The 56,659-nt window shown below is 66.1% G+C and carries 48 protein-coding genes and 1 tRNA gene (1 of these 49 running past the window's edge); 18 read left to right on the top strand and 31 right to left on the bottom strand.

Translation table 11 applies throughout. The features are described from left to right. Positions 1-182 precede the first annotated feature (182 nt). From B0E46_RS12175 to dtd, 3 genes are all read right to left on the bottom strand, one after another. A tRNA-Ile gene (locus tag B0E46_RS12175) sits at positions 183-258 on the bottom strand. A 137-nt stretch (positions 259-395) separates the two neighbouring features. Continuing rightward, positions 396-2,270 (bottom strand): RNA polymerase sigma factor RpoD, encoded by a 1,875-nt coding sequence (gene rpoD, locus B0E46_RS12170; RefSeq protein WP_077556042.1) that lies wholly within the window; start codon positions 2,268-2,270, stop codon positions 396-398. 172 nt (positions 2,271-2,442) lie between these two features. Further along, positions 2,443-2,883: a D-aminoacyl-tRNA deacylase gene (gene dtd, locus B0E46_RS12165; protein ID WP_077556041.1), complete on the bottom strand. Its 441-nt coding sequence runs from the start codon at positions 2,881-2,883 to the stop codon at positions 2,443-2,445. A 78-nt stretch (positions 2,884-2,961) separates the two neighbouring features. Here dtd and B0E46_RS12160 point away from each other — a divergent pair, with 78 nt between their 5' ends. Beyond that, the gene (locus tag B0E46_RS12160; protein ID WP_077556040.1) at positions 2,962-3,855 is read left to right on the top strand and encodes a lipid A biosynthesis acyltransferase; all 894 of its coding nucleotides are present in this window, start codon (positions 2,962-2,964) and stop codon (positions 3,853-3,855) included. A 16-nt stretch (positions 3,856-3,871) separates the two neighbouring features. Here the strand turns inward: B0E46_RS12160 and B0E46_RS12155 are convergent, their stop codons facing one another. The 4 genes from B0E46_RS12155 to B0E46_RS12140 form a co-directional block, all read right to left on the bottom strand. Further along, complete coding sequence (locus tag B0E46_RS12155; RefSeq protein WP_077556039.1) at positions 3,872-4,192, bottom strand: tetratricopeptide repeat protein; 321 nt, start codon at positions 4,190-4,192, stop codon at positions 3,872-3,874. Continuing rightward, positions 4,189-5,913: a glycosyltransferase family 39 protein gene (locus tag B0E46_RS12150; RefSeq protein ID WP_077556038.1), complete on the bottom strand. Its 1,725-nt coding sequence runs from the start codon at positions 5,911-5,913 to the stop codon at positions 4,189-4,191. Before B0E46_RS12150 ends, B0E46_RS12155 begins: the two co-directional genes overlap by 4 nt. 79 nt (positions 5,914-5,992) lie before the next feature. Further along, a complete protein-coding gene (locus tag B0E46_RS12145; protein WP_077556037.1) occupies positions 5,993-7,027 on the bottom strand; it encodes a CDP-glycerol glycerophosphotransferase family protein in 1,035 nt (344 codons plus the stop codon). Beyond that, positions 7,027-7,842 (bottom strand): glycosyltransferase family 2 protein, encoded by an 816-nt coding sequence (locus B0E46_RS12140; RefSeq protein WP_077556036.1) that lies wholly within the window; start codon positions 7,840-7,842, stop codon positions 7,027-7,029. The genes B0E46_RS12145 and B0E46_RS12140 overlap by 1 nt, the downstream gene beginning before the upstream one ends. A gap of 195 nt (positions 7,843-8,037) precedes the next feature. On the opposite strand from B0E46_RS12140, the gene B0E46_RS12135 reads away from it, so the two are divergent. Beyond that, positions 8,038-9,048: a glycosyltransferase family 2 protein gene (locus B0E46_RS12135; protein WP_077556035.1), complete on the top strand. Its 1,011-nt coding sequence runs from the start codon at positions 8,038-8,040 to the stop codon at positions 9,046-9,048. A gap of 31 nt (positions 9,049-9,079) precedes the next feature. Further along, entirely contained in the window at positions 9,080-9,934 is an 855-nt protein-coding gene (locus tag B0E46_RS12130) for a glycosyltransferase family 2 protein (protein ID WP_077556067.1), read from the top strand. On the opposite strand, the gene B0E46_RS12125 is transcribed toward B0E46_RS12130, so the two are convergent. From B0E46_RS12125 to def, 6 genes are all read right to left on the bottom strand, one after another. Further along, positions 9,922-10,923 (bottom strand): glycosyltransferase, encoded by a 1,002-nt coding sequence (locus B0E46_RS12125; RefSeq protein ID WP_077556034.1) that lies wholly within the window; start codon positions 10,921-10,923, stop codon positions 9,922-9,924. The two genes, B0E46_RS12130 and B0E46_RS12125, sit on opposite strands and share 13 nt — an antisense overlap. 13 nt (positions 10,924-10,936) lie before the next feature. Beyond that, entirely contained in the window at positions 10,937-12,085 is a 1,149-nt protein-coding gene (locus tag B0E46_RS12120) for an O-antigen ligase family protein (protein ID WP_254425145.1), read from the bottom strand. 247 nt (positions 12,086-12,332) lie between these two features. Then, the gene (locus B0E46_RS12115; RefSeq protein WP_254425144.1) at positions 12,333-14,096 is read right to left on the bottom strand and encodes a glycosyltransferase family 39 protein; all 1,764 of its coding nucleotides are present in this window, start codon (positions 14,094-14,096) and stop codon (positions 12,333-12,335) included. A gap of 64 nt (positions 14,097-14,160) precedes the next feature. Continuing rightward, positions 14,161-15,474, bottom strand: coding sequence for a 16S rRNA (cytosine(967)-C(5))-methyltransferase RsmB (gene rsmB / locus B0E46_RS12110; RefSeq protein ID WP_077556032.1), 1,314 nt, complete (start codon positions 15,472-15,474; stop codon positions 14,161-14,163). Between the two features lie 40 nt (positions 15,475-15,514). After that, the gene (gene fmt / locus B0E46_RS12105; RefSeq protein ID WP_077556031.1) at positions 15,515-16,456 is read right to left on the bottom strand and encodes a methionyl-tRNA formyltransferase; all 942 of its coding nucleotides are present in this window, start codon (positions 16,454-16,456) and stop codon (positions 15,515-15,517) included. Then, positions 16,453-16,962 carry a peptide deformylase gene (gene def, locus B0E46_RS12100; protein WP_077556030.1) on the bottom strand — a complete coding sequence of 170 codons (510 nt, stop codon included), beginning with the start codon at positions 16,960-16,962 and terminating at the stop codon, positions 16,453-16,455. Before def ends, fmt begins: the two co-directional genes overlap by 4 nt. Before the next feature lie 187 nt (positions 16,963-17,149). Between def and B0E46_RS12095 the strand changes: the two genes are divergently transcribed. The 6 genes from B0E46_RS12095 to purD all read left to right on the top strand — a co-directional run bounded on the left by B0E46_RS12095 (position 17,150) and on the right by purD (position 25,688). Then, positions 17,150-18,271 (top strand): LysM peptidoglycan-binding domain-containing protein, encoded by a 1,122-nt coding sequence (locus tag B0E46_RS12095; protein WP_077556029.1) that lies wholly within the window; start codon positions 17,150-17,152, stop codon positions 18,269-18,271. A 113-nt stretch (positions 18,272-18,384) separates the two neighbouring features. Beyond that, on the top strand, positions 18,385-19,554 hold the full coding sequence (gene dprA / locus B0E46_RS12090; protein WP_077556065.1) for a DNA-processing protein DprA: 1,170 nt from the start codon (positions 18,385-18,387) through the stop codon (positions 19,552-19,554). 132 nt (positions 19,555-19,686) lie between these two features. Continuing rightward, complete coding sequence (locus tag B0E46_RS12085) at positions 19,687-22,185, top strand: DNA topoisomerase I (RefSeq protein ID WP_077556028.1); 2,499 nt, start codon at positions 19,687-19,689, stop codon at positions 22,183-22,185. Beyond that, on the top strand, positions 22,186-22,758 hold the full coding sequence (locus B0E46_RS12080) for a Sua5/YciO/YrdC/YwlC family protein (RefSeq protein WP_077556027.1): 573 nt from the start codon (positions 22,186-22,188) through the stop codon (positions 22,756-22,758). Between the two features lie 147 nt (positions 22,759-22,905). Continuing rightward, positions 22,906-24,279 carry an AMP-binding protein gene (locus B0E46_RS12075; RefSeq protein WP_077556026.1) on the top strand — a complete coding sequence of 458 codons (1,374 nt, stop codon included), beginning with the start codon at positions 22,906-22,908 and terminating at the stop codon, positions 24,277-24,279. Positions 24,280-24,404: 125 nt separating this feature from the next. After that, on the top strand, positions 24,405-25,688 hold the full coding sequence (gene purD / locus B0E46_RS12070; RefSeq protein ID WP_077556025.1) for a phosphoribosylamine--glycine ligase: 1,284 nt from the start codon (positions 24,405-24,407) through the stop codon (positions 25,686-25,688). A 201-nt stretch (positions 25,689-25,889) separates the two neighbouring features. Here purD and B0E46_RS17995 read toward each other — a convergent pair whose 3' ends face one another. Continuing rightward, positions 25,890-26,093 (bottom strand): hypothetical protein, encoded by a 204-nt coding sequence (locus tag B0E46_RS17995; RefSeq protein WP_254425143.1) that lies wholly within the window; start codon positions 26,091-26,093, stop codon positions 25,890-25,892. On the opposite strand from B0E46_RS17995, the gene B0E46_RS12065 reads away from it, so the two are divergent. Then, positions 26,080-26,793 (top strand): DUF1481 domain-containing protein, encoded by a 714-nt coding sequence (locus B0E46_RS12065; protein WP_254425142.1) that lies wholly within the window; start codon positions 26,080-26,082, stop codon positions 26,791-26,793. The genes B0E46_RS17995 and B0E46_RS12065 overlap by 14 nt on opposite strands. 75 nt (positions 26,794-26,868) lie before the next feature. Here the strand turns inward: B0E46_RS12065 and B0E46_RS12060 are convergent, their stop codons facing one another. The 4 genes from B0E46_RS12060 to mnmG form a co-directional block, all read right to left on the bottom strand. Further along, the gene (locus tag B0E46_RS12060) at positions 26,869-28,722 is read right to left on the bottom strand and encodes an autotransporter domain-containing protein (protein ID WP_077556023.1); all 1,854 of its coding nucleotides are present in this window, start codon (positions 28,720-28,722) and stop codon (positions 26,869-26,871) included. Positions 28,723-28,849: 127 nt separating this feature from the next. Further along, the gene (locus B0E46_RS12055) at positions 28,850-31,174 is read right to left on the bottom strand and encodes a Tex family protein (protein WP_077556022.1); all 2,325 of its coding nucleotides are present in this window, start codon (positions 31,172-31,174) and stop codon (positions 28,850-28,852) included. A gap of 161 nt (positions 31,175-31,335) precedes the next feature. Further along, positions 31,336-32,115, bottom strand: a complete 780-nt coding sequence (locus B0E46_RS12050) for an RDD family protein (protein ID WP_077556021.1) — start codon at positions 32,113-32,115, stop codon at positions 31,336-31,338. Positions 32,116-32,213: 98 nt separating this feature from the next. After that, complete coding sequence (mnmG, locus tag B0E46_RS12045) at positions 32,214-34,088, bottom strand: tRNA uridine-5-carboxymethylaminomethyl(34) synthesis enzyme MnmG (RefSeq protein WP_077556064.1); 1,875 nt, start codon at positions 34,086-34,088, stop codon at positions 32,214-32,216. A 608-nt stretch (positions 34,089-34,696) separates the two neighbouring features. On the opposite strand from mnmG, the gene B0E46_RS12040 reads away from it, so the two are divergent. Then, positions 34,697-34,882 carry a hypothetical protein gene (locus B0E46_RS12040; RefSeq protein ID WP_077556020.1) on the top strand — a complete coding sequence of 62 codons (186 nt, stop codon included), beginning with the start codon at positions 34,697-34,699 and terminating at the stop codon, positions 34,880-34,882. A gap of 105 nt (positions 34,883-34,987) precedes the next feature. Here B0E46_RS12040 and pepN read toward each other — a convergent pair whose 3' ends face one another. Beyond that, the gene (gene pepN / locus B0E46_RS12035) at positions 34,988-37,642 is read right to left on the bottom strand and encodes an aminopeptidase N (protein WP_077556019.1); all 2,655 of its coding nucleotides are present in this window, start codon (positions 37,640-37,642) and stop codon (positions 34,988-34,990) included. 68 nt (positions 37,643-37,710) lie between these two features. Between pepN and B0E46_RS12030 the strand changes: the two genes are divergently transcribed. Next, positions 37,711-38,724, top strand: a complete 1,014-nt coding sequence (locus tag B0E46_RS12030) for an aldose epimerase (RefSeq protein ID WP_077556018.1) — start codon at positions 37,711-37,713, stop codon at positions 38,722-38,724. After that, a complete protein-coding gene (locus B0E46_RS12025) occupies positions 38,721-39,683 on the top strand; it encodes a pyridoxal-phosphate dependent enzyme (RefSeq protein ID WP_077556017.1) in 963 nt (320 codons plus the stop codon). The genes B0E46_RS12030 and B0E46_RS12025 overlap by 4 nt, the downstream gene beginning before the upstream one ends. Before the next feature lie 23 nt (positions 39,684-39,706). On the opposite strand, the gene B0E46_RS12020 is transcribed toward B0E46_RS12025, so the two are convergent. Beyond that, positions 39,707-40,822: a sterol desaturase family protein gene (locus B0E46_RS12020; protein WP_077556063.1), complete on the bottom strand. Its 1,116-nt coding sequence runs from the start codon at positions 40,820-40,822 to the stop codon at positions 39,707-39,709. 70 nt (positions 40,823-40,892) lie between these two features. Beyond that, positions 40,893-41,780 (bottom strand): DMT family transporter, encoded by an 888-nt coding sequence (locus B0E46_RS12015; protein ID WP_077556016.1) that lies wholly within the window; start codon positions 41,778-41,780, stop codon positions 40,893-40,895. A 98-nt stretch (positions 41,781-41,878) separates the two neighbouring features. Between B0E46_RS12015 and B0E46_RS12010 the strand changes: the two genes are divergently transcribed. Beyond that, the gene (locus tag B0E46_RS12010) at positions 41,879-42,463 is read left to right on the top strand and encodes a DNA-3-methyladenine glycosylase I (RefSeq protein ID WP_077556015.1); all 585 of its coding nucleotides are present in this window, start codon (positions 41,879-41,881) and stop codon (positions 42,461-42,463) included. A gap of 124 nt (positions 42,464-42,587) precedes the next feature. Here the strand turns inward: B0E46_RS12010 and B0E46_RS12005 are convergent, their stop codons facing one another. Then, the gene (locus B0E46_RS12005; RefSeq protein WP_077556014.1) at positions 42,588-44,648 is read right to left on the bottom strand and encodes a tetratricopeptide repeat protein; all 2,061 of its coding nucleotides are present in this window, start codon (positions 44,646-44,648) and stop codon (positions 42,588-42,590) included. Positions 44,649-44,908: 260 nt separating this feature from the next. Here B0E46_RS12005 and B0E46_RS12000 point away from each other — a divergent pair, with 260 nt between their 5' ends. From B0E46_RS12000 to B0E46_RS11990, 3 genes are all read left to right on the top strand, one after another. Then, on the top strand, positions 44,909-45,364 hold the full coding sequence (locus B0E46_RS12000; RefSeq protein WP_139350522.1) for a hypothetical protein: 456 nt from the start codon (positions 44,909-44,911) through the stop codon (positions 45,362-45,364). Positions 45,365-45,434: 70 nt separating this feature from the next. After that, a complete protein-coding gene (locus tag B0E46_RS11995) occupies positions 45,435-45,893 on the top strand; it encodes a DUF3617 family protein (protein WP_168171195.1) in 459 nt (152 codons plus the stop codon). A gap of 38 nt (positions 45,894-45,931) precedes the next feature. Further along, on the top strand, positions 45,932-46,516 hold the full coding sequence (locus B0E46_RS11990) for a hypothetical protein (RefSeq protein ID WP_077556011.1): 585 nt from the start codon (positions 45,932-45,934) through the stop codon (positions 46,514-46,516). A gap of 33 nt (positions 46,517-46,549) precedes the next feature. Here the strand turns inward: B0E46_RS11990 and bioC are convergent, their stop codons facing one another. The 5 genes from bioC to bioB form a co-directional block, all read right to left on the bottom strand. Beyond that, complete coding sequence (gene bioC / locus B0E46_RS11985) at positions 46,550-47,431, bottom strand: malonyl-ACP O-methyltransferase BioC (RefSeq protein ID WP_077556010.1); 882 nt, start codon at positions 47,429-47,431, stop codon at positions 46,550-46,552. Further along, complete coding sequence (gene bioH, locus B0E46_RS11980) at positions 47,431-48,216, bottom strand: pimeloyl-ACP methyl ester esterase BioH (protein WP_077556009.1); 786 nt, start codon at positions 48,214-48,216, stop codon at positions 47,431-47,433. The genes bioC and bioH overlap by 1 nt, the downstream gene beginning before the upstream one ends. After that, positions 48,213-48,989, bottom strand: a complete 777-nt coding sequence (locus tag B0E46_RS11975; RefSeq protein ID WP_077556008.1) for a sulfurtransferase — start codon at positions 48,987-48,989, stop codon at positions 48,213-48,215. The genes bioH and B0E46_RS11975 overlap by 4 nt, the downstream gene beginning before the upstream one ends. A gap of 72 nt (positions 48,990-49,061) precedes the next feature. Beyond that, positions 49,062-50,264 carry an 8-amino-7-oxononanoate synthase gene (bioF, locus tag B0E46_RS11970; protein ID WP_254425141.1) on the bottom strand — a complete coding sequence of 401 codons (1,203 nt, stop codon included), beginning with the start codon at positions 50,262-50,264 and terminating at the stop codon, positions 49,062-49,064. Then, positions 50,242-51,300, bottom strand: a complete 1,059-nt coding sequence (gene bioB, locus B0E46_RS11965) for a biotin synthase BioB (RefSeq protein ID WP_077556006.1) — start codon at positions 51,298-51,300, stop codon at positions 50,242-50,244. The genes bioF and bioB overlap by 23 nt, the downstream gene beginning before the upstream one ends. Before the next feature lie 157 nt (positions 51,301-51,457). Between bioB and B0E46_RS11960 the strand changes: the two genes are divergently transcribed. Then, positions 51,458-52,171 (top strand): ComF family protein, encoded by a 714-nt coding sequence (locus B0E46_RS11960; RefSeq protein WP_168171197.1) that lies wholly within the window; start codon positions 51,458-51,460, stop codon positions 52,169-52,171. 6 nt (positions 52,172-52,177) lie between these two features. On the opposite strand, the gene ubiA is transcribed toward B0E46_RS11960, so the two are convergent. The 4 genes from ubiA to ilvB all read right to left on the bottom strand — a co-directional run. Continuing rightward, the gene (ubiA, locus tag B0E46_RS11955; RefSeq protein WP_077556062.1) at positions 52,178-53,071 is read right to left on the bottom strand and encodes a 4-hydroxybenzoate octaprenyltransferase; all 894 of its coding nucleotides are present in this window, start codon (positions 53,069-53,071) and stop codon (positions 52,178-52,180) included. A 228-nt stretch (positions 53,072-53,299) separates the two neighbouring features. Beyond that, positions 53,300-54,865, bottom strand: coding sequence for a threonine ammonia-lyase, biosynthetic (gene ilvA / locus B0E46_RS11950; protein ID WP_077556004.1), 1,566 nt, complete (start codon positions 54,863-54,865; stop codon positions 53,300-53,302). Next, positions 54,862-55,110: an acetolactate synthase small subunit gene (gene ilvN / locus B0E46_RS11945; RefSeq protein ID WP_077556003.1), complete on the bottom strand. Its 249-nt coding sequence runs from the start codon at positions 55,108-55,110 to the stop codon at positions 54,862-54,864. Before ilvN ends, ilvA begins: the two co-directional genes overlap by 4 nt. 135 nt (positions 55,111-55,245) lie before the next feature. Then, positions 55,246-56,659 carry the 3' portion of a biosynthetic-type acetolactate synthase large subunit gene (gene ilvB, locus B0E46_RS11940; protein ID WP_077556061.1) on the bottom strand. The gene runs 380 nt beyond the window's last position, so 1,414 of the gene's 1,794 nt are visible here — the last part of the coding sequence; its start codon lies beyond the right edge, outside the window; its stop codon occupies positions 55,246-55,248.

Below are 56,659 nucleotides of genomic sequence, written 5' to 3'. Positions count from 1 at the left end.
CATGGCACTGACATCAAGAAGGAGACCAAGACCCCGATCTCAACCCCGATCTGAGCTAACCTGCAGCACGAACGGGTGGCTCACTTTTCGATGAAAAACCCGGCTCAGTTTTCGGCGGAAATCAACATTAAATATATTAGAAGGCTTGCGCGGACGTCTTCGGAGCTTCTCGGACGTAGATGTGGTGGGCCCACCAGGACTCGAACCTGGAACCAAAGGATTATGAGTCCTCTGCTCTAACCATTGAGCTATAGGCCCGCGCAAGAGCGGAAGTTTACCGTAGACCTTGCACGCGATGGCACCGTCGTAGCCGCTCGGTTCTTCCAGGCCGTATCCCGAAACGAAACAGCCCCGCGTTGGCGGGGCTGTTTCAGTCTTGCAGGTTGCAACGGCGATCAGTCGACGTCGAGGAACGAGCGCAGCTGTTCGGAGCGGCTCGGGTGGCGCAGCTTGCGCAGCGCCTTGGCTTCGATCTGGCGGATCCGCTCGCGGGTGACGTCGAACTGCTTGCCGACTTCTTCCAGCGTGTGGTCGGTGTTCATGTCGATGCCGAAGCGCATGCGCAATACCTTGGCTTCGCGCGGGGTCAGCCCGGCGAGCACGTCGCGCACGGTTTCCATCAGGCCGGTCTCGGTGGCCGACTCGATCGGCGAGCTGGCGTTGCCGTCCTCGATGAAGTCGCCCAGATGCGAGTCCTCGTCGTCGCCGATCGGGGTCTCCATCGAGATCGGTTCCTTGGCGATCTTCAAGACCTTGCGGATCTTGTCCTCGGGCATCTCCATTTCCTTGGCCAGTTCTTCCGGCGTGGCCTCGCGGCCGAACTGCTGGAGCATCTGGCGGGAAATGCGGTTGAGCTTGTTGATCGTCTCGATCATGTGCACCGGGATGCGGATGGTGCGCGCCTGGTCGGCGATCGAGCGGGTGATCGCCTGGCGGATCCACCAGGTGGCGTAGGTCGAGAACTTGTAGCCGCGGCGGTATTCGAACTTGTCGACCGCCTTCATCAGGCCGATGTTGCCTTCCTGGATCAGGTCGAGGAACTGCAGGCCGCGGTTGGTGTACTTCTTGGCGATCGAGATCACCAGGCGCAGGTTGGCCTCGACCATTTCCTTCTTGGCGCGGCGGGCCTTCGCCTCGCCGCTGGCCATGGCGCGGTTGATGTCCTTGATGTCGATCAGCGGCAGGAACAGCTTGCGCTCGATGGTGGCGAGCTTTTCCTGCTCGGCGTCGATCGCCTCGCGGTAGGTCTTGATGTTCGGCGACCACTTCTGGCGCTTGCGGCCCAGCTCGGCCGCCCACTCGAGGTTGCCCTCGTTGCTGGGGAAGGTCTTGATGAACTCGGCCTTGGGCATCTTCACCTGCTTGACGAAGATGTCCATCAGCACGCGCTCGTGGTGACGGATGTCGTTGACCACTTCGCGCAGCTTGCGCACGAAACCGTCGATCAGCGCGGACGGCAGCTTGAGCTTGAGGAATTCCTCGGCCATCTGGTCACGCAGCTTGACGATCTTCTTGTCGAGGATGCTGGCGGCCTTCGGCGCGGCCTTCTGGAACTTGCCGTAATGGTCGCGCAGCAGTTCCATGCGGCGCTTGACCTCTTCCGGGTCGGGGCCGCTGGAGCCGGCTTCTTCTTCGTCCTCGGTGGCGGTCTCGTCGTCGTCGTCGTCGGCTTCGTCGCCGGGTTCCGGTTCCGGCGCCAGCAGGGCGGCGGCTTCCTTCTCCTTGCGGGCGAGGTCGGCGGCTTCTTCCAGGTCGAGGAAGCCGGCCAGGATTTCGCTGAGGCGGCGCTTGCCGTCCAGGTGCTGGTCGTATTCCTCGAGCAGCAGTTCGATCGTCAGCGGGAAGCTGGCCAGCGCGGTCTGCACCTGGCCGAGGCCTTCCTCGATGCGCTTGGCAATGGCGATCTCGCCTTCGCGGGTGAGCAGTTCGACCGTGCCCATTTCACGCATGTACATGCGCACCGGGTCGGTGGTGCGGCCTACTTCGGCGTCGACGGCGGAGAGCAGCGCCACGGCCTCTTCGGCGGCGGCTTCGTCGTCGGTGCTGCTGCCGGCCTTGTCGGCCAGCGGGTCGGCATCCGGAGCGGCGTCGTGCACTTCGATGCCGACGCCCTTGAGCACCGCCATGATGTCTTCGATCTGCTCCGGGTCGACGATGTCGTCGGGCAGATGGTCGTTGATCTCGGCGTAGGTCAGGTAGCCCTGCTCCAGACCCTTGGAGATAAGTGCCTTGATTTCGGACTGTTGCTCGTGGGGAGCTTTGCTGTTCATTAATTAACCGACCGCCGCGGGGTTCAAGAACCGGACATTATAGCGATGTGCTGCTTTTTTGACCAGTTTTCAAGTGAGAAAAAGTTCAAACAGGCTACGCAAAAATCGCGCCAAATCGCGGTCTTGCGGTGTTTCGCCGGCTGCGCGCCGCGCGCAGCTCATGCATGCCAGCTCAGCCGGTGTCGAGCCAGAAAGTCACCGGACCATCGTTCACCAGCTGGATCACCATATGGGCACCGAAGCGCCCGGTTTCCACCCCCGGATGCGCAGCGCGTGCAAGCTCCAGCAGCCGCTCGAACCAGCGGCGCCCATGCTCGGGCGGCGCGGCACGGGTGAAGCTGGGGCGCATGCCGGAGCGGGTATCGGCGGCCAGGGTGAACTGGCTTACCAGCAGCAGGCCACCGCCGGTATCGGCGAGCGAGCGGTTCATCCGGCCGGCGTCGTCGGCAAACACGCGATAGCCGAGCAGACGCTCCAGCATGCGCTTGGCCTGTACCTCGCCGTCGTCCGGTTGCACCGCCACCAGGGCCAGCAGGCCGGTGCCGATCGCACCGACGGTTTCTTCGTCGACGTCGACGCGGGCGGAAAGGACGCGCTGGATCAGGGCAATCATGGCGGCATGCGGGAGGTGAGGCGATCAGCTTACGGCGCCATCGCGGACGGTGAAAGCCGGCTCCCGTAAACTGGGCGGATGCGTGCCGATATCTATCTCATCTATCTACTTTTGCGCCTGCTGGCGCTGTTGCCGCTGCGTGCGTTGCAAGGTATCGGCAGCGGTCTGGGCAAGCTGATGCTGTGGCGACGCGGCCAGATGGTGCAGAACACCGCAGTGAACCTGCGCATCGTGCGGCCGGCGCTGGATGCTGCAGCGCAGGCGGCGTTGCTGCGGGAGGTGGTGAGCGAGAGCGGCAAGTCGGTCAGCGAGATCGTCAAGGTCTGGGGCGCCGGTGCCGAGCGGGCGTTGGCGCTGGTGCGCGAGGTGCGCGGCGAGGCGTTGCTGGATGCGGCACTGGCCGCCGGCAAGGGCGTGATCATCGCGGCGCCGCACCTGGGCTGCTGGGAGTTGCTGAATTACTGGCTATGCCGCAAGACGCCGATGGCGATCCTGTACCGGCCGCCGCGGATCGCCGCGGTCGAGGGCCTGCTGCGCAAGGTGCGCGGCGCGCTGGCGCCGGAGCAGGTGCGTGCCGACGGCGCCGGCGTGCGCACCTTGTACAAGCGGCTGGCGGCGGGTGGCACGGTCGGCATCCTGCCGGACCAGAAACCGCGAGCGGGGGAGGGTGAGTTCGCGCCCTTCTTCGGCCGCCCGGCGTTGACCATGGTGCTGTTGCCACGTCTGGCCGCACGCACCGGCGCGACCGTGCTGTTTGCGTTTGCCGAACGCCTGCCGCACGGTGCCGGCTATCGCATCCAGATCCTGCCCGCACCCGAACGGTTGGCCGATGCCGACCCGGCCCGCGCCTGCGCTGCATTGAACCAGGGCGTGCAGGACTGCGTCGAGCTGGCGTTTGCACAGTACCAGTGGCAGTACAAGCGCTATTCGGCCGATGGCCTGATCAGTCCGTACGATCGCGAAAGCGAGTAGGGAACACGCAGCGTCGCTACGCTTTTTCCAGCCGGCGCAGGAAGACGGTCATTTCCTTTTCGGCCTGCTTGTCGCCGCGGCTGGCGGCCACGTCGATGCCGCTGCGCCAGGCGTCTGCCGCAGCCTGCAGCTGGCCGGCCTGCTGGCAGGCCTTGCCGAGCAGCTTCCATGCGGCCGAGTAGGCAGGATCGAAATCCAAGGCATGCCGCAGTTCACCGATCGCGGCATCAAGCTCGCCTTCGCCAAGCAGGGCGCTGCCCAGCGAGAAGCGCAGCAAGGCACCGTCGCGCGGGCCATCGCACTGCTTGCGCAGGCTGTCGATCAGGGCGGCATTCACGGCTGCGTGCGGTAGCGCCAGATGTCAGCCGGGTAGACCTGGGTTGGCCGGGCTGGTTCCGGTGGAGCAAGTCCGGCGCGCAGGTCGGCCAGCGAAGCCGCCGGCCAGACCACCAGCCACGACGAACGGAACGGCTGCACCAGCAAGGCATAGCGCAGGGCGTCGGCATCGAGTTTCCCCGGATGCGCCACGATCAGGCCGTCCGGATGGGCGCGGGCAAAGTCCTGCAGCGCCTGATCGCCGAACAGCTCGGTGATCGGCTGGGTCAAGCGCCCTTCGAAGTGGAACTCGCCTTCGTAATTGCCCAGGTAACCGATCGGGTGCTGCGACTGTTCGGCCTCCAGCAGCTTGGCGGTCGGGCGCAGGTCGAAGTGTGGCCACAGGGTCAGGGTGAACAAGGTATTGAGGGTGAGTACGCCGACCAGCCCGGCCACGGCCAGCCGGCGCAGTTCGCCCCGGCCGCGCAGCAGCAGCAGGCCGCCGAGCAGCAGGAAGACCACGCTGAAAAAGCGGCTGTACGGCGCAGCGGCATCCGGCCATTCGCCATGCAGATAATTGCCGGCCACCAGCATGGGCAACGCAAACAGCAGCAGGCCGAAAACGATGCCGCCCACACCCAGCGGCCAGGTGCCGAACCAGCCATTTTCGGCGAGTGCCGGGCGGCGCTCGCGCAGTACCGCGATCGCGCCGGCCATCAACAGCACGATGCCGCCGAACTCAGGCAATGGGTAATACAGCTGTTTGCCGCTGATCAGCGAGAACACGACCAAGCTGGGCAACAGCCAGCACAAGGCGAAGCGCAGGCCCGGTTCCAGCGGCCGGCGCAGGCTGGCCAGGGCCACCCACACGCGCGGCCAGCCGCTGAACGGAAACAGCAGCAACGGCAGGCCGAGCAGGTAGAACCAGACCGGCTCCGCATGGTTCTGCAGGTCCTTGCCCTGCGCCAGCTTGTTGACCACGCGCCCGGCGGTCTGGGTGAAGAACAGCCTTTGCCGATAGGCCTCGCCGCCGGAGAACCCGGCCGGCAACGCCCACGCCAGCAGCATCGCGCCGCCCAGCAACATCGACAGCACGCCGCCGCCGTACCAGCGCGCACGATGCTGGCGCGCCCAGTCGTTCCACAGCGGCCCGAGCAGCCACGGGAACACGATGTGCAGCAGCATCACCGGACCCTTGGTCAGCAGGCCCAGGCCGATGCACAGGCCGAACAGCAGCCAGCGCGGCTCGGCCCGATGCAGCTTCGGGGTCAGGCACAGCAGCGCGGCCAGCGTCCATACCGCCAGCAGCACGTCGTACATGATCTGCAGGCCGAACAGGAAGGCGTAGCCCAGCGCCAACAGCATCCATGGGGTCGCCTTGGCCATCCATGGGCGGTTGGGAAACAGGCGCCGCGCCAGCATCGAGACCAGTACCAGCTGGCTGCCGCCGATCAGCACCTCGAGCACGCGCGGCCAGATGTCGCTGACACCGAACACGAACCAGCCGGCATGGATCAGCCAGAACAGCAACGGTGCCTTCTCGCTGTACGGCTGGCCGTTGATATGCGGCACCAGCCAGTGGCCATGCGTCCACATTTCCCATGCCACCGCCAGTGTCCGGGTGGAATACAGCGGCATCGGCCCGTGCGAAAAGATCGCCAGCAGGGCGACCAGGCTCCATAGCGGCAGCCATGGCCACAGGGCCCGCAGGTGTTCGGAACGACTATACGCGCTGACTGACACGTGGCTGGCTCTTGGCGGATTGGGAAGGATTCTAGCTTGCGTCAGGTACGCACATGGCGATGGCGTCGGCGCCAGACGTTCAGGCTGGCCCCCAGTAGCCGATGCGGCGGCGGATCTTCAGCTTGCGCCACAGGTTCAGCGGTTTGCGCCGGCGGTTCTTGGCGCCGCCGGCGATGAACGCGTCGATCGCATCGAGCACGCGTTCGCTGGAGCGGCCGTCGCGGTACGGATGGATCGCGTCGGCATAGTCGCGGATCGCCTGGAGCAATTGCGGCGGCCGCGCCAGCGCGCGTTGGATCGCCGGCTCGAATTGCGCCGGCGCGTCGATGTCGATCAGCTGCGGGCCCGGCCGGCGGTTCTTGAACGTCACCACCGGCTTGCCGGTGAGCAGGAATTCGTTGAGCGCGGAGGAGGTATCCGAGCACATCAGGTCGACCTGCGGAAACAGTTCGAGGATGTTGTCGTTCTCTGCGAAGCTCAGGTACTCGTTCTGCAGTGCCTTGTACTTGGCCGTGGTCTCCGGGTTCATCTTCGGGTGGAAGGTGACGATCCAGCGCCAGCGGCCGTCGCGCGACAACCGCTTCACCTCTTCGTACAACGTCTCGGCCGCACTCCACGAAGGCGAGAACGTCGAGTGATAGAGGATCACCGGTGGCTTGCGCACCGCCGGCAGCGGGCCGGTGATCTCCTGCATGAAGGGGTCGAGCTTGGGAAAGCCGGTCTCGATCACCGTGAAATGGCCGACGCGATCGGCGATTTCCTGGAACTTGGCCGTGTCGCGTGGCCCGGTCGTGCAATACAGGTCGAAGAAGCCGCGGACGTAGATATGCCGCGGCTTGCCGGCATCGAAGCCGTGGAACGTCTCCACCTTCACGCCGGGAAAGAAGTGCGGCACCGCGTTGCTGGAGGTGATCACAGCGATCGGCTTCCAGCGGCGCACTTCGTCCACCGTGAGCAGCCGTTCGCCGGCGACCAGATCTTCCGCGCCAGGGCCATCGAAGAACCACGCGGCCTCATCGCCGCGCGCGCGGATCGCCTGCTGCAGCGGCCGCAGGATCGCCAGCGCGTAGCGCTCCGAGCCGTACAGTAAATAATGCTTTTTGTTGCTGCTCATCAGCGATCGATGCCGTGGTGGGTGAGGATGTGCGCCGCGCGCGACACCGACTCCGGATGGTTAACCATTTCGTAATAGCGCATGCGCTTGTACAGCGCATAGCTGGCCGCGGTCTGCGCGATGATGAAGCCGCGCCAGCCGTCCAGGAATGCGAGCCGGAACACATAATCCTTGAGGAAGGCCAGGACGTAGACGAACGGTGCCTGCCACATGCGTACCGGCTTGCCCTTGTCCAGCCAGTCGCGGCATTTCAGTTCGGCATAGCGCAGCACTTTCAGCTGCTTGTGAGGCAGGGTCGGATTGTTGACGTGGTTGAAGGGTGCCTGCAGTGTCGGCGCGTTGCCTTCGAAGCGCAGCGATTCGTGCACGCGCGCGTCGCTCCAGCGGGCGCGGTCACGGTGATACAGCCGCGCCATCTGCTCGCCCACGGCTGGGCGGTACCAGCGCATCGGCCGGCCCATGTAGATCGTGCTGCGCCGCAGATACGCCGCCGGCATGCTGCCGGCCATCAAGTCAGGCAGGCGTTGCTGCAGTTCGGCGGCGAGTTCCGGGGTGAGGTACTCGTCGGCATCCAGCGCAAGAATCCATGCATGGGTGCACGCCGTCGTGGCGAAATTGCGCTGCGGCCCGAAGCCGAGCCAGTCCTGATGCAGCACGCGTGCGCCGTGTGCCTGCGCAATGCTCACGGTGTCGTCGTCGCTGCCCGAGTCGACCACCAGCTTCTCGGCCGCGAACGTGACGCTGTCGAGGCAGCGCGCGATATTGTCGGCCTCGTTGTGGGTGATGACGACGAGAGTCAGCGGGAAAGTGGACATGCGAAGGATTCTAGCCGATCCATTCAGGAAGCCGATCGCGACATCCGTCGGTTGGCGCCGGGATGGGCGATGGCCGATGTCGGCGGCTATGTCATTGCGAGTCCGATATGATGGGGCACTGGCATGAGCTGCCGGCAACTAGTGTGGGGACACGTTGTCACATCGGGCAGCAGTGATCTCGCGGAGTGGATGCAAATGAGCGACATCGTGGGCGAAGACGACCTGGCCGAGCCGCCGTTGCCGCAGGAACCCGCGGTCGACCCGGCAGCCGCTCGCAACGAGAGCGGTGCGGGCAGCCGGACGACGTTCGCGGTGGTCATCACCAGCTACAACTATCGCGACTTCGTGCTGGAGGCGGTGGAGAGTGCGCTGGCACAGAGTCGCAAGGCATTGCAGGTCATCGTGGTCGATGATGGTTCCACCGATGGATCGGATGTGCTGCTGCGCGAACGCTATGCCGATGACGAGCGTGTCACCCTGATCAGCGGCATCAATGGCGGCCAGCTCAGCGCATTCCAGCGTGGCGTGAACGCGGCGCATGCGGATGTGATCAGTTTCCTCGACTCCGACGATCGCTGGGAGCCGGATTACCTGGCCCGTCTCGGCGTCTTGTACGACGCGCGCGCGGATATCGACTTCGTGTTTTCCGACCTGCAGCTGTTCGACCAGCAGGATCGGGTGATGCGTTTTCACGGCAGCGAGGTCGATCTCGGCTACACCGCGATCAGCACCTACGTGCTGACCCAGTGGTACGGCGCGCCGACTTCCGCGCTGTCGATGCGTGCGTCATGGGCGCGGCAGGCGCTGGATCTGCCCGAATCCTTCCAGCGCACCTGGCGGTTGTCGGCCGACAATTGCCTGGTGTTCGGCTGCAGTGTGCTCGGCGCGCACAAGTACTACCTGCCGACCGGCTGCGTCCGCTACCGCATCCACGGCAAGAACGGCTGGTGGTCGAACCAGTCCGCGCGGATCGAATACATCAACAAGATGACTTCCAGTGCGCTGATCCGGCATTACGCCGCCAGGATCGGCATGGGCCCGGAATGCATCGAGTTCAGCAAGCTGGAGTTCATGACCAAGCCGCGGCCACCGTGGAGCGAAACCAAGCGTTACGCCAGGCTGGTGATGATGCGACGGGTATCGCCGTGGCGGAAATGGGAGCGTGCCTTGAACATCCTGCGCCGTGGCTGGAGGCTGCGTGGCTGATGTGGCGAATACGCACGACGGGGCCGCATTGATGCGCATCAGTGTCGCGGTGATCACCTACAACTGGCCTGCGGCACTGGAGCTGGTGCTGCGTGCGCTGGCTGCGCAGAGCGAGCTTCCCTTCGAAGTCATCGTCACCGACGATGGCTCGCAGCCGGCGACGCGCGAGCTGCTCGAGCGGGTGGCGGCGGATTATCCGGTACGTCTGGTGCACCTGTGGCAACCGGACGACGGCGCACGCATGAGCCGTGCACGCAACCGTGCGATTGCCGCCGCGCAGGGCGATTACGTCATTCTGCTCGATGGCGACATGGTGGCCGAGCGCCATTTCATTGCCGACCACCGTAAGTTCGCGCGGCAGGGCTGCTTTGCACAGGGTTCGCGCGTGCTGACCGACGCCGGCCTGACCGCCCGCATGCTGGCGCACGAAGTGGGCATGCCGGGTTTCTTCAGCCGTGGCATCGAGCGACGGCGGCATACGCTGCGCCTGCCGCCACTGGCGCACTGGTATGCACGGCCCGGCACCAAGCGGCGCGGCATCAAGAGCTGCAACATGGCGTTCTGGCGTGACGACCTGCTGCACATCAACGGCTTCAACGAGGCGATGACCGGCTGGGGCCGCGAGGACACGGAGCTGGCTGCGCGCGCCTTCCACGCGGGCTTGCTGCGGCGTGATATCCGCTTCAGCGCACTGGCGACGCATCTCTACCATCACAGCCGCAAGCATGTGGTCGACAATCCCAACGACCGCATCGTGGACGATACGCGGGCGCGCCGGCTGATCCGCTGCCAGCTCGGCATCGACCAGCATCTGGCCGAGTTTGCCGCCGCACCGGTCGATCTGCGCGCTGCGCTGCGCGACCTCGCGGTGCTTCAGAGCAGCTGACGCAGGGCCGCGTCCAGCCGGGTGGCGAAGCTTGCCTCGTTCGAGGTGAACCAGCTGCGTGCGCGTTCGCCCAAGGTCGCTTGCTCCGACTCGGGCATCTGCATCAGGCGTTCTACGGTCGCTTCCAGCGCTGTTTCATCGAAGCGGTGCAGGGTCGTCATGTTGAACGGACGGGTGTCGGCGGTGCGCACCAGCATGCCGCGTTCGGTGGTGACCAGCTCATTCATCGGTGCGGCATCGCAGGTGATCACGACCGCCTTGCAACTCATCGCCTCGACGATGTAGTGCCCCCAGCCTTCGGTTTCCGACAGGCACAGATGGAACCTGTATGCGTTCTGCAGATTCCGGATCTGCCGGATGTCGTTCAGATAGCCGACCCGGTGCTCGATGTTGGCCGGGGTCGGGCCGGTCGCGGGGGTTGCCGTCTTGGGCGATTGCAGCAGCAACAGCTTTGGCCATTCCGGGTGGCGCTGCCATAGCTCGAGCAGGCGCTGCGTCCCCTTCATCCGGCTGGCGCCGGCCAGGTGCAGGAAGGTCGCCTGGCGCGGAACATTCTCGTCCAGGCAATCGCTGCTGCGGAAACCGATATGGATCGCGCGGCAACCACGCGCGTTGAACAGGTCGACGCCATAGTGAGTCTTGCACAGGATCGCGTCGAAGCGCGTCAGGTAGCGCTGGCTGCGCGGCGACAGCCATTCCGGATTGGGTACCAGCAGGTTCACCTTGGCCAGTCCGAAATAACAGGGGCGCACGTGTTCCAGCGCGATGTTCACGTCGAACAGCTTGGCCTGGCGGCCACCGCTGCGCAGCCATTGCCACAGCATGCGCAGGTACATCGGCAGGCTTTTCCAGCGACCATCCTGCCGGTGCGAGCCGAGTCGGGTCACCTGTACCTGATGGCCGAGAGCGACAAGTGCCTCCGACAGCAAACGAATGTCGTGGGTGAGTCCGCGCTGATTGTCCCAAGCGAGCAGATTGATACGGGCCATGGAGGATCGACGGTCAGCGGGTTGGCGTGTGGCGCAGCCGGCGACCGATGTCGACGGCCAGGCCAAGCACGAGGAACAGATAGAGCGACTGCGGCATGGCCCGATAAAACACATTGTCGCTGAACGCACATAGAGCGTAGATGCCGATCACCATCAGCCCGGCGACGGCAGATACCGCAACCGACTCCTGCGAATGGTTGGCATGCCGGGCGAAATAGGCCAGCGGAACGCCAAGGAAAAGCAACAGCACGAGCAGGGCGGGCAGGCCGCCGGCGAACATGGATTCGAGGTATTCGCTGTGCGGGTGCACGTATTTGGCGATCGCTGGGTCGGCATGGCCGAGCGCGACCTGATGACGCACGTACGGACCGAACTGCTCCAGGCCGTTGCCGGCCAGCGGATGCTCGCGGAAGGCCTGCCATGCAACACGCCACATCTCCAGCCGTTCGCGGATCGCGATGGCCGCAGGGGAGTCATCGGTGCTGTAGCTGCTGATGTCGGTGGATACGACGGCGAGCCGATCGACCATCTCCTTGTGCAAGGTGGCGGTCACCGCGAGCATGCCGACCACGGTCACCCCGGACAGCACGAGCATGCGTCGCCACAGATGCGAGCGCACCGCGTACCAGAGCATCAGCCCGAGATAGACCGGGGCAAAGGCCAGCAGCGGGCCGCGACTCTGGGTCAGCACGGCGCCGTACAGGCCAACCACCACGGCCGCGATGTGCAGCCAGCGATCGCTGCGATGGGTGCTGGTGCGCAGTGCCTGCAGCATCGACAGCAGCACCAGGAGCAACACGAACATCGCAAATTCGACCGCAGCCCAGTCACCGCCATTCAGTCCGGCCGGGCGGTCGACACCCTGCGCATAGCGCTGGAACAGGCAGATAAGACCGAGCAGCAGGGTGGTCAGGCTGAAGCCGATGGCGAGCACGCGATCGCGCAACGGTAACGCGAACACCGCTGCGGCAGCCAGGAACAACAGTGTCTGCGCCGGCAGGCCGATGGTGTCCCAGTCGAGGTGATGTCCGAGAAAGTTGCCGATGTCGTACAGCAGCCGCAGCGCGCAGACGGCGACCACCGGCCATGCGGTGCGACAACTGAGACGAATGTCCTTGCGCGTGATCAGCAGGGTGAGGCCGGCCAGGAGCAGCACGGTCATCGGTATCAGCTTGATGCGCGAGGATACGGCGAAGCACGCCGGCATGGCGGCTACAAGTGCGGAAAGCGTCCAGATTCGCCAGGAAACGGAATCTGCGCGCACATCGTCGACTTGTCGAGCCAATCGTGAACTCCCTTTCTGGCCATAAGCTACGGGCCAGCGGGGTTGCGATGGCGTGCGTGCTCGGCACTCTAGCGCAAGGTTAAACTTGGCAACGTGAACGCCGTCTGGCGGTCGTTATGCGGCTTCAGGGCGCATCGTCCGCATCCTCGCTGTCGCTCGCGGCCGGAACGCAGCCGGGCACCACCGCATCGGCCCTGAACATCCACCATTCGCGGCGGTTGGCGTGGCCGACATAGGTGGCGCGCTGGCGATTCACGCAGCTGCCCATCGCTTCGTCGAGGCTGAAGATCCAGCGCCGTGCGGGATCATTCCGCTGCCACGCCACCGCCTCGGCGTACTGTCGTGACCACGGCGCCAGGAAGCCGAATTCCGCCACCGGCCCGTCGGCCATCAGCAGGTTCTGCTCTTTCCAGGCGAGCAGGCCGATGGTCGCATCGGGCCCGGCGATCGCGCGTGCGTGCAGCATCACGTCGCGTGCCGAGCGGTCGCCGTTGAGCATCGGGTAGCCCCACAGGCCGTACATGCCCCACAGCATGAAGGCGAACAGCAGCCAGCCCAGCGGGGCGTGACGCACGCGCGTGACCGCGGCGATCAGCAGGCCGGCCAGCCCGATGCCGAGCAGCAGCCACCAGATCTGCGGCGCCAGGCTTTGTTCGATCTTCACGGCCCAGGCCGGGTGCCGGTGCAGCGCCAGCACGGCGGCAACCGTCAGTGCCGTCGCCAGCAGCAAGGTCAGTGCAAGCACCGCCCGCTGCACGCCGCGCCGGCGCAGCAGCCCCGGCAGCAGCGGCGCCAATGCCAGTGCAGCCATGGGGAGCGCCGGCAGGATGTAGACGTCACGCTTGCCCGGACTGAACGAAAAGAACAGCAACAGCAGCACGATCCAGCCGAGCGGCAGCAGGAAGCGCGCGTCGCGTCGCTTCAGCCGACGCCACCAAGCCGGCAGCGCCCACGGCAGCAGCAGCGACAACGGCAGCCAGTCGACCACGATGATGCCGAGGAAATAGAACGGCGAATGGAGATGCCCGCTGGGCGCGGCATAGCGGTGCACGGTCTGCCCGAACAGGATGTTCTGCACGTATTCGGCGTGCTGCGGATCGCCGTCGGCGCGCGCGACCAGCAGCATCGGCAGCAGCCACGCCAGGACCGGCAGCAGGAACAGCATCAGCCCGCCGGCCCAGCGCCAGCCACCGTTTGGCAGCGCCAGTCGGCGCCAGTGGCCGCGCCGGGCGACCAGGTAGGGAATCAGCAGCAGCAAGGCCAGCACACCGACGCCCTTGGTCACCACGCCGACACCGGCGAAGAAACAGCCCACGGCAAACCAGCGCCACGCCGGGCCCAGCAGCAGGTGGCGCAGCAGACCGTAATTGGCCAGGGTGATCCAGCCCAGCAGCAGCGGATCGATCTGCGCGTTGCGCATCTGGTAGCTGAAGTGGATGGTCACCAGCAGGATGGCTGCGGCGAGCAGGGCGCTGCGGTGGTTCCACAAGCGACGGGCCAAGTCGTAGACGAGCGCCAACGTCCCCAGGGCGGCAGCCAGCGACGGCAGCAGGAAAGCCACCCGCCAGGAGCGGGTAACCAGGTAGGCGAGCGCCTGCAGCCACATGAATACCGGGGGCTTGTCCGGATACAGCTCGTGGCCGCGATGCGGAAACAGCCACTGGCCGTGCTCGACCATCCAGTGCGCAACCAGCGCGAAGCGCGGTTCGTCGGATGGCCACGGGTCGCGCAGGCCGATGCCGAGGCCAAGCAGCAGCAGGGCGAACACGCCGAACAGCAGCAGTTCCCGGCGGGCGCTGCTCAGCCATAGCGGGCGGGCGTGGGAAAGAGGTGCGCAGGGTTTCACGGGTCGGGTGGTTTCTGTCAGCAGGCCAATGTTGCCAAGCATAGCCCGGTGGCCGTGAGTCGTTCGCGCCGGCGTGCGGCGGTGTTGGACAGGGTGGCGCGACCGGCTAAGGATTGGCTTGGGAGCGTTTTTGCAGCACCGCGTAATACATGCCGTCGAGGTCGCCATCACCGGGCAGGATCTGCCAGCCCACTGCCGCGGCTTCGCCTGCAGGCAGCGTGAAGGCCATGGCTTGCGCATCCGGCTGGGCGGCCAGCAGTTCGCCGACAATCGCCTCGTTTTCGGCGCGCAACACCGAGCAGGTGATGTAGACCAGCCGCCCGCCCGGCGCCAGCAGCGGCCATAGCGCGGACAGGATCCTGCGCTGCTGCGCGTGCATCGCGGCGATATCGCTTTCGCGCCGATGCAGGCGTACGTCCGGCCGTCGCCGCAGCACGCCGGTAGCCGAACATGGCGCGTCGATCAGGATGCGATCGAACGGCTGGCGTTTCCACCAGCCGGCCGGCGCGCCGGCGTCGCCGATCACCAGCTTGGCATTCAGTCGCAGCCGCATCAGGTTCTGGCGGATCCGCTCGGCGCGCTTGGCATCGAACTCCAGCGCGGTCAGGTCGATATCGGCGCGTTCCAGCAGGTGGCAGGCCTTGCCGCCGGGCGCGGCGCAGGCGTCGAGCACGCGCAAACCGTCCCGCAGATCGGCCAGGTCGGCTGCGACCTGCGCGGAGCCGTCCTGTACCGCAAACAGGCCATCCTCGAAACCGGGCAGGCGGGTGACATCGGTGCTGTGCGGCAGGATCACCGCATCGCTCAGCCAGGGATGGGGCGTGGCCATCTGGCCGGCGGCTTGCAGCCGTTCGATCAAGGCCTGCCGCTCGCTGCGCTGGCGATTGACGCGCAGCATCAACGGCGGCTCGCCGTTGTCGGCAGTCATCACCGCATCGGCCTGTGCTGGCCAGTCGCGCTGCAGTGCCGCAGCCAGCCATGCCGGGTGCGCGTGGCGCGTCTGTGGCCGGGCGTCGAGCCTGGCGATCAGGGTTTCGCGTTCGCGTTGCCAGCGGCGCAGCACGGCGTTGACGAGGCCGGCCAGCTGTGGCCGCTGCAGCGAGCGCACCGCTTCGACCGTGGCCGCCACCGCGGCGTAATCCCGCAGCTCGAGGATTTCCAGCTGGACCAGGCCCAAGACCAACAGGGCATGGATGGCCGGGTCCTTGTGGCGCAAGGATTTTTCCAGCAAACCGTCGATCGCGGCATCGAAGCGCAGCCACCAGCGGGCGCCTTCGCTGAGCAAGGCCATCAGCAAGGCACGGTCGCGCGGGTCGCCGAGCTTTGGCGCAGCGCGCTCCATCACGTCGCGCAGCGAGGCGCCACGCAAGGCGACCTCGGCCAGCCCTTTGGCGGCCAGCGCGCGGGTATCGGTCTTCATCGGGCGTAGGTCATCGGGACATGCTTCATCGGAGCTGGCTTCATCGGGGCTGGCGCAGCTCGGGGCGCGCGTTGAGGTAGTCGAGCGCGCCGATGCGCTTGCCGCCGGCGCGCTGCAGCGCGGTGATGCGCAGCGCGCCCTGACGGCAGGCGAGCTCGATGCCATCGCGGCCCGCGGCGATCACCTCGCCCGGCGCGGCGTGGTGGTCGAGTTCGATCGCCTGCGCGGCCCAGATCCGCACCGGCTCACCGGCAATCACGCCCTCGGCGACGGGCCAGGGATCGAAGGCGCGCACCTGGCGTTCCAGCTCCGGTGCAGCGCGGGTGAAATCGAGCTTTGCCTCGGCCTTGTCCAGCTTGTGCGCGTAGAGGATGCCTTCCTCCGGCTGCGGCGTGGCGGCCAACGTCTCGCCGGCCAGTGTTCGGCGCAGGCCTTCGGCCAGCACCTCGGCGCCCAGCATGGACAGGCGATCGTGCAGCGAGCCGCCGGTATCGTCGCGGGCAATCGGCGTGCGCCGTTCCAGCAGCACCGGGCCGGTATCCAGGCCGGCCTCCATCAGCATCAGGTCGACGCCGCTTTCGCGGTCACCGGCGAGGATGGCGCGCTGGATCGGCGCCGCGCCGCGCCAGCGCGGCAGCAGGCTGGCATGCACGTTCCAGCAGCCCAGCCGCGGGGTCGCCAGTACCTTGCGCGGCAGGATCAGGCCGTAGGCGACCACCACCAGCAAATCGGGCCGGTATGCCGCCAGCGTCTGCCGGGCCTCGATGGATTTCAGCGACTCGGGCTGTTCGACCGTCATGCCGGCAACCAGCGCTGCCTGCTTCACCGGACTCGGTGTGAGCTTGCGGCCGCGGCCCGCCGGGCGATCCGGCTGGGTATACACGGCCACCACCTCGGCGCCGCTGGCGCGGCAGGCTTCAAGGCAGGGAACGGAAAACTCCGGGGTGCCGGCAAAGACCAGCCTCAGACCTGGGCTATTCAAGCACTCGCCGCCTGCTTGCGCTGCTTGTCCAGCCGCTTCAGCAGCAGCGCGCGTTTCAGCGACGACAGGTAGTCGACGAACACCTTGCCATCCAGGTGGTCCAGCTCATGCTGGATGCACACCGCCAGCGGGCCCTCGGCCTCGACGACGATTTCCTTGCCGTCGGCATCCTGCGCCCTGACCTTCACCTTCAGCGCACGGGTGACATCGGCATACAGGCCGGGAAACGACAGGCAGCCCTCCTGATAGACCTGCGAGCCCTCCTTTTCGAGGATCTGCGCATTGATCAGGGCCAGCGGCTGTTTGCGGTCGTCGCTCATGTCGGCCACCAGCACGCGCTGGTGCACATTGACCTGGGTGGCCGCCAGGCCGACGCCATTGGCGGCGTACATGGTTTCGAACATGTCGGCGACGAACTGCTTCAGTTTGGCGTCGAACACGGTTACCGGCTCGGCGCGGGTACGCAGGCGCGGGTCGGGGAATTCAAGGATGGGAAGGACGGACATGGATTTCACCTCGGCGCCGAAAATGCGGGCGGTTTGGTAAAAACCACTCCCGGCGCGAACTAGAATGTGCCTCATTGTACGTCGGCAAACATCCGAGCGCAGACGATTTTTGCCAACTGAAACCTGTTGCGCGCGTTAACCATTCGGTTACACTCGACCGAGCTCTGGGGAAGGGGGATTCCCACCAATGATCAGAAAGCTAATCGTGTTGCTGGCCGGCATGCTGGTTACCGTGGCCGTCTATGCGGCCGGCGCGCAACTGCGAGCCGATCATCCCGATTCCTACACGGTGCGCCGCGGCGACACCCTGTGGGGTATCTCCGCCAAGTTCCTGTCCAAGCCATGGCTATGGCCGGAGATCTGGCAGGCCAATCCGCAGGTGCGCAACCCGCATCTGATCTATCCCGGCGATGTGCTCAACCTGTCCTTCATCAACGGGCCAAGACTGCGGCTGGAGCCGGGTGTTCACGCCGAAGGCGAGGCCGTGCCGGCGATTCCGCTGTCCCAGCTGAAGATGTTCCTCAAGGACATGCGGGTGATGGATGCCAATACCGTCAACGCAGCGCCGTATGTGGTGGGCCTCGAAGAAGCGCGCCTGCGCGGCACGGTGGGCCAGAACATCTATGTACGCGGCCTGCAGGGCGAGCCGGGCCAGCGCTGGGCGATCGTGCGTCCGACCCACGTGTTCCGCGGCTTCAATCAGAACGATCCGAGCAAGGCCGATCTGGTCGGCCATGAGCTGGACAGCAATGCGGCGATGGTCAATGCGCCGTGGGATGAAGACACCCGCAACGACGGACACTACGGTTTCGGCGACGGTCTCGGTGTCGAGGTCAGCGTGATCGGTACCGCCGAGACGCTGCGCATGGGCGATCCGTCGACCTTGCTGCTGCTCGATTCGACCATGGAGATTCGCAGCGGCGACCGCATCATGCCGGTCGACGACACGCCCTACGATCCTTATTACTACCCGCATGCGCCGAAGTCGGTGCCGGCCAATGCCAAGGTGGTGGCCTTTGCCGACGCGATGGACGCCGCTGGTCCGCGCCAGGTGGTGGTGCTGTCGATCGGTGCCAGGGACGGGGTCGACAATGGCCAGACGTTCTCGATTTCCGAGCCGGGCGAGACCATCCATGACGATGTCGCCAGCAACAGCTGGAATCGCGGCGTCGGCAAGACGGTCACCCTGCCGGACGAATACGTCGCCCATGTGATGGTGTTCCGCACCTTCGACCGGGTCAGTTACGGCCTGGTGATGGACGGCCTGCGGCCGGTACATGTCGGCGGCCGTTTGAGCATGCCGCAATGACCAGCTAACCGGTTTCGGCACTTTCCTACAGCACGGCGCGGTCATCACCGCGCCGTTTCTGTTTGCGGCTGTTCATTAAACTGCGCCGCATGGAGCGGCAAGGCATGGATGGCATGGATGATGAGCTGCGCACATGGATGATCGCGCTGCGGACGCCGGGGCTTGGTCCCGGTGGGCTGCGCGAACGGCTTGCCGCGGCCGAGGGCGATATCCGTCGGGTACTGGCGGACCTGCGCCATGATGCCGCGCGGCTAGGCGAGCCGGCACGCGCGTGGCTGGCGCAACCGGATGAAGCGCAGCTCGCCGCTGACATGGTCTGGCTGGCTGCACCGGGTCATCGCCTGCTGCGTTGTACCGACGCGGATTTTCCGCCACAGCTGGAGAACATCCCGCAGCCGCCAGCCGCGCTGTTCGTCGCCGGAGATGCCAGTTTGCTGCTGTTTCCGCAGGTGGCCATCGTCGGCGCGCGCAATGCCAGTGCGGCCGGGCTGGCGCATGCCCGTGCATTCTCCCGGGCGTTGGCGCAGGCAGGCCTGCTCGTCACCAGCGGCATGGCCGATGGCATCGACGGTGCGGCGCATGTAGCGGCGCTCGACGTCGGCGCGGCGACGCTGGCGGTGATCGGTACCGGGCCGGACCGGGTGTACCCGCGCAAGCACCATGGGCTGGCCCAGCGCATCGCGATGCATGGCGCGCTGGTCAGCGAGTTTCCGCCCGGCACGCCCGCGCGTGCGGATCATTTTCCGCGACGCAACCGGCTGATTGCCGGTCTTGCGCTGGGCACGCTGGTGATCGAGGCGGGGCTGCAGTCGGGTTCGCTGATCACGGCACGACTGGCCGCAGAGCAGGGGCGCGAGGTGTTCGCGCTGCCCGGCTCCATCCATAGTCCGCTCGCACGTGGCTGCCACCGTCTGATTCGGGAAGGTGCCCGGCTGGTCGAGAGCGCAGCCGAAATAGTCGAGACTCTGGCGCCGATGGCGCGCATGCTAGGGGATGAACTGGCGACTAGGCTGCAGACGGAAACCGCTGGCGCGGCGGCCGGATTGTCGAAGGATATGGGGCCCTTGGGCCGTTTATCCGGGCAGCTTGAAGATTCTGGGTATCGCCGGCTCTTGCTCGAACTTGGTCATGAACCGACGACATTGGACGAACTTGTGCAACGTACGGGACAATCCGCGGCTGCCCTGTCCTCGATGCTGCTAATGCTGGAACTGGAGGGCGGGATTGAAAGCCTGCCGGGCAATCGCTATCAATGTTTGCCGGCTGGATTCCCTGACGATTGAACGCTCGCGCGGCATGGCTTGGCCATCTTGCACGATGGCCCGGGCTTGACAGCCGCTGGCACGGCGTGGTTTCAACTATATATATGTCCGGCGCCGCAAGTGCCGGTGGTTCGCTTCCGGAAATCCCGCTTCATGGCAAAAAACCTGCTCATCGTCGAATCACCGGCCAAGGCCAAGACGATCAATAAATACCTCGGCAAGGACTTCCAGGTCCTCGCCTCCTACGGTCACGTGCGTGACCTGAAGCCCAAGGAGGGGGCGGTCGACACCGAGCACGGTTTCACCATGGCCTACGAGGTGATCGAGCGCAATGAGAAGCATGTCGACGCGATCGCCAAGGCCGCCAAGCTGGCCGACGACATCTATCTGGCGACCGACTTGGATCGCGAAGGCGAGGCGATCAGCTGGCACATCAGCGAGATCCTGAAGGAACGCGGCCTGACCAAGGGCAAGCAGCTGCACCGGGTGGTGTTCTCGGAGATCACGCCGAAGGCGATCAAGGCTGCGGTGGCCGCGCCGCGCCAGCTCTCGCACGACCTGGTCGATGCACAGCAGGCGCGGCGTGCACTGGACTACCTGGTCGGCTTCAACCTGTCGCCGGTGCTGTGGCGCAAGGTGCAGCGCGGTCTGTCCGCCGGCCGCGTGCAGTCGCCGGCATTGCGCATGATCGTCGAGCGCGAGGAAGAGATCGAGGCGTTCCAGGCGCGCGAATACTGGACGATCGAGGCACAGCTGAAGCACGCCGATGGCGATTTCAGCGCACGCCTGAGCCGGCTCAACGGCAAGAAGTTCGAGCAGTTCGACCTCACCAATGAAGCGGACGCGCACGCCGCCCGTGCGGCGCTGAAGCAGGCCGCCCATGGTCGCCTCACCGTCAGTGACGTCGGTTCCAAGGAGCGCAAGCGTCGCCCGGCTGCGCCGTTCACCACTTCCACCCTGCAGCAGGAGGCCGCGCGCAAGCTCGGCTTCACCACCAGCCGCACGATGAAGGTGGCGCAGGGGCTGTACGAGGGCGTGGCGCTCGGCGACGAGGGCAACGTCGGCCTGATCACCTACATGCGTACCGACTCCACCATGCTCGGCGACGACGCGCTGGCCGAGCTGCGCCAGCTGATCGTGCGCGATTTCGGCGCGCACGCGCTGCCGGACGCGCCGCAGGTCTACAAGACCAAGTCGAAGAACGCGCAGGAAGCGCATGAGGCGATCCGCCCGACCTCGGCAATGTACACGCCGAAGTCGATTGCCGCCTACCTCAACGACGACCAGCGCAAGCTGTACGAGTTGATCTGGAAGCGCACCGTCGCCTGCCAGATGATCCACGCCACGCTGAACACCGTCTCGGTGGAATTTGCACTGCGCGATGTGGCGGGCGGCGACGCCTCGTTCCGCGCCAGCGGCACCACCGTGATCGATCCGGGTTTCCTCGCCGTATACGAGGAAGGTCGCGACCAGAAAACCGAAGAAGACGACGACGAAGGCCGACGCCTGCCGCGGCTGGCCGTGGGTGAGCAGGTGCCGTTGCACGAGATCGCCGCCGACCAGCATTTCACCGAGCCGCCGCCGCGCTATTCCGAAGCGAGCCTGGTCAAGGCGCTGGAAGAACACGGCATCGGTCGCCCGTCGACCTATGCCAGCATCATCCAGGTGCTGCAGAACCGCGAATACGTCCTGCTCGACAGCCGCCGCTTCAAGCCCAGCGACGTCGGCCGCGCGGTCAGCAAGTTCCTCACTGCGCATTTCACCCGCTACGTCGACTACGACTTCACCGCGAAGATGGAAGACGAGCTCGACGCGGTCAGCCGCGGCGAGGAAGCCTGGGTGCCGCTGATGGAGCGCTTCTGGCTGCCGTTCAAGCAGCAGGTGGACGAGAAGACCGAGTCGGTCGATCGCAGCGAGGCCACCGGCGCGCGCGAACTCGGTAGCGACCCGAAAACCGGCAAGCCGGTGTCGGTGCGGCTGGGCCGGTTCGGGCCGTATGCCGCGATCGGCACCAAGGACGACGAGGACAAGCCGACGTTTGCCTCGCTGCGCCCGGGCCAGAGCATGCACACGATCACCCTGGCCGAGGCGCTGGAGCTGTTCAAGCTGCCGCGCCAGCTCGGCCACGCGGAAAACGGCGACGAAGTCAGTGTGGCGATCGGCCGCTTCGGCCCGTTCGTGAAGCAGGGCGGCACCTATGCCTCGCTCAAGGCCGAGGACGATCCGTACACGATCGAACTGCCGCGTGCGCTGCAGATCGTGCAGGAAAAGCTGGAGATGCTGGCGAACCGCCTGATCCTTGATTTCGGCAACGGCGTGCAGGTGGTGAACGGCCGCTACGGCGCGTACATCACCGATGGCGAAAAGAACGCGCGCATCCCGAAGGAGCAGGAGCCGAAGGAGCTGACCGAGAAACAGTGCCTCGAGCTGCTGGCCGCGGCGCCGGTAAAGAAGGGGCGCTTCGGCAAGAAGACCGCGACGAAGAAGGCGGCTGCAAAGAAGGCGCCGGTCGCGAAGAAGGCTGCCGCCAAGAAGGCCGCCACGAAAAAGGTCGCGAGCAAGAAGACTGCCGCGAAAAAAGCCACCGCCAAGAAGACAGCCACCAAGAAGGCTGCCGTGAAGAAGGCGGTGGCGAGCAAGGTCGGCGCCTGAGTGCTGCGCCGGTTCACTCTTGCCGAGCTGGATGCCGCTGCCGCGCTGCTGCACGGCGGTGGCGTGCTGGCCTATCCCACCGAGGCGGTATTCGGCCTCGGTTGCGATCCACACAACCGTGCCGCGTTCGAGCGGCTGTTTGCGCTGAAGCAGCGGCCAGCCACCCAAGGCGTGCTGCTGATCGCTGCGGAGTTCGCCCAGGTCGAGCGTTACATCGACCTCGCCGCCGTACCGCAGAACGTGCTGGCACAGGTGCGGGCGAGCTGGCCCGGGCCGTATACCTGGATCTTTCCACGCACGGCCGAGGTGCCGGCCTGGGTCGCCGGTGACCATGCCGGCATCGCGTTGCGGATCAGCGCGCATGAGCCGGTAGCTGCATTGTGCCGGGCGTTCGGCGGCGCGCTGGTGTCGACCAGCGCCAACCCGCACGGCCACCCGCCGGCGCGTTCGGCGACCGTGGTGCGCGACTACTTCGGCGTTGCGCTGGATGGCGTGCTGGACGCGCCCTTGGGGGGGCAGGCCAGCCCGACGGTGATCCGGGATGCGCTGTCGGGCGCTATCATCCGTGGCTGAACGTCCAGGGGACGCGTCGGATCGAAAGTCGCCATGCGACAGCTGAACCGTTGCGGGACGATCACCGCTGCCGTTCACGCCCGCGTCCATCCGCGGGGGCGATGCTGTTGCCCTGGCACAACGATTCGATAAGTCAGGGAGACGTGCGTGGCCATCGTTTACGACACTTACCGGCGTGAAGCGCCATCGCGGTTGCCGTTGCTGAGCGCAGCCGATGCCGCGCGGGTGCTGGCATGGCGCAACGGCCGGGCGGTGAGTGCCGCGCAGTTTCTGGCGCATGTGCACCTCGTGGCCGCCGGGCTGCCCGCAGCCACGGCTGCCGTGAACCTGTGCGAGGACCGCTACGCTTTCCTGGTGGCGTTCTGCGCGATCGTGCTGCGCGGCCAGACCAACCTGCTGCCTTCGTCGCGTGCGCCGCAAGCCGTGGATGAGGTGATGGCCGCCCATCCGGGTTGCTACGCGCTGGGCGAGCTGGCGCTGGATCCGGCCCCGCAGGGTTACCGGCAGATGCCATCGCTGGAGACCGAACTGCCGGGCGCGATGGATGCGACATGGCCGTTGATTCCGGCCGACCAAGTGGTGGCGATCGGCTATACCTCAGGCTCCACCGGCACGCCGAGCGCAAACCGCAAGACCTGGCGCAGCTTCCATGCCAGCAATGCCGGCAACCTGGCGATGCTTCGTGCAGCCGTCGGATCGCATTTCACGGTGGTCGCCACCGTGCCGTCACAGCACATGTACGGCATGGAGATGTCGGTGCTGCTGCCGCTGCTCGGCGAAGTCGGCGTGCATGCGGGGCGACCGTTCTTTCCGGCCGATGTGGCCGCTGCGCTGGCGGCGGTACCGGCGCCAAGGGTGCTGGTGACCACGCCGGTGCATTTGCGTGCGCTGGTGGAGTCGGGCATGGCGTTCCCGCCGATCGCCGCGATGGTATCGGCCACCGCGCCGTTGCCGGTCGAGCTGGCCCAGGCTGCCGAGCAGTGCTTTGGCGCGCCGCTGTTCGAGGTGTTCGGTTCCACCGAGACCTGTGTCTTCGCCAGCCGTCGTCCCACCGCGGACGAGGATTGGCTGTTGTACGACGGCGCCGTCCTGCATCCGCAGCCGGACGGTACCGCGGTCGAGGCGCCGCAGCTGACGGCGCCGATCACCCTGGCCGATATCGTCAGCCTGTCGGACGGTGGACGCCGTTTCCGCCTGCGTGGTCGGCATGCCGACATGCTGGAGATCGCCGGCAAGCGGGCTTCGCTGAGTGACCTCAGCCGGCGCCTGCTGGCGATACCCGGGGTGGAGGACGGCGTGGTGTTCCAGCTCGATGGCGGCGACGCGCTCGGTATCCATCGGATTGCGGCGCTGGCGGTGGCGCCGGGGCTGGACGAGCACGTGATCCTTGACGCGTTGCGCCGCGCGATCGACCCGTTGTTCCTGCCGCGCCCGCTGCGCCTGGTGGCCGCGCTGCCGCGCAACGAGACCGGCAAGCTGCCGCGGGCGGCGCTGCTGGAGCTGCTGCAACATCACGACTGAAGGCCAGCACGACTGAAGGCACGCACGATTGAGGGCACGCGGCAGCGTTGCGCGGGCGATCCGCCGCAGCCGCTACAATGCGCGCCTGCGTCGCGTGGCGCATCGGTGGTTCTCGGAGTGCGGGCATGAAGGTTCTGGTGATCGGTAGCGGCGGGCGCGAGCACGCCTTGGCGTGGAAACTCAGGCAATCGTCGCAGGTCGACGAAGTGATCGTCGCGCCCGGCAATGCCGGCACCGCGCATGAGCCGGGCGTGCGCAATGCCGATGTCGCGATGGACGATCTCGACGGGCTGCTGCAGCTGGCTAAGCGTGAAAAGATCGGGCTGACCGTGGTCGGCCCCGAAGTGCCGCTGGTGGCCGGTGTGGTCGACCGCTTCCGCGGTGCCGGCCTGCGCATCTTCGGCCCGCGTGCGATTGCCGCGCAGCTGGAGGGCTCCAAGGCGTTCGCCAAGGATTTCCTGCAGCGCCACAACATTCCGACGGCGCGTTACGCGGTGTTCACCGAGTTGAATCCAGCCCTGGCCTACGTGCGCCAGCACGGCGCGCCGATCGTGATCAAGGCCGACGGCCTCGCCGCCGGCAAGGGCGTGGTGGTTGCGCTGACCTTGTCCGATGCGGAGCTGGCGCTGCACGACATGCTCGGTGCGCACAGTTTCGGCGACGCCTCTGCGCGGGTGGTGATCGAGGAATTCCTCGATGGCGAGGAGGCCAGCTACATCGTGATGAGCGACGGCAGCCATGCGCTGCCGATGGCCTCGAGCCAGGACCACAAGCGCCGCGACGAGGGCGATCTGGGCCCCAACACCGGCGGCATGGGCGCGTACTCGCCGGCGCCGGTGGTCACGCCCGAGGTGGAGCAGCGCATCCTGCGCGAAGTGATCGAGCCGACCTTGCACGGGATGGCGGCCGAGGGTGCGCCGTTCATCGGTTTCCTGTATGCCGGCCTGATGATCGACAAGGCCGGCAACCCCAAGGTGATCGAGTTCAACGTGCGCTTCGGCGATCCGGAAACCCAGCCGATCATGCTGCGGTTGAAATCCGATCTGGTCGAGCTGATCGATGCGGCACTGGACGGTCGCCTGGAACACACCCAGGCACGCTGGGACGCGCGTCCGGCGATTGGTGTGGTGATGGCCGCCGCGGGTTATCCCGGCAGGGTGCGCAGCGGTGACTTGATCGATGGTCTCGATGCCGCCGCCGAGGGCGACTGCAAGGTCTTCCACGCAGGTACCCGGCTCGATGGCCAGGGCCGTGCCGTCACAGCGGGCGGCCGCGTGCTGACGGTGTGCGCGTTGGGTCGCGACATCGCGGCCGCCCGCGAGCAGGCTTATGACGTGGTCAGGCAGATTCGCTACGAAGGAGCCTTCTGCCGCCGGGACATCGCCTATCGGGCCTTGCATCGCCCATGAAGCTTGCCTGGCCGCCGAATTCGCGGCGGCGATCGGTGCGGATTCGCCGCGGACCTGGCCAAGCAGGAACTTGCGTACGCCTACGCATGGTAGGCCATTGGCTGGGTTGACTTTTCCGTGCCGAGTCTTTTGGGCTATGCTAGGAACTTCCCCCGCGTAGAGCCGCGGCGCACAGGCGCCTGACAGCTTTCGTGCTTGCTTTCACGTTTGATGAGGTTTTCCCATGCGCAAGAAGGTTTTGTCGCTGATGTCGATTGCAGCGTTGGCATTGGCCGGCTGCAACAACGCTCCTTCCACGTCGTCGGATGCGGGCGCAGCTTCTTCCGCCTCGACGGATACGGCTACGGCTACGACAGCCAAGATTGCCAATGAGGTAAGCGGCACGATCTCGGTGCGTGGATCCATCCAGCCATCGGCCACGGCCCAGCTGGTGATCAACCTGCTCGACGTGTCGTCCGATGCGGCAGGCGCTGCCCCTCTGGCGAGCAAGACCTCCCCTGCAGGCACGTTCCCGCAACCGTTCCAGCTGACCTTCAACCCGGCCGATGTGAAGCCGGATCATCTGTACGTGGTGAAGGCCGTCCTGACCGACGGCGAGCGTCACTACGTGATGCCGATCCAGGCGCCGGTGCTGGCCAAGGGCGAAAAGAACGACGGCGTCTCGATCGAACTGGTCGCCGAGCAGACCGAAGGCGAGAAGGTGCTGGCGGCGTTCACCGCGGACCAGAAACAGCTCGGTGCGATGAAGGTCACCCATGGCACCAAGCTCGAGCCGAATGCCTCGCGTGGCTGGCAGCTGTTCCGCCAGGGCGGCGAAATACAGTTCATCCGTGAACTGGTCGACTACGGCGACAAGGGTTTCACCAGCACCGACTATGCCTTCAAGGGCGGCAAGGTGTGGGCGATCGTGCAGCAGACCATGGCCAGTAGCGGTGCCAAGCCGAGCTCGATCGATCGCGCCGGCTGGAGCGACGACGGCAACCTGGTGCTGAAGCAGCATCAGGTCGGCAACGACGTGCAGGTGCTCGACGACGATGCGGCGGCGAAGCTGCACAAGCAGGCGATGGACATTCTCAGCCTGGCGACCGGCGGCAAGAACAAGTAAGCCGTCTGGACCACTGGATATGAAAAGGCCGCCCGCATTTGCGGGCGGCCTTTTTGTTGCCAAGACGGGCAGCGGTCAGAAGCCGATCTTGAAGCCCATGTTGAGGCTGTTGTATTTCTGGCTGTTGTCGCTGAAGCGGCCGCTGTAGCCGATCCAGCTGCTCACGTTGGGCGTGAGCTGGGCGGACAGCCCGAAGCTGGCGGTGCCCCAGGTCTTGTCCGGCACGAAGCCGGCCAGCGCGAACGAGCCGTTCATGGTGTTCAGGCCGGTGCTGATCTCGCGCGGATCGGCCTTGCTGTCGTGGTTCCAGGCCAGCTCCACGTACGGCGCCATGACCAGGTTGCTGACCTGCCATTGGCCCTGCAGGCGCCATCCGAGGGTGGAGATCAACGCCTGGCGGTGCTGGCTGCCGAACCACATGGCGGTGGCGTCGCTGCCGTTCTCGCTGTAGCTGTCGACGTCGATGTCCTGCCACTCGAGGTTCGCGAACGGACCGGTCTTGAGGCTGCCGACATCGAACCACCAGCCACCGGTGAGGCCGACACCGCGATGCGAGCCATTGGTGTTGCCGGTCTCCACGGTGCGTGCCGCGCCGATCTGGAAGCTGCGATCGATGTCGTCGAAGCTGGATTCGCCATAGCTGGCGTAGCCGCCGACATAACCGCCACCGGCATGGTAAGTGAGGTAGCCCAGGCCGGAGTAGTCCTTCAGCGTGTAGCCTCCGTTGCCCGGCATGTTGGCATTGTTGCGCGCCATGCCGAAGGCGACGCCGCCCGAGAGATTGTCGCTGGGCTTCAGGTCGACGCCGAGGGTGAGGTTCAGGTTGTTGCTGTTGGTCTGCGGCGAGCTGAGGCTGCCATCGAAGCGCTGCTGGGCGTAATCGATGTTGACGAAGGCGCGCTGGGTCGCGCCCAGGCTGTCTTTCAGCATCTGGTCGCGCAATACGCCGGTCTGTTCGGTGGCAGAGGCCAGCGGCGCCTCGCCGAGCAGCGAGACCTGTCCGGGCGCGGCCAGTTCCGACAGCACCACTTGCGACAGCATGGCGTGTGCGGCCGTGGTCGGGTGCACGCCATCGGCAAACAGATAGGTCTGATCCGCGCCGGGTGCGACCAGGGTGCTGCCATCGCAATCGTGCGAGCTGGAGGTGGTGCAGGCCGGCGTGGTGATGTTGGTGAAACCGTACTTGGAGGGGTCGGCCACCACCTGTTCGAACAACGCATAGGTATTGACCGCCAGCGTGTGCGAGCCCAATCCGGCATTCAGTGTCTGGTTGTAGGACTGCGACACGCTGGTGAGGAAAGCCTCGATGCCCGGCACCACCGCTTCATTCTGGTGTGCCGAGGGCGTATCCCCGATATTGGGCAGGTTGAACACCACCAGGTAATTCGCGCCGGCCTGCTTGAGCTGGTTGATCAATGCCAGCTCCTGGGTGGCGGCGGCATTGATGTTGGCGGTTGCCTGCGCTGCGGTTTCGCCGGCCCCGGGAATGATGGTGCCGATGCCGTACTGGGTCGAGTGGTAGAAAATGTCGTTCGCGCCGCCCCAGATCATGTAGAGGCTGTTCGGGTCGGCCTTGGCGCCATTGGCAAGGTAGCCGGTGACCTGCTGGGTGATCGTCGGGATCGACGGATCGGGACCGTCATCGTCGGTCACCACGCCGGCACCGCCGTAGGCAAAGTCACTGCCGCTCACGCGCGACGGCTGCAGGTTGAAACCGTAGTGGCCGGCGACCAGCTGCACGGTGACCGCACCGGGATTCGTGGTGAACTTGGAATACTCGTTGAGCGAGGTCGAGAAGAACTGGCCGGTATCGCTCAGGCTGTCGCCGAATACCACAACGTTGTCGAACGGACTCGACCCGGCGTGCGCGACACCAACACAACCCAATGCCAGAGCCAGGGCGCTGGCGATTTTGCGCGGATGGAACATGGTGACACTCCTGTATTCGTTAACGAGAAGTTAGGCAGGACGTATCCTGAAGCATTCCATACGTAAGCGCATGCTGCGCTGCAGCCAGGAATGCCGATCATCCGGACGGGGGCCTGGAGGTCCTCGTTCAGCGTTTTATGGCGCGCGACAAGGCATCGGCAAAGGCGCTGTTGGCCGGCGCCGCGACAGGTTTCGGAGCACCGCCCGAAGACGCGCCACGCGTCGCGCGCTGGCCACCGGGATGATCGCTGCCGCTGGCCGGGCGCCCCGGGCGTGCCTGCCCGGGCTCGTCGTCGAGCCGCATGCTCAGGCCGATGCGCTGGCGCGGCAGGTCGACCTCCATCACCTTGACCTTGACGATGTCGCCGGCTTTCACCGCGTCGCGCGGATCCTTGACGAAGGTGTGCGACAGCGCGGAGACGTGCACCAGGCCATCCTGGTGCACGCCGATGTCGACGAACGCGCCGAACGCGGCGACGTTGGTGACGCGGCCTTCCAGGATCATCCCGGGCCTGAGGTCCTTCACGTCCTCGACGCCCTCGGCGAAGCTCGGCGCGACGAATTCAGGGCGTGGGTCGCGGCCGGGCTTTTCCAGTTCCTTCAGGATGTCGCGCACGGTGGGCACGCCGAATTTATCGTCGGTGAACTGCTCGGGTTTCAGGCCACGCAGGAAGCCGCTGTCGCCGATGATGCTTTTCACCTCGCGGCCGCATTGCGCGATGATCCGCTCAACCACCGGATAGGCTTCCGGATGCACCGAACTGGCGTCCAGCGGGTTGTCGCCGTTCGGCACGCGCAGGAAGCCGGCGCACTGCTCGAACGCCTTGTCGCCCAGGCGCGGCACCTTGAGCAACGCCTTGCGGTTGGGGAACGGACCATTCGCGTCGCGGTGCTTGACCACGTTCTCGGCGACCGACGCGGACAGGCCGGCCACGCGCGACAGCAGCGCGGCGGAGGCGGTGTTCACGTCCACCCCGACCGCGTTGACGCAGTCCTCGACGCGCGCATCCAGCGCGCGCGCCAGCTTGATCTGGTTCACGTCGTGCTGGTACTGGCCGACGCCGATCGCCTTCGGCTCGATCTTCACCAGTTCGGCCAGCGGATCCTGCAGGCGGCGTGCGATGGAGACCGCACCGCGCAGGCTCACGTCCAGCTGCGGGAATTCCTTGGCCGCCAACTCCGACGCGGAATACACCGATGCCCCGGCTTCGCTCACCACGATCTTGGACAGCTTGGCGTCGGCAAGCTTCTTGATCAGCTCGCCGGCCAGCTTGTCGGTCTCGCGCGAGGCGGTGCCGTTGCCGATCGCGATCAGGTTCACGCCGTGCAGCTTGCACAGCTTCGCCAGCGAGACCAGCGACTCGTTCCACTGCCGGCGCGGTTCATGCGGGTAGATCGTGTCGGTGGCAAGCAGCTTGCCGGTGGCATCGACCACGGCCACCTTCACGCCGGTGCGAATGCCGGGATCGAGGCCCATCACGGTCTTCGCACCAGCCGGCGCGGCCAGCATCAGGTCCTTGAGGTTGTCGCCGAACACGCGGATCGCTTCGTCCTCGGCGCCTTCGCGCACGCGGCCGAACAGGTCGAGGGTGAGATGCAGGTGCAGCTTCACCCGCCAGGTCAGGCGCACGGTCTCACGCAGCCACGCATCGGCGGCACGGCCGCGGTTGTGGATGCTGGCGCGCGCGGCGACACGGCCTTCGCCTTCGACATGGCCCTGTTCGCTGTCGGCCGCCGGTGCCAGCTCCAGTTCGATGATCCCTTCGTTGCGCGCTCGCATCAGCGCCAGCAGGCGGTGCGAGGGAATCTTGCCGATCGGCTCGACGTGATCGAAATAGTCGCGGAATTTCGCGCCTTCGTTCTCCTTGCCCTCGACCAGCTTGGCGCGGATCTGGCCCTGCGCCCACAGCCAGTCGCGCAACTCGCCGACCAGGTGCGCATCCTCGGCGATCGACTCCATCAGGATCGCGCGCGCGCCATCGAGCGCGGCGCGTGCGTCGGCAACGCCTTTCTCGGCATCGACGAACTTTTCGGCGAATGCCTCGGGCGTCAGCGTGGGGTCTTCACGCAGGCCCAGTGCCAGCGGCTCCAGCCCGGCCTCGCGCGCGATCTGCGCCTTGGTGCGCCGCTTCGGCTTGTATGGCAGATACAGATCCTCCAGCCGTGCCTTGGTGTCGGCGGCGAGGATGTCGCTCTTCAACGCGTCGCTCAGCTTGCCCTGTTCCTCGATGCTGGCGAGGATCGCGTCGCGGCGATCCTCCAGTTCGCGCAGGTAGTGCAGGCGCTCTTCCAGCAGGCGCAGCTGGGTGTCGTCGAGGCCGCCGGTGACTTCCTTGCGGTAGCGCGCGATGAACGGCACGGTGGCGCCGCCATCGAGCAGGTCGACGGCCGCGTGAACCTGCTCGGGCTTGGCGGCGATGTCCAGGGCAATGCGTTGTTCGATGCTGAGCATGGGTGGCTTTCTGTTCCTTGCAACGGCGCGCCGCGCCGCGGTGAATGGGATCGAGCCAGCGATGATAGCAAGCCGTCTTCGGGCCTCATCGGCACAGGCTGGTGCACAAATGAGAACGGCGCCACAGCTGGACTGCGGCGCCGTGCATGGACAGCGCCGAATCAGGCGTTGAACGAGTTGCGCTTGTCGGGCGAGGTCTCGATCGGCTTGAACTCGCTGGCCCGGCCGTTGAGCACGAGGGTGCTGCAGATGATGTCGTGCAGGCCCTGCTTGCGCTGGGTCCAGGCGACCATCAGGAAGCCGATGAAAAAGATGATGGCACTGAGGAACTTGGCCGGGTAACGACCCAGCGCACGCAGAAAGCTGATCCGGTTGCCCTGCAGGTCGGTGACCCGGATACCGAGTGCCAATTTGCCCACGGTGGCCTGCCAAGCCGAGCTTTCGCACAAGGCAAAGTACAGCAGCGCCAGTGCAAAGGTGACCAGGGATGTCCCCGCCATCGACGAGTAGAACTGACCATAGGCTGCCAGCATCGCATGCGGGTCACCCGGTGCGGCCAGTATGGCCTGCCGCAATGTTGCTTGAGCCGCATCCCCGCCCATGGCCTTCATGATGAGCATGTTCGGTATGTACAGGATGATCACATCGAGGATGTAGGCAGCCACCCGCTTCCAGAAACCGGCATAGTCCTCCAGCGCGGCGGCGGTGGTCTGCGGCAGCGACTGCAGAGGTGCGGAGGGTGCTGAATATGGGTTGTCGGCCGCTGGTGGCGCACTGCGCACCTCATCGGGAAACAACACGGAAAGCGGTTGCCAATCGGCCAGGCCTTCATACCAGGCCAGATCCTCGCGGCTGATCTGGCCGCTGCGCAGCCACTGACGTACGTCCTCTTCCTTGTAGGGGCCGTGCCGTTCACCGTCCCGACCGATCCAGATTTCCATCGTGCGCGCTCCCCATGCTGGTCAAAGTGGGCATGATGCCATGAGTGTCGCCGGATGCTGCATGCCGTAAGTCCCTGTGGCTTGGGCAACGAACAGACTCAGGCCGCGTGGCGTTTCAGGTGCACCAGCAGCAACGAGATCGCGGCGGGGGTGACGCCGCTGACGCGCGCTGCCTGCCCGATCGTGGCCGGCTGCGAGCGCTTCAGCTTCAGCAGTACTTCGGCGGAGAGGCCGCGGACCTTGTCGTAGTCGAAGCTGGCGGGAATCGTCATGTGCTCGTGCCTGCGCTGGCGCTCGACCTCTTCGCGCTGGCGCTCCAGATAACCGGAATACTTGGTCTGCACCTCGACCTGGGCGGCGACGTCGTCGCGCTCCACGGCGGGGCCGAGTCCGTCGACGCTGGCGAGTTTCGCGTAGTCCAGTTCCGGCCGACGCAGCAGGTCCAGTGCATTGGTCTCGCGGCTCACCGCGATGCCGAGTTGGCGTTCGATCGCCGCGCCCAAGGCATTGTTCGGTGCGGCCCACAGCGCGCCGAGGCGCTGCGTCTCGCGCTCGACCGCCGCGCGCTTCATGCGCAGCGCGTCGAAACGCGCCTGCGGCACCACGCCCAGCGCATGGCCCGTCTCGGTAAGCCGCAAATCGGCGTTGTCCTCGCGCAGGTGCAGCCGGTATTCGGCGCGCGAGGTGAACATGCGATACGGCTCGATGGTGCCGTTGCTGGTGAGGTCATCGATCAGCACGCCGATATAGGCTTCGTCGCGGCGCGGATACCACGGTGCGTCGCCCTTGACGGCGAGTGCCGCGTTGAGACCGGCGATCAGGCCTTGCGCGCCGGCTTCCTCGTAGCCGGTGGTGCCGTTGATCTGGCCGGCGAAGTACAGGCCGGGAATCGTCTTCGTCTCCAGCCACGGATGGAGACCGCGCGGATCGAAGTAGTCGTATTCGATCGCGTAGCCCGGGCGCGTGATGTGGGCATGCTCGAAGCCCTTGATCGAGTGCACCAGCGCCAGCTGCACGTCGTACGGCAGCGAGGTGGAGATGCCGTTCGGGTAGATCTCGAAGGTGTCCAGCCCTTCCGGCTCGATGAAGATCTGGTGCGAGGATTTCTCGGCGAAGCGCACCACCTTGTCCTCGATCGACGGGCAGTAGCGTGGGCCGATGCCTTCGATCTGGCCGGTGTACAGCGGCGAACGATCCAGCGCGCCGCGGATCAGCTCATGCGTGCGTTCGCTGGTGTGGGTGATCCAGCAGCTGACTTGGCGCGGGTGGTCGCCGCGTGAGCCGAGATAGGAGAACACCGGTGCCGGATCGTCGCCACGCTGTTCTTCCAGTTCGCTGAAGTCGATGCTGCGCAGGTCGATGCGCGGAGGCGTACCGGTCTTCAGCCGGTCGGCGGCCACCGCCAGCTCGCGCAGTTTGGCAGCCAGCGTGCTGGCTGGCGGATCGCCGGCACGGCCGCCGGCGTACTGGGCCGGGCCAATATGGATCTTGCCGGCCAGGAAGGTGCCGGCGGTAAGCACCACCGTGCGTGCGCCGAACGAAAGGCCCATCTGGGTCACCACGCCGGTGACGCGGCCGTTCTCGATGATCAGGTCGTCGACCGCCTGCTGGAACAACTCCAGGTTCGGCTGGGTCTCGACGATGCGGCGAATGGCCGCCTTGTAGAGGGCGCGGTCGGCCTGGCAGCGGGTGGCGCGCACGGCCGGGCCTTTCGAGGCGTTGAGCGTGCGCCATTGAATACCGGCGCGATCCGCCGCCTGCGCCATCGCGCCGCCCAGCGCATCGATTTCCTTGACCAGGTGACCCTTGCCGATGCCGCCGATGGCCGGGTTGCAGCTCATCTGGCCGATCGTCTCGATGTTGTGGCTGAGCAGCAGGGTACGTGCGCCGACACGCGCGGACGCCAGCGCCGCCTCGGTGCCGGCGTGGCCGCCGCCGATCACGATGACGTCGTAGTGGGTCGGATGGCGCATGGAATTGCCCTGGTCGTGCAAAAAGTGACAAAACGGGGCGCTATGGTAACGCCATCAACACTTTGCCGGCTGATACCAGTGGCTGGCATGCTTCCTGCTTGATAAAACCAGCACTTCCACGGGCAGACGCTGCGCGACTACGCGCGCCGAGATCGAACGGACAGGGGTTCGATCGCGTACCGGGGAAGGAAGCAAGACGGCACCTTTCGGGGTGCCGTCGTCTTTTGCGGGATCCGAAAAAAATTTGACGAGGCCCAAAAGACAAGGCCCCGCGGTTGCTGGCCGCGGGGCCTTGTGCTGATAGATCTGGCGCCCGGCGGTCTCAGGAACAGGGGGAATCCAGGATGACCGTATTGCCGAGCGCCAGAAACCGGAATCTTGCTGGCGCAGACAGCGAACGCTGTCGCGGAACGTGGGTCGATCTTCACCGAGTACGCGTGAACAAGGGGTGACTGAAAAGGGGGTTTGTGTCGGGCCGCGGCAGCAGCTGACGTGCCGCGTCAGTCGCGTGATGAAGCCTGCTTATCGACTGTGATGCGCATCACACATTGGCACGGGCGATGCATTCTCCTCATCACCAACACGAACCCACGCGAAGGAGACATACCATGGACATGAACTTCAACTTCGAACCGGTTTATCCGCATCACGATCTGCTGATCGAGATTGGCCAGGTCGAGATGGCGATGGACAGCCTGGGCGACCGCGAAGAGAAAGAGCGCGGTGCATTGCAGCCGGGTCTGGAGTCGCGCATGCACAGCCTGCTCGAAGCGCTGGATCATCTGGCCGTCTGAATCATCGGCTGCCAAGGTGTGGCGTGAGCTAGCCACGCACACCGGGAAGACAAGCCAGGGAAGACCGCCCAAGGCAGGGGAACGACCCGCCTGCCCCGGCCCAGCTCAGTGATTGAGCACGTTGCCGATGATCTCGGCCAGGTTGCGCGAAAGGCCCTCACGTCCGGCCAGTCCGGCAATCGCGGCACGGGCTGCCTCGCGCCGTTGCGGTTCAAGCCGCTGCCAGCCGTTGAATGCCGTGGCCAGTCGCGCCGCAACCTGGGGATTCAGTGCATCGAGTGTGACCAGCCGCTCGGCAAGCAGGCCGTAACCGGCACCGTCGGCGCGGTGGAAGCCGCTGGGATTGCCGCGCACGAAGGCGCCCAGCAGCGCCTGCACCCGGTTCGGGTTCTTCAGGGTGAACGCGGTGTCGCGTTCCAGCAGCAGTACGCGTTCCAGTGCCGCATCGCCGGGCAGCTGCGCCTGCACCGCAAACCACTTGTCCAGCGCCAGGGCGTTGTCGGCATAGCGTGCGCGATAGTCCGACAGGGCCATGGTTGCCTGTGCTGCATGGCCGCGCACCAGTACGGTGAGCGCGGCGAGCCGGTCGGTCATGCCGGGCGCGTCGCGATACTGGGCTGCCGCCAGGGTGCTGGCATGGGCGCTGTCCAGCAGGGCCAGCAGCTCCAGCACGCGGCGCTTGAGCCGGCGCTGCGCCTGGCTGAGCGCATCGAGCCCGATGCTGGTATGCGTGGCGAGTAGCTGATAGCGCTCGCGCAGGGCTTCGGCGCCCAACTCCTCGGCAAGCCGCAGCTGCAGGTTCTGGCGCAGCGCATGGATGTGCTGCGGGTCGATCGCCATCTCGCGTTCGGCCAGCTCGATCTCGCCCGGCGGGGTCAGCAGGTCGGCCAGCAGTGCATCGTCGATGGCGCTGTCGTGGAACAGCTGTGCCAGCGTTGCGCACCAGGCCTGCAGGGCGCCATCGGCACTGCCGTCGCGCAGGTTTTCATAGGCGCGGGTAGCGAGCTGCTGGCCAGCCTCCCAGCGATTGAAGCCGTCGACGTCATGGCGAAGCAGCAGGGCCAGCTCGTCCGGCGTGTAGTCGTACTCCAGGATCACCGGTGCCGAGAATCCGCGCAGCAGGGAGGGCACCGGGGACGTGACGACATTGCTGAAGACGAAGCTCTGCCGCGCCTGCGTCAGCACGACGATGCATTCGCTTTCGTTGCCGGACGTCTGGCCGTCCAGACGCAAGGGCAGCATGTCGCCGTTGTGCGTGAACAGGGCCAGCTTGACCGGAATCGGCAAAGGCAGCCTGGATTCATGGTCGACGCCCGCGGCGGGCGTGTGCTGTGCCAGCGTAAGCGTGAATTCATGGCCGGCGGCGTCATAGTGGCCGTGCGCCTTCAGGTGCGGCGTGCCGGCCTGGGCGTACCAGGCCAGATAGGGGGAGAGGTCGATCCCGTTGGCGTCGCCCAGGGCAGCGAGAAAATCTTCCAGCGTGGCGGCGCTGCCGTCGTTGCGATCGAAGTAGCGATCCATGCCACGCCGAAAGCCGTCCTTGCCCAGCGCGCCGGCGAGCATGCGCACCAGCTCGGCGCCCTTCTCGTACACCGTGGCGGTGTAGAAATTGTTGATCTCGCTGTATTGCGCGGGACGTACCGGATGCGCGAGCGGGCCGGCGTCTTCCGGGAATTGCGCGCGGCGCAGCAGGGCGACGTCCTCGATGCGTTTCAGTGGTGCCGAGTTCATGTCGGCCGAAAAGCTCTGTTCACGGAACACGGTGAGGCCTTCCTTCAACGACAGCTGGAACCAGTCGCGACAGGTGACCCGGTTGCCGCTCCAGTTGTGGAAGTATTCGTGCGCGACCACCGCCTCGACATGCCGGTATTCGTCGTCGGTGGTCGAGTCCGGATCGGCCAGCAGGCATTTCGCGTTGAAGATGTTGAGGCCCTTGTTCTCCATCGCGCCCATGTTGAAGTCATGCGTGGCGACGACGTGGAACACGTCCAGGTCGTAGTTGCGGCCATAGGCCTGCTCGTCCCAGCGCATCGAGCGTTCCAGCGCGTCCATCGCGTAATGGCAGCGGTCGATCGCATCGGCTTCGGCCCAGATCTTCAGCTGCACGGCGCGGCCGTCGGCGGTGACATAGTCGCGCTCGATGTTCTCAAGCCGGCCTGCGACCAGCGCGAACAGGTAGCTGGGTTTCGGGTGTGGATCGACAAAACGCGCCCAGTGCCGGCCGCCTTCCAGTTCACCGTCGCCATCGGGGTTGCCGCCGGCCAGCAGCACCGGAAAACGCGTACGGTCGGCACGCAAGGTGACGGTGTAGCGCGACTGCACGTCGGGCCGGTCGGGAAAGAAGGTGATGTGGCGGAAGCCTTCGGCCTCGCACTGGGTCAGCAGGAAGCCTGCCTCACGTGAGCCGGACAGGTACAGGCCTTCCAGCGCGGTGTTCGCAGCCGGGCGCAGCCGCACGCGGGTTTCCAGCACGCTGCCGTCGCGCGCACCGTCGACCTCCAGCACGTTGCCGACGTAGCGGTACGCCGTGGCTGGCAGCGACTGGCCATCCAGGGCGATCGACAGCAGTTGCAGGCTTGCGCCGTCCAACCGCAGCGGCGTGGCCTGCGTGGGATCTCGTCGAAGCAGCAGGCGGGCGAACACTTCGCTGGCGTCGATGCCGAGATCGAAATCCAGCTCGACCGTCTCGACGCGCCAGGCAGGTGCGCGGTAATCGCCAAGACGGATCAGCGCAGGGGTTTGCTCGGAAGGTGCGTGCATGCGGACAACAGTGGGTGGGGGATTGATCAGGCTAACATGGGGCGCTTTAACGGCAGGAGAACCCCGAGATGCCATCGAACGCAACGCGATATGCCGCCGAGCGTGCCCAGCTCGGCGATCAGGAGATTGTGGTGCTGGCCGATCCCGCTGGTGGGCGGCGCCTGCGCATCGCTCGGCATGGCGCGGTACTGCTCAGCTTCGAGGTGGCACGGGATGGAGCCATGCACGATCTGGCCGACGGCTACCGCGACGCGGCCGAAGTGGCCAGCCGGCCCGGCTCGCGTTTCGCGATCATGGTGCCGTTCGCCGGGCGGATTGCCGATGCACGCTATCGTTTCGACGGGCAGCCGCAGGACCTGCAGCCCGGCGTCGTCGGTGCCGCGCGCGCCAGTCGGCATGGCTTTGTGCGCGACGCGGAGTTCGACATCACGACACTCGAGGCGGATGAGCATGCCGCACGGGTGACGCTGGCGACCGCCATGATCCGGCCGCAACCGGGTTATCCGCACGCGATCGATCTGGCGGTGACCTTCACGCTGGATGCCGGCGGCCTCACGCTGGAGGCGCGCATGCGCAATGTGGGCAACGGCGTGGCGCCCTGCTTCTTCGGCTGGCATCCGTACTTCCGCGTGGCCGAGCACAGTACGGTCGACGGCTGGCAACTGCAGATCCCCGCGCAGGCGCTGATCCGCACCGATGCCGACTTGATCGCGCTGCCCGGCATGGCCGCGTATGTGGCGCTGGACGAGGCGCCGGCGCTGGATTTCCGCGAGCCAAGACTGCTCGGCGACAGCATTCTCGACCAGGGCTACACCGATCTGGAAGCCGATGCCGATGGCCGTATCCGCACCCGTCTGCGCGATCCGTCCAGCGGACTGGCCATTGCAGTGTGGCAGGAGCGCGGCGTGATGCATGCGTTCACCGCCGACACGATCAGCCGCGATGCGCGCCGCGCGATCGCGCTGGAGCCGATGGAATGCATGGCCGATGCATTCAACCGGCCCGAATGCGCCGAGGCGATCCGTCTGCTGCCCGGTGCCGAGCGCAGTTTCCGTTGTGGCGTGGAGGTCGAGTTGTCATGAGTCATGAACTGGGTGCGTTGCCGAGTTTCGAACAGATCCGCGATGCCGCCGCGCGCATCGCGCCGCATGCGCGGGTCACGCCGGTATTGCGCAGCGATGCGTTGGATGCGCTGAGCGGCGCCGAGCTGCACTTCAAGTGCGAGAACCTGCAGCACGGTGGCGCGTTCAAATTCCGCGGAGCCTGCAATGCGGTATGGGCGCTGGGTGACGCACAGGCCGCGCACGGCGTAGTCACGCATTCCTCCGGCAATCATGGCAATGCGCTGGCGATGGCCGCGGCCACCCGCGGCATCGCCGCACATGTGGTGGTGCCGGAAGGCGCGGTGCGCGCGAAGATCGCGGCGATCGAGCGCGCCGGCGCGATCCTGCATCGCTGTGCGCCGACCCAGGCCGCCCGCGAGGCGATGACCGCCGAAGTGGAAAAGACCACCGGCGCGGTGCTGGTGCATCCGTATGCCGACACCCAGGTGATGGCCGGGCAGGGCACCGTCGTGTTGGAGTTGTTGCAACAGGTGCGCGGACTGGATGCGCTGATCACGCCTGTGGGTGGCGGCGGTCTGGCCAGCGGTGCGGCAATCGCGGCGCATGCGATCCAGCCGGCGCTTGCCCTGTTCGGCGCCGAGCCACTAGGTGCCGACGATGCCGCGCAATCGCTGGCGCACGGTGCCCGCGTCACCAGCGTGGTACCCGATACGCTGTGCGACGGCCTGCGTGCGCTGGTCGGCGAACGCAACCTCGATGCCTTGCGCGCCCATCGGGTGGACGTGATCACCGTCAGCGACGCGGAAACCATCGCGGCGATGCAGCTGCTGTGGTCGGAGCTCAAACAGGTGGTGGAAGTGTCCAGCGCCACCGTGCTGGCGGCGATCCTGCAGCAGCGCGAGCGCTTCGCCGGACGCCGCGTCGGTGTGGTGCTGACCGGCGGCAACGTCGATCTGCAGGCATTGCCCTGGTATTAGAGCCTGCCATGCGAAAACCGGGGTCAGGCCACCTCGGCTGACGTGGCGTTGCCGGTTTGGCCCGCGTCGGCGACGGTTGCGACTGGTGCTGGCGACTTGTGTTCGAAGATATGCAGATCCAGCTGGCTGACCGGAATCGGCCGGTAGCCTTCACCGAACGCCACTTCGCGGGGCGTCCAGCCCTCGATGCAGCGTACCGCGCCCCAGAAGCGCTTCAGCGCCGCCCAGTGCAGGCCGACCAGGCCGTGGTCGTTGTCGGCATCGACGACCGGGTCGCCCACACCGGTCGGCCGCAACGGTTCGCCGTACAGCGAGGTGCCGAACAGCACGTCCCAGATCGAGAACACCTGGCCGTAGTTGCAGTTGTGCAGCGTGGGCCGTTCGGGATCGACCAGCATGTGATGCAGGCGGTGGAATTTCGGATCGACGAACACCCGCTCGAACACGCGGCCGAAACCGATGCGCGTGTTCGTATGCGAGAAGTTCTGCACCAGTTCGCCGAGCAGCATCAGCCACGCGAACTCGTCCGGATCCACGCCGATCACCAGACCCACCACGGCCAGGAGCATCGACTGGATGAAGCCATCGACCAGACTGCCGCGATCGTTGGTCCAGCAGCTCATCTGGCGCGTGCTGTGATGCATGCTGTGCAGCGCCCACCACCACGGGATCGCGTGCTGGGTGCGGTGCATCCAGTAGTACACGAAGTCGTAGATGACGTAATAGACCCCGAACAGCACGAACGGGTGCTGGTTGAACCACGGCACCCAGTGCGTCAGCGCCAGCGGCGAGCCGGTGCTCGAGGTGGTGCTGTCGGCACCGCCGAACAGATGGCTGAACGGGGTCAGCACCAGGTAGGTGAACAGCGGGAAGATGCCCAGCAGCATCAGCAGCGTGTAGTTGCGATCGACCAGGGTCAGCCTGCGATCGGCCCACTTTTCGGCCGGAAACCAGGTCTCCAGCGGACGGAACAGGAAACCGATGATGCCCACCTGCAGCGCGGCGATCATCAGCGACGCGGCGATGTCGTCGGGATCGCCGGCCAGCCCGTCCAGATGCAGCACATCCAGGAAGGGCACGACTGCATGGCTGCTCAGCCAGCTGACCCCGTGAGCCCACCATTGAGACAAATCGAACATCGGCATTTCTTCGGTTTCGGCAGCGTTGCATGATATCGCTGCACGCAGGCCCGCAGGCTGAATGGCGGGCTCAGCCGCGTTGTCGTGCACCGATGCCGCTGACCGCCACCAGCCCCAGCAACACCAGCGCAATGCCGAACACTTCCAGCATGGACAGTTGCTCGTGCAGGATCATCCAGGCCAGCAGCACGCTGACGATCGGCACGCCGAGGCTGGACAGGCTGGCCACCGTGGTGGGCAGTCGTTGCAGCACGATCGACCACAGCCACCAGGCCACGGCGGAGGCCAGCACCACGCTGTAGGCGAGGGCGCCGACGAAGGCCCAGTTCCAGTCGATCGGGCGCTGCGGCACCGCCAGCGCCACGATGCCCAGCGCCATGCCACCGGCCAGCATCTGCCACGCGGTCAGGTTGAGCACCGAGAGCGCCTGCGTGCGGAACAGGCGCTTGCTGAGCACGGTGCCGGCCGCCCAGGCGGCACCGCCGGCAATCGCCAGCGCGGTGCTCACCACGCTGCCCATGCGATGCCATGGCTCGATGATGCACAGCAGCCCGAGCGCGGCCAGCGCCAGCCCCAGCCAGTGCCGTCGGGTCGGCCTGTCGCCGAGCAGCAGCCACGCCAGCAGCACGGCCCAGAACGGCATGGTATAGGCCAGCAATGCCACATGGCCGGCGCCGCCGTCGAGCAGCGCCCACTGCTCCAGTCCCTGGAACGCGGCGGTCTGGCACAGGCCGATCAGGATCGTCGGCAGCAACGGCGGCGGCTGCATCGATTGCCGCGAAACCAGCAGGGCTGCGAATAGAACGGCCGCGCCGAGCAGATAACGCAACGCGGCGAAATCGAACGGCCCCGCATGCGCCAGTACCTGTTTCATCACGACCCAGCTGTAGGCCCAGATCAGAATGGTGACGAGCAACGCGGGCACGGCACTGCGCCGCGGTGATGAAAGAAGGGACATGACGGAACAGCCGGAAGGGAGCGACAAGTCTAGCGGTGTCGGCTAGGGTGTGTCGGCGTACCCACACCTAACGTTGCCTTTCTCACTCCATGCCTGCCATGACCAAGCCATCCGATCTGCCACGCTGCCACTGGGCCACCAGCAGCGATGCCCTGATGTGCGACTACCACGACACCGAATGGGGCACGCCGCTGCACGACGATCGCGCGCTGTTCGAGTTCCTGTGCCTGGAAGGCGCGCAGGCCGGTCTGTCCTGGCGCACCGTGCTGGCCAAGCGCGAGAACTACCGCAAGGCCTTCCACAACTTCGAGATCGCCCGCGTCGCGGCGATGAAGGATCGCGAACTGGAAAAGCTGCTGCTCGACCCCGGCATCATCCGCAACCGCCTGAAGGTCACGGCGACGCGCGACAACGCGAGAGTCGCGCTGGAAGTGATCGAGGAGTTCGGCAGCCTGGACGCCTATCTGTGGTCATTCGTCGACGGCAAACCATTGGTCAATCGCTGGCGCGACAAGAGCGAAGTGCCCGCCAGCACCGAGTTGTCCGACCGCATGAGCAAGGCGCTGAAGAAGCGCGGCTTCCGCTTCGTCGGCACCACGATCTGCTATTCGCTGCTGCAGGCCACCGGGATGATCAACGATCATCTTCTGGGGTGTTTCCGTCACCGGGGCTGCAAGGTCTAGCAATCGGATTGCGGATCGTGCGGCCGAGCATGGATGGCTGTGACGAAGCATCCGGTCATCTCGAATGACTGGCTTGAAGCACCTCGCCGGAATGACGATGCAGGTTGGGTTTTCGAGGCTCCCGTCAGCGCTTCTGCAAGCCCATCTGCACCAACAACGGCGCAAAGCGCGCGTCGTTGCGCCATTGGTCCGCACTCGATACAACGGCAGGCAGCATCAGGTGGTCGTGATCGGCCACGGCACGCGACAGGCTTGCCAGTGACTTGCGGTCATCGCCCAGTTGCGCATACAGCAAGGACAGCGAAACCCCGGAGACGTATTGCGTGCGGCTGCGCGATTCCAATGTCGCCAGCTGCTCCCTTGCGCCGCCCTGGTTGCCGGTGAGGCTTTGCGCCAGTCCCAGCACGGCCAGATAGCTCGATGGGTGTGGTGTCGGCGTCAAGGCAATCGCGGCCTGTGTTTCCTGCAAGGCCTCGCTGTCATGGTTTTGCGCCATGTAGGCCTGGGCCAGGAACAGATGCGTCAGTGCAAAGCGGGGATCAAGCGCAATGGCATCACGGTATTGCGCCACGGCGGCATCGACCTGGCCGGTATACAGCAGCGCCCGGCCCAGGTCGGCATTGATGATCGGTGACAGCGGATCCAGGTCGTGCGCACTGCGCATCTGCGCCAGTGCGGTATTCACGTCGCCGACGAACCACAGGTACATGGCGTACCACTGGTGGGTGGTGGCATCGCTTGGGTCGAGCTGCAGCGCCAGCTTGAATTCGCGTTGTGCCGGTGTCCATTCCCAGTGCTCCTCGTACAGCAGGCCGAGCACGGCATGCGCGCTCGCCAGCTGCCCATCGAGGGCAATCGCCTTGTTCGCTGCGGCCAGGGCATCGGCGTAATGCGTGTCGGGCGGGGCGTCGCTGTTGTAGTCGCGCAGTATCGCGTAGGCGACGGCCACGCCGCTCCATGCCGGCGCATAGCCCGGATCGGAGAGGATCGCGCGCTGGAAATACACGATGGCCTTTTCGATGTCGGGCGTGGTGCGCCGATTCAGGTACTCCAGCCCGACCAGGTAGAAATCGTGGGCGGCGGGATTGATGCCCGAGTGGGTCTGCAATGCGGCTAGGGTGCGCGTGTCCAGTTTCGGGCGCAGTTCGGTGATCACCGCCTTGGCAATCTCGCCCTCGACGTTGAGCAGGTCGCCCGAAGCGGCGTCGTATTCGTCCGACCATGATTCGTAGCCGTTGCCGGCATTGACCAGCGCCACGCGCACCCGGATGCGTGCACCCGAGCGCTGCACGCTGCCCTCCAGCACATTGGCCACGCCCAGCGCGCGAGCCGCTTCGCGAACGTCGACCGGCCTGTCGCGGAACAGGAAGGTCGAGGTGCGTGCGGCGACGCGCAATTGCGGAAACCGGCCAAGCTGGTTGATCAGCTCCTCGGTCAGTCCGTCGCTGAGATACGGCATGTCGTGCCCGGCGTCCATGTCCAGGAATGGAAGTACGGCGATGGTCACCGCGCCCGTGACGTCGGCAGGGATCACGGCCTGCCGCGTTGCGGCCGCCGATGGTCGTGGTGCCGGATGCTGCCACCACAACAGGCTGGCACCCGCCGCCAGCAGCACTATCAGCACCATCAGCAATCCGGGCCAACTGCGCCAGCGGGAGTGATGCGACATCCTGCGGGACCGATCCGGTACTGCAGCAACGGGCAACACGGCCCGGGCCGGATCGGCGGACGTCGGAATATCCACCGGCAACGGTGTCGCTGCCGCGGGATCTTCACGCATTGCCTCGACGGGCGTTGGCCGCAGTGCCGGTTCCGTTGCCACGGTGGGCATGCTCGCCGTTTCGACCGGAGCGACCCATTGCAGGCTGCGGCCGTACAGCGTGCGGATCACCGATTGATGCTCGCCGTCGTCGTCGAGCGTGCGACGCGCCTTGTGCACCAGTTGCCGCAGGGTGGCGTCGCTGACCGGCCGCGGTCCCCACAATGTATCGATGATCTCGCGCCGGTCCAGTGCGCGATCCCGATGTCGAATCAGCAGCACGATGAGGTCGAGGACCCGGTCCTCGACCTTGATCTCCACCCCGTCACGCAACAGCCGGCGCTGCCCAGGCTCCACCACGAAGTCACGGCAACGCCAGCAAGCCGACGCCGGCACCGATACCGGGTCATGAGACGTCCGCTCCATGAACCACCCCCCGCTATGCCCCCATCATGCCACCGCAAGCGCAGGCTGGCGTAGTGACTGTCCGCGCGCGAATACGGTTGTCATGACGGGTAATAACGCGACATAACGCTGGGTAACGCTTCGTGACGTGACATCCGGCGGATATCGCACGAAGTTGCAGTACCGGCGAAGCCAGGCCCGGCCGCGGGTGGAATCAGCCCGCCGCCGGTCGCGCGCCGAATCGGTGAAGACGCAAATCCGTCACTGCACAGGAGCCATCCATGAGCCGCCAAAGCATGATCGCCACGCTAGCCTCGTTGCTCTGCTTGACCGTCGCCGCCCAGGCGGCTGCAGGTGCCGCGGGCAAGCGCATCCTGTCGCTGAAGAAGACCTGCGCGATATCCGTGCCGGCCGATTGGCAGGTCGACAAATGGGTCAGCAGCGACGCTTTTGCACCCGACAAATCCGGCAGCGCCGTCATCGACAGCAACACCAGCGTCGGTTCGCTGGCCGAGGTCAAGCCGATCGTGCAGTCCATGCTCAAGCCGACCAAGATCTTCGAGGACAGTCCGCAACGGCTCTGGTACCAATACGAAGGCAGCGGTGGAGGCAGCACCAGCTGGTACGTGGGCGTGCCCGGCAATGGTGGCATCTGCGCCGCGCAGATCACGTTCAGAAAAACACTGCAGGCCGAACTCGCCCGGCAGATCGCCATGTCGGTCGGCCCTGCAACGTGACCAGCCAAATCCCTCGTTTTTCGATCCGCTCGCAGACTGCAGTGAACGATTGATTGCCCGGAGCACGCCCATGAACTTTCGCATCGTCCTGAACCTTGGTTGCATCAGCATGCTTGCACTGGCTTCGGGCCCGGTACCGGCACAGAGCGAGCCGGGCAACCTGATGAAGGTAACCGACGTCGTCAACATGCAGATGCCGGGCATGAGCGTGCCGCCACGCACGCAGACCTCGCAGGTGTGCACGTCGGCGAAGAAGCCCGATCCGCGCCAGATCGCGCAGCACATGGAAGGCTGCGCGATCAGCAACTACTCGCAGAGTGCCGACCACGTCAGCTACCACATGGTCTGCGACCGCAACGGGCAGCAGATGGTGGGCGACGCCAGCTTCGCGATACTCCCGGGCAGCGGCATGCATGGCACGATCCATTCCGTCAGCAACGTGCAGGGCCGGGGCATGACCATGGACATGACCATCGACGCCGCGCGTGTCGGCAGTTGCGACTACACGCCGGCGAAGCCGATGCCGTAGCGCCGATGGCAACGACGAATCCGTCGGGGAGCGGAGAGATGCCACGCAAAGACGATACGGATGCGGTCTGGCGGCATGTTCGCAAGGCGCTGGCGATGGCTCGCGATTATGCCTGGAGCAACGGTTACGGGTGGCGCGGCGAGAGCTGCTGTGCGATCAGCACGCTGGCACTGGGCGCGATCATCCGCACCCGTCGCGGCGAGCGGGGCGAGCTGACGATCGCGACGGGCGACCCGGACGATCCGGGCCTGGCTTGCGCCGACCACTATCTGCAGACCCGGATGGACCTGGGCCAGCACGGATGCGGTGTTGCTGGCATCTGGCGAAAACGCGAGGAGGTCATGATCCAGACCTACGACTCGTTGAAACGCATCGCGCTGCGTGGCCAGCCCGTACCGGGTCGGCCGATGTCCGCCGCGGCGTTCGCGTGGATCAGCGCGTGGCTCGATCGCAAGCTGCGCGAGAAGCCGGATCGGCCGTTGTCGATGCCCGCCGCAGAGGCCAGGCAGTGGGCTGGACAGGGCATCGTCGACGGCATCGCGGACTTCGACGCCAATCCCGACCTCGACAACCAGCCGGCCTGGCTGCTGGCGCTGGTGCGGCGGTTGTTCATGCCGCAATAGCGGCGGCGGTTACTTCCGCATCATGTCGGTGCGTCAGCGTCGCCGCGAGCCGCGCAGGTTGTCGATCGAGAAGCTGGCGATTTCGCCACCATCGGAACCGCGTCGTGGTTGGCCGACGGGCGGGCCCCACGCATGTGCAGTTACGACTTCCCAGGTGGCCGGAATACGGCCATCCACGCGCATCGCCTCGTAGGCGGCGAGCATGCGCCGGTAGCGTGACTTGCCGGTGAGGCCGCGTTCGCGCGCGCTGTCGGCGTTGGTCGCGCCGAGGCCTTGCAGTTCCTCGAGCAGCTTGCGCGGTTCACTGTAGGTCAGGGTGTAGCGGAACACGTCCAGTACCGGGTCGCGCAGGCCGGCGGCGAGCATGGCGTCGCCGACGTCGTGCATGTCGAGGAAACGGCTGACGTGCGGCTGCTGGTCGGCTTCGGCCCACGACGCGCGCAGTTCCTTCAGCGTGTCCGGACCGAAGGTGGAGAACGCCAGCAGGCCGCCGGGTTTCAGCACGCGCACGCATTCGTTGAACAGCGCGGGCAGCTCGTCGATCCACTGGAAGCACAGGTTGGAATGCAGCACGTCGACGCTGTGGTCGGGCAGTGGCAGTGCGGTGGCCTCCGCACAGATGCGCTGAAACGGCTTGAGCCAGCTAGCGTGCTGTTTCGCCGCGCGCAGCATCGGCAGCGCCAGGTCGACGGCGATCACCTCGGCCTTGGCATAGCGCTGCTTCAGCAGCGCGCTGCCGCGGCCGGTACCGGCGCCCACGTCGATCACGCGTTGCGGTGCCTGCGTATAGAAGTCCAGGCGCTCCAGCAGGGCGGCCTGCACTTCACGCTGCAGCACGTCGTGCTGCTCGTAGCTTTTGGCGGCGCGGCCGAAGTGACGGCGCACCAACTGGCGGTCGAGGTGGAACGTATCCATCAGATCAGGCTCGTCGCTTGGGTGGATGCCAGCAAGGGGCGCAGTGCCTGCGCGACCGCGTCGGCATGGCCGAAGAACGGTGCATGGCCGGCGCGTTCGATTTCGTCGTAGCTGCCGGCACACTGGCTGGCCGACCATTGCATCGCCTGCGGATGCACCAGCCGGTCGCGGCGGCCGGCGATCCATGCACTCGGTACACCGAGGTCAGGCAAGCCGGCGCGGCGGTCGCCGGTGTCCAGGATGCGGATGCCTTCCTGCAACACGCGCAGATCGGGTTCGCCGCGGGCGAATACCAGCGTGCGCAGCTGGCGCAGTTCGGCACGAGGATCGGCACTGCCCATCGCTTCCAGCGCCAGAAAGCGTTCGATCGTGGCGTGGTAATCGGTTTCCAGATCGGTGGCCAGCTGCTGCACCATCGCGGCATCGTTGCCATACGGCCAGCCGGCATCGCGCACGAAGCGCGGCGTGGCGCACAGCATCGCCAGGCCGCGCACCTGCTGCGGCAGGTCCAGCGCTGCGGTCAACGCGATCAGTCCGCCCAGCGACCAGCCCAGCCAGATCGCCGGCGGGGTGATCGCGGCAATCGCCGCGGCGCAGGCGCTCGGTTCCAGCGGCAGCCCGCAATCGCGTGAGTAGCCATGGCCGGGCAGGTCGACCACGTACATCGTGCAATGTTCCTCCAGCGCCTCGACCAGCGGCGCCAGCACGCCACCGTGCATTGCCCAGCCATGCAGCAGCACCATCGGCACCGGGCCGTGGCCATGCGTCTCCATGTACAGGCTCATGCGCCGGGATCCTTGTCCTTGGCGCGCGGTGCGGGCATCGGAATGCCGGTCGGGGTCAGTGCGCTGTCCACCGCAACGCGTCCGTCGAACACGAAGCAGTCGCCGCGCCAGTGCGCGCCGTCGGTCTGTTCCAGGTATTTCAGGATGCCGCCTTCGAGCTGATAGACGTGCGGCATGCCGAGGTCCTGCATGTGCAGCGCAGCCTTCTCGCAGCGGATGCCGCCGGTGCAGTACGAGACGATGGTCTTGCCCTCGTAACGCGCGCGGTCGGCGGCGATCGCCGCGGGAAACTCGGTGAAGCTGGCGATGCGGTAATCCACCGCCTGCGGGAACTTGCCGACAGCGACCTCGTAGTCGTTGCGGGTGTCCAGCAGCACGACTTCGCGGCCCTCGTCATCATGGCCCTGGTCGAGCCAGCGCTGCAGGGTGGGTGCGTCCACTGCCGGCGCGCGACCGCCTTCGGGACGGACCGTCGGCAGCCGCATGGTGATGATTTCCTGTTTCAGCCGTACCCGCATGCGGCCGAATGGCACCTCGTCGGACAGCGATTCCTTCGGCTCGATATCGGTGAAGCGCGAGTCTTCGTGCAGGGCGGCGATGAAGCCGTCGATCGATGCGCGACTGCCGGCGAGGAACAGGTTGATGCCTTCCGACGCCAGCAGGATCGTGCCTTTCAGCCCCAGCGCTTCGCAGCGTTCACGCAGCCGCTCGCGCAGCGTGGGCAAGTCGTCCAGGCTGATGAATTTGTAGGCGGAGATGTTGACGATCGACATGCGGGGGTATCGGCAGAGCAAGCGGGCAATTATACGCGGCGGCGGTAAAGCGCTCGTGGAGGGTCATCCGCATTAGGCTGGATGTGGGGAAGGCGCCGGTAATCGCAGAATTTCCAGCGCGGCCAGCAACTGGTCGACATGATCTTCTTCATGCGCTGCCGAGAGCGTGATGCGCAGGCGTGCGTGGCCTTGGGGTACTGTGGGCGGACGGATCGCGCTGACCAGTAAACCCTGCCGCTCCAGGGTCAGTGCGGCGGTCAGGGCTGCATCGGCACTCCCCAGCAGCAGCGGCTGGATCGCGCTGGTAGAAGCCGATAGCGGCAAGCCGAGTTCGGCGGCACCGCGCCGGAAACGATCGATCAGTGCGGTGAGCTTCTGCCGCCGCCACGCTTCGGTCTGGGCCAGTTCTACGGCGGTGAGTGCGGCGGCGGCCAGAGCTGGTGGCATTGCGGTGGTGTAGATGTAGGGGCGCGCGAACTGCATCAGTCCATCGATCAGCGCAGCCGGGCCGGCGACAAACGCGCCGGCGCAACCGAGCGCCTTGCCCAGCGTGGCCATCAGCACCGGCACGTCGCGCTCGCCGAGCCCGGCGGCGCGCACGCTGCCCGAACCGCCCTCACCCAGCACACCCAGGCCATGCGCATCGTCGACCATCAAGGTGGCCTGTTCACGGGCACACAAGGCGGCCAGCTCGCGCAGCGGCGCGACATCGCCATCCATGCTGAACACGCCGTCGGTGGCCAGCAACGCCGCCGCTTCGCTGCGCGATGCCAGCTGGCGCGCGGCGGCGGCCACATCGGCATGCGGATAGCGCTTCAGTTCGGCACCGGAAAGCTGTGCCCCATCCAGCAGGCAGGCATGGTTGAGCTTGTCCTGCACGCAGATGTCGCCACGCGCCAGCAACGTTTGCAGCACGCCGAGGTTGGCCATGTAGCCGGTGGAAAACAGCAGGGCGCGCTCACGTCCGGTCCAGGCGGCCAGCGCTTCCTCGAGTGCCGCGTGCTCGGCGCGATGACCACAGATCAAATGCGCCGAGGTGCTGCCCACGCCTTCGTCATCGGCCACCCGCTTGAACGCCGCGATCAGCTGCGGGTGCTGCGCGAGACCGAGGTAATCGTTGCTGCAGAACGACAGCAGGCGCCGGCCCCCGGTTTCCACCCAAGGGCCATCGGCGTGTTCGATCGTGCGCAGTCGGCGCAGCAGCTGTGTACGATCACGCCCGGTGGTCTGGATCGCCAGCCGGTCGAGCAGGTCAGGCCGCGGCGCTGCAGCCACAGCCCTGTCCGCAGCTGGCCTGATCGATACCGGGATGATCCGTTTCGAGGATGTCCGCATGCACGGTGTTGGCTTCCTCGATCACCTGCAGCGGATGCAGGTCGAGCCGGCGGAACAGCGCGCGGTCGTGCTCCACGTCCGGGTTGCCGGTGGTCAGCAGTTTCTCGCCATAGAAGATCGAGTTGGCGCCGGCGAAGAAGCACAGCGCCTGTACCGCATCGTCCATCTGCTGGCGACCGGCCGACAGGCGCACCATCGAGGCCGGCATCAGCAAGCGCGCTACCGCGATCGTGCGCACGAATTCGAACGGATCCAGCGCCGCCGTGCCGGCCAGCGGCGTGCCTTCGACCTGCACCAGCTGGTTGATCGGCACCGATTGCGGATGCTCGGGCAGGTTGGCCAGGGTCTGTAGCAGGCCGGCGCGCTGGTCGCGCGATTCGCCCATGCCGACGATGCCGCCGCAGCAGGTCTTCATGCCGGCGGCGCGTACATGATCGAGCGTGTCGAGCCGGTCCTGGTACTGGCGCGTGTGGATCACCTCGCCGTAGAACTCCGGCGCGGTGTCGAGGTTGTGGTTGTAGTAGTCGAGCCCGGCCGCCTTCAAGCTGTCGGCCTGCGATCCGCTCAGCATGCCCAGCGTGGCGCAGGTCTCCAGGCCAAGACCTTTCACCGCGCGAACGATCTCGGCGACCTTCACCACGTCGCGATCCTTCGGACCACGCCAGGCCGCGCCCATGCAAAAGCGGCTGGCGCCGGCATCCTTGGCCGCCTGCGCGCGTTCCAGCACGGCTTCCACGCTCATCAGTTTCTGCGCCTGCACGCCGGTGTCGTAGCGTGCCGCCTGCGGGCAATACGCGCAGTCTTCCGGGCAGCCGCCGGTCTTGATCGACAGCAGGGTGGAGACCTGCACCGCGTTCGGATCGTGATGCTCGCGGTGTGTCGAATGCGCGCGATGCAGCAACTCGTTGAACGGCAGCGCAAACAACGCGGCCACTTCGGCGCGGGTCCAGTCGTGGCGGATGACGGTGTCGGCCATGGATCAGCAACTCCCATACATGAAGCGGGAGAGTGTGGAAGTCGCCCTGGAACGTGTCAACTCGATACATTGGCGAATGGTTGACGCAAGCATGAACGCCGCCCAGTCGCTAACATCGCTTTACTGAAGGCCATATGGCGATGGAGTGGACATGCGCATGGATGCGCTGAAGGCACCCTGGCGACGACTGCAGTGCTTCGTGCTGCCATGGCGTTGCCTGCTTTGTGGCGCTGCCGGCGACGATGGGGTCGATCTCTGCGCCGCTTGTTCGGCCGAGCTGCCGCGCAACCGCAGTTGTTGCGCCCGCTGCGCACTGCCGCTGGCGGCACCAGCGCTGATGTGCGGCGAATGCCAGCGCCGGGCGCCACCGTGGGACGCAGCTTGGGCACCGTTCCGTTATGGCTGGCCGCTGGATCGGCTGGAGTCACGCTACAAGTTCGGCGCTGATCTCGCCGCCGGCCGCGTGCTGTCGACGTTGTGGCGGCGCGAGCCTTGCCCGATCGACCTGCCGCAGCGTCTGCTGACGGTGCCGCTGCATCGCAGCCGCTTACGCCAGCGCGGTTACAACCAGGCGCTGGAACTGGGTCGTCCACTGTCGCGCGAACTGGGTGTGTCCTTGCACCACGACGCGTTGCAACGCTCGCGCCGTACGGACGCGCAAACCGAACTCGATGCCCGCGGCCGCCGTCGCAACGTACGCGACGCATTCGCGATGCGTCCAGGCATCGAGCTGCCTGCGCATGTCGCGATTCTGGATGACGTCATGACCACCGGCGCGACCCTGGCCGAGTGTGTCCGTGTACTCAAGCGCGCCGGCGTGCAGCGGGTGGATGTGTGGGCGCTGGCGCGGGCGCCCTCACCGCGCGGCTGATGCTTATCAGCGCACCGCCAGCGCCAGCGCGATGCTGATCCATACCGCCAGTCCCAGCCAGTTGTTGTGGCGGAACGCGGCGAGGCAGGCATCGCGGCCACGGCCGCGGATCAGCCACAGCTGATAGCCGAACAGGCCGGCCGCGGCGGCGAGGCCCAGCCAGTACGGCCAGCCCAGCGCCGCGCGCTGGCCGACGAACAGCATCGCCAGTAAGAAGGTACCCATCAGCACGCCGAGAATCGGCAGGTCGGCGTCGCCGAACAGGATCGCCGTGGACTTGGCGCCGGCCTTGAGGTCGTCCTCGCGATCGACCATCGCATACTCGGTATCGTAGATCACCGACCATAGGATGTTGCCGATGAACAGCAGCCAGCCTACCGGCGGCACGGCGTGGGTCACGGCGGCGAACGCCATCGGGATCGACCAGCCGAACGCGGTGCCGAGCACCACCTGCGGCATATAGGTGTAGCGCTTGGTGAACGGATAGATCGCCGCCAGCGCGGCACCGGCGAACGACAGCTCGATGGTCAGCCGGTTGGTGAACAGCACCAGCACGAAGGCGAACACCAGCAAGGCGGCGAACACGAGCAAAGCTTCGCGCGGCGTGACCCGGCCCGACGCGATCGGCCGCCCGGCTGTGCGCGCTACCTGCGGATCCAGCTTGCGATCGGCAAAGTCATTGATCGCGCAGCCAGCCGCGCGCATCGCGAACACGCCGAGGGTGAAGATGATCAAGGGCTTCCAAGGCGGGAAATCGCCAGCAGCCAACCACAGCGCCCACCAAGTCGGCCACAGCAGTAGCAGCGCGCCGATCGGCCGATCCATCCGGGTCAGTACCAGATAGTGCAGCGCTTTTTCGCGCTGCCTTGCCGGCAGCTTTTGCAGCAGCCAATTGAGCACACGCGTGGCGCGGGTCGAACTGTCGGCCGGCTGGACTGGCTTGACAACGGGCTTCGCCACACCGGGCCGTGGCCGGGCGCTGGCGGCAGGCGGGGCATTGCGTCGCTGGCGTTTGCGGGGAGGAGGGGCCATCCGCCGAGTTTAGCGTGGCCACTGTGCTCTGTTCGCGTGCTGGATCACTTCATTGGATGCAGCCTGATTGCTGCGGCCAGCATCGCGCCGTCCTGTTCACTGCCGCAGCAGCAGCCGGTAGGCGGGGTGGTCGCTTTCGTCCCAATGCGGGTAACCGAGTGCGGCCAGAAACGATAGCAGCAGGGCGTGCTCATCGGTTGGCACCTGGATACCAACCAGGATGCGGCCGTAATCGGCGCCGTGGTTGCGGTAATGGAACAGGCTGATGTTCCAGTCCGGGTGCAACTGGCCGAGGAAGTGGGTGAGCGCGCCGGGGCGTTCGGGGAATTCGAAGCGGTACAGCCGCTCATTTTGGGCCAGCGGGGAACGGCCGCCGATCATGTGGCGCAGGTGCAGCTTGGCCAACTCGTCGTCGGTGAGGTCGAGCACGTCGAAGGACTGCGCGCGGAAAGCGGAGACCAGCGCCTCGCGTTCGTCGCGGCTGGCGATCTGCACGCCAACGAAGATATGCGCTGAGCTGGCATCGCCGATGCGGTAGTTGAATTCGGTGATGCTGTGCCGTCCCAGGGTGGCGCAGAAGCGGCGGAAGCTGCCGCGTTCCTCCGGGATCGTCACTGCGAACACCGCCTCGCGCTGCTCGCCGACCTCGGCGCGTTCGGCGACGAAGCGCAAACGGTCGAAATTCATGTTGGCGCCGGAGACGATCGCCACCAGCGCGCCACTGCCGTCGCCATGAGCAGCCGCATATTGCTTCAGCCCGGCCAGCGCCAGCGCACCGGACGGCTCCGGTACGCTGCGGGTTTCCTGGTAGATGTCGCGGATCGCCGCGCAGATCGCGTCGGTATCCACCCGCAGCATCGCGTCCACATGCTGCCGGCACAGCGCGAAGGTGAGTGCACCGACCTGCTTCACCGCGGTGCCGTCGGCGAACAGGCCGACTTCGTCCAGCGTCACGCGCACGCCGCTTTCCAGCGAACGCGCCATCGCGTCGGCATCGACAGCCTGCACGCCGATCACCTGCACTTGCGGTCGCAGCGCCTTGATGCACGCGGCCACGCCGGCCAGCAGGCCGCCGCCGCCGACCGGCACGAACACCGCGTGCAGCGGCCCCGGGTGTTGGCGCAGGATTTCCAGCGCCACGGTGCCCTGGCCGGCGATCACCGCCGGATCGTCGAACGGATGCACGAAGGTGGCGCCGCGTTCTCCCTGCAGGCGTGCCGCTTCGGCCTGTGCATCGCTAAAGGAGTCGCCGGCCAGCACGATCTCTACCATCGCACCGCCGTGTCGGCGCACCGCATCCACCTTCACCCGCGGTGCGGTCACCGGCATCACGATGGTGGCGTGGATGCCGAGTTTCGCCGCGGCCAGTGCCACACCCTGCGCGTGGTTGCCGGCGGAAGCGGCGATCACCCCGCGCGCGCGTTGCGCCGGATCCAGTTGCACCATGCGGTTGTACGCGCCGCGCAGCTTGAACGAGAACACTGCTTGCTGGTCCTCGCGCTTGAGCAGCACCGGTTGGCCGAGTCGGACGCTGAGCAGCGCTGCCGGTTCCAGCGCCGACTCGTGCGCCACGTCGTAAACGCGCGCCGCGCGGACCTGCGCCAGCAGATCGTCGGCGGCTAGCGCCTCGTCATCGGCAGCGGGCGCGACGACTGCATTCATGCCGCCAGTGCCGTCGCCGGATGCGCCACCTGCAGCACGTCGACCAGCTTGCGCGTCTGCTGCAGGATCTGCGCGACGCCGGCATCGTCGCACTGCAGGCTCAGGGTCAGGCGCGAAACGGCGGGATCGTGGGTGGCGCAGACGGTCAACGTGTCGATGTTGTAGCCGCGCGCGGCGAACAGCCCGGCGACGCGCACCAGTGCGCCGGCTTCGTTCTGCAGCAAGATGGATAAAGTGTGGTTCATGTCTCGCTCCTTTCATGCTCGTCATCCCGGCGAAAGCCGGAATCCAGAGGCTTTGCGCGTCGACGACACTGGGTTCCGGCTTGACCAGCCACTCGGCTGTCAAAAGCCGCCGGAACGACGATCAAAATGGTTTGCTCAAAACATGTGCGATGGCTGCACCTCGCGCGCGGCGGGCGCATCGCGCGAAGCGATGAACTCGCCAGTGATCATCTGCGCGTAGCTGGCGCCGGGGCCGACCATCGGATACACGCCGGCATCCGGATCGATCATCACTTCCAGGAACGCCGGGCCATCGAACGCGAGGAACGCGGCGATCGTCGCCTCCAGTTCCTCGGCGTGTTCCAGCCGCTGCGCCCAGGCGAAGCCGTCGGCCTGTGCGGCCAGCACGAAGTCCTTCTTGTGCAGGCTCTTGTCGGAGGAGGCGAAGCGGCCCTTGAAGTACAGCTTCTGCCACTGCCGCACCATGCCGTCGCCGACGTTGTTGAGCACCACTACCTTGATCGGCAGGTTGTAGGTGGTGACGGTTTCCAGCTCGCCGAGGTTCATGCGGATGCTGGCGTCGCCGTCGATGTCGATGACCAGCTTGTCGCGGTGCGCGAACTGCGCGCCGACCGCCGCCGGCAGTCCGAAACCCATCGTGCCCATCGAACCGGAAGTGAGCCAATGCCGCGGCGCGCGGAAGTCGAAGTACTGCGCCGCCCACATCTGGTGCTGGCCGACCCCGGTGCTGATGATCGCGCGGCCGTCGGTATGCCGGTTGATCGCTTCCAGCACGGCGTAGGGCTGGATCAACCTGCTGCTGCGGTCATAGTTCAACGCGTGCACGCGTTTCAGTTCGGCGACGTGCGCATGCCAGGCATCGAGCGAGGGCCGCAACCCGTGTGCACGGCCGTAACTGTTCAGGCGTTCCAGCGCGCGCACCAGCGGGCCGACATGATGCCAGTGCACCGGTTTCACCTTGCCGATCTCAGCCGGGTCGATGTCGATGTGTGCGATGAACTTAGCGCGCGGTGCGAACTTGTCCGGCACGCCGGCCACGCGGTCGTCGAAGCGTGCGCCCAGCGCCAGCACGAAGTCGCAATCCTCCACCGCGTAATTCGCATACGCGGTGCCGTGCATGCCGAGCATGTGCAGGGCCAACGGGTCGGTGGTGTCGAACGCGCCCAGGCCCATCAAGGTGGTGGTGACCGGCAACCCGAACGTGTCGACGAATGCACGCAATGCGGTGGCCGCACCGGCTGCGATCACGCCGCCGCCGGCGTAGATCAGTGGACGTCTGGCCTGCATCAATGCCGTGAAGAAGGCGGCGCAGTCGGCGTCGCTCAACGTCGACTGTTCCACCGCACGCAGGCGTGCGCGATAGCCGGTCAGCGCCAGCTCGCCGTTGCCATGAAACTTCAGCGCGGTGTTCTGCACGTCCTTCGGGACATCCACCACCACCGGTCCGGGGCGACCGCTGCGGGCGAGGGTGAATGCGGTGCGCAGGGTCGCTTCCAGCTGCGCCGGATCGGTGACCAGGAACACATGCTTGGCGCAGGCGCCCATGATG

The sequence above is a fragment of the Rhodanobacter sp. B04 genome (genome assembly GCF_002001125.1).
GTDB lineage: Bacteria > Pseudomonadota > Gammaproteobacteria > Xanthomonadales > Rhodanobacteraceae > Rhodanobacter.
The sequence above is the reverse complement of the archived record's forward strand: the minus strand, read 5'-3'. Positions and strand labels throughout refer to the sequence as shown.

Bases quoted from the DNA above. Each gene is read 5' to 3' on its own strand.
- dprA (WP_077556065.1), top strand. From the start codon at position 18,385: ATGGATGATGAGCTGCGCACATGGATGATCGCGCTGCGGACGCCGGGG.
- B0E46_RS12050 (WP_077556021.1), bottom strand. From the start codon at position 32,115: ATGGAAATCTGGATCGGTCGGGACGGTGAACGGCACGGCCCCTACAAG.
- B0E46_RS11990 (WP_077556011.1), top strand. From the start codon at position 45,932: ATGCCACGCAAAGACGATACGGATGCGGTCTGGCGGCATGTTCGCAAG.
- bioH (WP_077556009.1), bottom strand. From the start codon at position 48,216: ATGAGCCTGTACATGGAGACGCATGGCCACGGCCCGGTGCCGATGGTG.
- B0E46_RS12140 (WP_077556036.1), bottom strand. From the start codon at position 7,842: ATGTCCACTTTCCCGCTGACTCTCGTCGTCATCACCCACAACGAGGCC.
- B0E46_RS12040 (WP_077556020.1), top strand. From the start codon at position 34,697: ATGGACATGAACTTCAACTTCGAACCGGTTTATCCGCATCACGATCTG.
- def (WP_077556030.1), bottom strand. From the start codon at position 16,962: ATGTCCGTCCTTCCCATCCTTGAATTCCCCGACCCGCGCCTGCGTACC.
- B0E46_RS12095 (WP_077556029.1), top strand. From the start codon at position 17,150: ATGATCAGAAAGCTAATCGTGTTGCTGGCCGGCATGCTGGTTACCGTG.
- B0E46_RS12115 (WP_254425144.1), bottom strand. From the start codon at position 14,096: ATGCTTGGCAACATTGGCCTGCTGACAGAAACCACCCGACCCGTGAAA.
- B0E46_RS12025 (WP_077556017.1), top strand. From the start codon at position 38,721: ATGAGTCATGAACTGGGTGCGTTGCCGAGTTTCGAACAGATCCGCGAT.
- ilvA (WP_077556004.1), bottom strand. From the start codon at position 54,865: ATGAATGCAGTCGTCGCGCCCGCTGCCGATGACGAGGCGCTAGCCGCC.
- purD (WP_077556025.1), top strand. From the start codon at position 24,405: ATGAAGGTTCTGGTGATCGGTAGCGGCGGGCGCGAGCACGCCTTGGCG.
- dtd (WP_077556041.1), bottom strand. From the start codon at position 2,883: ATGATTGCCCTGATCCAGCGCGTCCTTTCCGCCCGCGTCGACGTCGAC.
- B0E46_RS12010 (WP_077556015.1), top strand. From the start codon at position 41,879: ATGACCAAGCCATCCGATCTGCCACGCTGCCACTGGGCCACCAGCAGC.
- B0E46_RS12060 (WP_077556023.1), bottom strand. From the start codon at position 28,722: ATGTTCCATCCGCGCAAAATCGCCAGCGCCCTGGCTCTGGCATTGGGT.
- B0E46_RS12015 (WP_077556016.1), bottom strand. From the start codon at position 41,780: ATGTCCCTTCTTTCATCACCGCGGCGCAGTGCCGTGCCCGCGTTGCTC.
- B0E46_RS11995 (WP_168171195.1), top strand. From the start codon at position 45,435: ATGAACTTTCGCATCGTCCTGAACCTTGGTTGCATCAGCATGCTTGCA.
- B0E46_RS12005 (WP_077556014.1), bottom strand. From the start codon at position 44,648: ATGGAGCGGACGTCTCATGACCCGGTATCGGTGCCGGCGTCGGCTTGC.
- B0E46_RS12020 (WP_077556063.1), bottom strand. From the start codon at position 40,822: ATGTTCGATTTGTCTCAATGGTGGGCTCACGGGGTCAGCTGGCTGAGC.
- B0E46_RS17995 (WP_254425143.1), bottom strand. From the start codon at position 26,093: ATGGATCCACGCACCGAGATCGTGCCGCTTACCTCATTGGCAATCTTG.
- B0E46_RS12135 (WP_077556035.1), top strand. From the start codon at position 8,038: ATGAGCGACATCGTGGGCGAAGACGACCTGGCCGAGCCGCCGTTGCCG.
- B0E46_RS12160 (WP_077556040.1), top strand. From the start codon at position 2,962: ATGCGTGCCGATATCTATCTCATCTATCTACTTTTGCGCCTGCTGGCG.
- bioB (WP_077556006.1), bottom strand. From the start codon at position 51,300: ATGGCCGACACCGTCATCCGCCACGACTGGACCCGCGCCGAAGTGGCC.
- bioC (WP_077556010.1), bottom strand. From the start codon at position 47,431: ATGGATACGTTCCACCTCGACCGCCAGTTGGTGCGCCGTCACTTCGGC.
- B0E46_RS12000 (WP_139350522.1), top strand. From the start codon at position 44,909: ATGAGCCGCCAAAGCATGATCGCCACGCTAGCCTCGTTGCTCTGCTTG.
- ilvN (WP_077556003.1), bottom strand. From the start codon at position 55,110: ATGAACCACACTTTATCCATCTTGCTGCAGAACGAAGCCGGCGCACTG.
- B0E46_RS12030 (WP_077556018.1), top strand. From the start codon at position 37,711: ATGCCATCGAACGCAACGCGATATGCCGCCGAGCGTGCCCAGCTCGGC.
- B0E46_RS12055 (WP_077556022.1), bottom strand. From the start codon at position 31,174: ATGCTCAGCATCGAACAACGCATTGCCCTGGACATCGCCGCCAAGCCC.
- mnmG (WP_077556064.1), bottom strand. From the start codon at position 34,088: ATGCGCCATCCGACCCACTACGACGTCATCGTGATCGGCGGCGGCCAC.
- B0E46_RS11960 (WP_168171197.1), top strand. From the start codon at position 51,458: ATGGATGCGCTGAAGGCACCCTGGCGACGACTGCAGTGCTTCGTGCTG.
- B0E46_RS12125 (WP_077556034.1), bottom strand. From the start codon at position 10,923: ATGGCCCGTATCAATCTGCTCGCTTGGGACAATCAGCGCGGACTCACC.
- B0E46_RS12085 (WP_077556028.1), top strand. From the start codon at position 19,687: ATGGCAAAAAACCTGCTCATCGTCGAATCACCGGCCAAGGCCAAGACG.
- B0E46_RS11975 (WP_077556008.1), bottom strand. From the start codon at position 48,989: ATGTCGATCGTCAACATCTCCGCCTACAAATTCATCAGCCTGGACGAC.
- pepN (WP_077556019.1), bottom strand. From the start codon at position 37,642: ATGCACGCACCTTCCGAGCAAACCCCTGCGCTGATCCGTCTTGGCGAT.
- B0E46_RS12130 (WP_077556067.1), top strand. From the start codon at position 9,080: ATGCGCATCAGTGTCGCGGTGATCACCTACAACTGGCCTGCGGCACTG.
- rsmB (WP_077556032.1), bottom strand. From the start codon at position 15,474: ATGAAGACCGATACCCGCGCGCTGGCCGCCAAAGGGCTGGCCGAGGTC.
- B0E46_RS12120 (WP_254425145.1), bottom strand. From the start codon at position 12,085: ATGACCGTGCTGCTCCTGGCCGGCCTCACCCTGCTGATCACGCGCAAG.
- B0E46_RS12145 (WP_077556037.1), bottom strand. From the start codon at position 7,027: ATGAGCAGCAACAAAAAGCATTATTTACTGTACGGCTCGGAGCGCTAC.
- rpoD (WP_077556042.1), bottom strand. From the start codon at position 2,270: ATGAACAGCAAAGCTCCCCACGAGCAACAGTCCGAAATCAAGGCACTT.